This is a genomic window from Sphingobacterium alimentarium (assembly GCF_004342685.1).
Classification (GTDB): domain Bacteria; phylum Bacteroidota; class Bacteroidia; order Sphingobacteriales; family Sphingobacteriaceae; genus Sphingobacterium; species Sphingobacterium alimentarium.
This window is the reverse complement of record NZ_SMBZ01000032.1, coordinates 1-43,334: the sequence shown is the minus strand read 5'-3', so window position 1 is coordinate 43,334 and position 43,334 is coordinate 1. Positions and strand designations below refer to the sequence as shown.

38 protein-coding genes are annotated in these 43,334 nt (G+C 35.2%); 5 read left to right on the top strand and 33 right to left on the bottom strand.

The window, feature by feature from the left end:
• The first annotated feature begins 394 nt into the window (after window positions 1–394).
• Window positions 395–733, top strand: a complete 339-nt coding sequence (locus tag EDC17_RS11620; protein WP_132778238.1) for a helix-turn-helix domain-containing protein — start codon at window positions 395–397, stop codon at window positions 731–733.
• Between the two features lie 55 nt (window positions 734–788).
• Here EDC17_RS11620 and EDC17_RS11615 read toward each other — a convergent pair whose 3' ends face one another.
• The 33 genes from EDC17_RS11615 to EDC17_RS11455 form a co-directional block, all read right to left on the bottom strand.
• Window positions 789–3,179, bottom strand: coding sequence for a GumC family protein (locus tag EDC17_RS11615; RefSeq protein WP_132778237.1), 2,391 nt, complete (start codon window positions 3,177–3,179; stop codon window positions 789–791).
• 12 nt (window positions 3,180–3,191) lie between these two features.
• Complete coding sequence (locus EDC17_RS11610; RefSeq protein WP_132778236.1) at window positions 3,192–3,944, bottom strand: polysaccharide biosynthesis/export family protein; 753 nt, start codon at window positions 3,942–3,944, stop codon at window positions 3,192–3,194.
• 137 nt (window positions 3,945–4,081) lie between these two features.
• On the bottom strand, window positions 4,082–5,218 hold the full coding sequence (locus tag EDC17_RS11605; RefSeq protein WP_132778235.1) for a DegT/DnrJ/EryC1/StrS family aminotransferase: 1,137 nt from the start codon (window positions 5,216–5,218) through the stop codon (window positions 4,082–4,084).
• Window positions 5,208–5,840, bottom strand: coding sequence for an acetyltransferase (locus EDC17_RS11600; protein ID WP_132778234.1), 633 nt, complete (start codon window positions 5,838–5,840; stop codon window positions 5,208–5,210). Before EDC17_RS11600 ends, EDC17_RS11605 begins: the two co-directional genes overlap by 11 nt.
• Window positions 5,833–6,444 (bottom strand): sugar transferase, encoded by a 612-nt coding sequence (locus tag EDC17_RS11595; RefSeq protein ID WP_132778233.1) that lies wholly within the window; start codon window positions 6,442–6,444, stop codon window positions 5,833–5,835. The genes EDC17_RS11600 and EDC17_RS11595 overlap by 8 nt, the downstream gene beginning before the upstream one ends.
• Window positions 6,437–7,678: a glycosyltransferase family 4 protein gene (locus EDC17_RS11590; RefSeq protein ID WP_132778232.1), complete on the bottom strand. Its 1,242-nt coding sequence runs from the start codon at window positions 7,676–7,678 to the stop codon at window positions 6,437–6,439. Before EDC17_RS11590 ends, EDC17_RS11595 begins: the two co-directional genes overlap by 8 nt.
• Window positions 7,675–9,549, bottom strand: coding sequence for a heparinase II/III domain-containing protein (locus EDC17_RS11585; RefSeq protein ID WP_207895753.1), 1,875 nt, complete (start codon window positions 9,547–9,549; stop codon window positions 7,675–7,677). The genes EDC17_RS11590 and EDC17_RS11585 overlap by 4 nt, the downstream gene beginning before the upstream one ends.
• A gap of 12 nt (window positions 9,550–9,561) precedes the next feature.
• The gene (locus EDC17_RS11580) at window positions 9,562–11,250 is read right to left on the bottom strand and encodes a glycosyl hydrolase family 28-related protein (protein WP_132778231.1); all 1,689 of its coding nucleotides are present in this window, start codon (window positions 11,248–11,250) and stop codon (window positions 9,562–9,564) included.
• A 298-nt stretch (window positions 11,251–11,548) separates the two neighbouring features.
• A complete protein-coding gene (locus tag EDC17_RS11575; RefSeq protein WP_132778230.1) occupies window positions 11,549–12,322 on the bottom strand; it encodes an acyltransferase family protein in 774 nt (257 codons plus the stop codon).
• A 1-nt stretch (window position 12,323) separates the two neighbouring features.
• Window positions 12,324–14,438: a bi-domain-containing oxidoreductase gene (locus tag EDC17_RS11570; RefSeq protein WP_132778229.1), complete on the bottom strand. Its 2,115-nt coding sequence runs from the start codon at window positions 14,436–14,438 to the stop codon at window positions 12,324–12,326.
• A 2-nt stretch (window positions 14,439–14,440) separates the two neighbouring features.
• Window positions 14,441–15,202, bottom strand: a complete 762-nt coding sequence (locus EDC17_RS11565) for an AglZ/HisF2 family acetamidino modification protein (RefSeq protein ID WP_132778228.1) — start codon at window positions 15,200–15,202, stop codon at window positions 14,441–14,443.
• Window positions 15,202–15,816 carry an imidazole glycerol phosphate synthase subunit HisH gene (gene hisH, locus EDC17_RS11560; RefSeq protein ID WP_132778227.1) on the bottom strand — a complete coding sequence of 205 codons (615 nt, stop codon included), beginning with the start codon at window positions 15,814–15,816 and terminating at the stop codon, window positions 15,202–15,204. The genes EDC17_RS11565 and hisH overlap by 1 nt, the downstream gene beginning before the upstream one ends.
• On the bottom strand, window positions 15,813–16,949 hold the full coding sequence (locus tag EDC17_RS11555) for an N-acetyl sugar amidotransferase (protein WP_132778226.1): 1,137 nt from the start codon (window positions 16,947–16,949) through the stop codon (window positions 15,813–15,815). Before EDC17_RS11555 ends, hisH begins: the two co-directional genes overlap by 4 nt.
• 7 nt (window positions 16,950–16,956) lie before the next feature.
• The gene (locus EDC17_RS11550; RefSeq protein ID WP_165894411.1) at window positions 16,957–18,048 is read right to left on the bottom strand and encodes a glycosyltransferase family 4 protein; all 1,092 of its coding nucleotides are present in this window, start codon (window positions 18,046–18,048) and stop codon (window positions 16,957–16,959) included.
• 14 nt (window positions 18,049–18,062) lie between these two features.
• Window positions 18,063–19,097, bottom strand: coding sequence for a glycosyltransferase (locus EDC17_RS11545; RefSeq protein WP_132778224.1), 1,035 nt, complete (start codon window positions 19,095–19,097; stop codon window positions 18,063–18,065).
• On the bottom strand, window positions 19,090–20,295 hold the full coding sequence (locus EDC17_RS11540) for a DUF6337 family protein (RefSeq protein WP_132778223.1): 1,206 nt from the start codon (window positions 20,293–20,295) through the stop codon (window positions 19,090–19,092). The genes EDC17_RS11545 and EDC17_RS11540 overlap by 8 nt, the downstream gene beginning before the upstream one ends.
• A gap of 3 nt (window positions 20,296–20,298) precedes the next feature.
• Window positions 20,299–21,537 (bottom strand): oligosaccharide flippase family protein, encoded by a 1,239-nt coding sequence (locus tag EDC17_RS11535; RefSeq protein ID WP_132778222.1) that lies wholly within the window; start codon window positions 21,535–21,537, stop codon window positions 20,299–20,301.
• 7 nt (window positions 21,538–21,544) lie between these two features.
• Window positions 21,545–22,405 (bottom strand): glucose-1-phosphate thymidylyltransferase RfbA, encoded by an 861-nt coding sequence (rfbA, locus tag EDC17_RS11530; protein WP_132778239.1) that lies wholly within the window; start codon window positions 22,403–22,405, stop codon window positions 21,545–21,547.
• 26 nt (window positions 22,406–22,431) lie between these two features.
• Window positions 22,432–23,283 (bottom strand): dTDP-4-dehydrorhamnose reductase, encoded by an 852-nt coding sequence (rfbD, locus tag EDC17_RS11525; RefSeq protein ID WP_132778221.1) that lies wholly within the window; start codon window positions 23,281–23,283, stop codon window positions 22,432–22,434.
• The gene (gene rfbC / locus EDC17_RS11520) at window positions 23,280–23,828 is read right to left on the bottom strand and encodes a dTDP-4-dehydrorhamnose 3,5-epimerase (protein ID WP_132778220.1); all 549 of its coding nucleotides are present in this window, start codon (window positions 23,826–23,828) and stop codon (window positions 23,280–23,282) included. The genes rfbD and rfbC overlap by 4 nt, the downstream gene beginning before the upstream one ends.
• 13 nt (window positions 23,829–23,841) lie before the next feature.
• A complete protein-coding gene (gene rfbB / locus EDC17_RS11515; RefSeq protein WP_132778219.1) occupies window positions 23,842–24,897 on the bottom strand; it encodes a dTDP-glucose 4,6-dehydratase in 1,056 nt (351 codons plus the stop codon).
• A gap of 3 nt (window positions 24,898–24,900) precedes the next feature.
• Window positions 24,901–26,109, bottom strand: coding sequence for a UDP-N-acetyl-D-mannosamine dehydrogenase (gene wecC, locus EDC17_RS11510; protein ID WP_132778218.1), 1,209 nt, complete (start codon window positions 26,107–26,109; stop codon window positions 24,901–24,903).
• A gap of 6 nt (window positions 26,110–26,115) precedes the next feature.
• The gene (gene wecB, locus EDC17_RS11505; protein WP_132778217.1) at window positions 26,116–27,237 is read right to left on the bottom strand and encodes a non-hydrolyzing UDP-N-acetylglucosamine 2-epimerase; all 1,122 of its coding nucleotides are present in this window, start codon (window positions 27,235–27,237) and stop codon (window positions 26,116–26,118) included.
• A 20-nt stretch (window positions 27,238–27,257) separates the two neighbouring features.
• The gene (locus EDC17_RS11500) at window positions 27,258–28,580 is read right to left on the bottom strand and encodes a nucleotide sugar dehydrogenase (protein WP_132778216.1); all 1,323 of its coding nucleotides are present in this window, start codon (window positions 28,578–28,580) and stop codon (window positions 27,258–27,260) included.
• A gap of 23 nt (window positions 28,581–28,603) precedes the next feature.
• A complete protein-coding gene (locus EDC17_RS11495) occupies window positions 28,604–29,089 on the bottom strand; it encodes an adenylyltransferase/cytidyltransferase family protein (protein ID WP_132778215.1) in 486 nt (161 codons plus the stop codon).
• Window positions 29,090–29,121: 32 nt separating this feature from the next.
• Window positions 29,122–30,501, bottom strand: a complete 1,380-nt coding sequence (locus tag EDC17_RS11490; RefSeq protein WP_132778214.1) for a nucleotide sugar dehydrogenase — start codon at window positions 30,499–30,501, stop codon at window positions 29,122–29,124.
• 28 nt (window positions 30,502–30,529) lie between these two features.
• Window positions 30,530–31,048 (bottom strand): winged helix-turn-helix domain-containing protein, encoded by a 519-nt coding sequence (locus tag EDC17_RS11485; protein ID WP_132778213.1) that lies wholly within the window; start codon window positions 31,046–31,048, stop codon window positions 30,530–30,532.
• A 212-nt stretch (window positions 31,049–31,260) separates the two neighbouring features.
• Entirely contained in the window at window positions 31,261–31,764 is a 504-nt protein-coding gene (locus EDC17_RS11480; protein WP_132778212.1) for a hypothetical protein, read from the bottom strand.
• Window positions 31,765–32,268: 504 nt separating this feature from the next.
• Window positions 32,269–34,002: a tetratricopeptide repeat protein gene (locus tag EDC17_RS11475; protein WP_132778211.1), complete on the bottom strand. Its 1,734-nt coding sequence runs from the start codon at window positions 34,000–34,002 to the stop codon at window positions 32,269–32,271.
• A gap of 938 nt (window positions 34,003–34,940) precedes the next feature.
• A complete protein-coding gene (locus tag EDC17_RS11470) occupies window positions 34,941–35,321 on the bottom strand; it encodes a nuclear transport factor 2 family protein (protein ID WP_207895751.1) in 381 nt (126 codons plus the stop codon).
• Between the two features lie 147 nt (window positions 35,322–35,468).
• On the bottom strand, window positions 35,469–36,071 hold the full coding sequence (locus tag EDC17_RS11465; protein WP_132778209.1) for a TlpA family protein disulfide reductase: 603 nt from the start codon (window positions 36,069–36,071) through the stop codon (window positions 35,469–35,471).
• Between the two features lie 80 nt (window positions 36,072–36,151).
• Window positions 36,152–36,565 (bottom strand): helix-turn-helix domain-containing protein, encoded by a 414-nt coding sequence (locus tag EDC17_RS11460; protein ID WP_132778208.1) that lies wholly within the window; start codon window positions 36,563–36,565, stop codon window positions 36,152–36,154.
• Between the two features lie 10 nt (window positions 36,566–36,575).
• Window positions 36,576–36,956, bottom strand: a complete 381-nt coding sequence (locus tag EDC17_RS11455; RefSeq protein WP_132778207.1) for a helix-turn-helix domain-containing protein — start codon at window positions 36,954–36,956, stop codon at window positions 36,576–36,578.
• Window positions 36,957–37,256: 300 nt separating this feature from the next.
• Here EDC17_RS11455 and EDC17_RS11450 point away from each other — a divergent pair, with 300 nt between their 5' ends.
• The 4 genes from EDC17_RS11450 to EDC17_RS11435 all read left to right on the top strand — a co-directional run.
• Complete coding sequence (locus tag EDC17_RS11450; protein WP_132778206.1) at window positions 37,257–37,904, top strand: TlpA family protein disulfide reductase; 648 nt, start codon at window positions 37,257–37,259, stop codon at window positions 37,902–37,904.
• Window positions 37,901–41,047, top strand: a complete 3,147-nt coding sequence (locus tag EDC17_RS11445; RefSeq protein WP_132778205.1) for a SusC/RagA family TonB-linked outer membrane protein — start codon at window positions 37,901–37,903, stop codon at window positions 41,045–41,047. Before EDC17_RS11450 ends, EDC17_RS11445 begins: the two co-directional genes overlap by 4 nt.
• A 4-nt stretch (window positions 41,048–41,051) precedes the next feature.
• Complete coding sequence (locus tag EDC17_RS11440) at window positions 41,052–42,404, top strand: RagB/SusD family nutrient uptake outer membrane protein (RefSeq protein WP_165894410.1); 1,353 nt, start codon at window positions 41,052–41,054, stop codon at window positions 42,402–42,404.
• A 502-nt stretch (window positions 42,405–42,906) separates the two neighbouring features.
• On the top strand, window positions 42,907–43,334 hold a 428-nt coding region (locus EDC17_RS11435; RefSeq protein ID WP_317126056.1), incomplete at its 3' end, for a transposase.

Here is a 43,334-nt window from a genome sequence, read left to right as displayed (position 1 = left end):
CTGCACTTGTTCTTGCCAATTATTCTGCACCATTCTTGCCAATTATTGTGTAGTCATATTTGCCAAAAATCGTGTAGTTTTATTTACCGATCACACTTAGTCCGTAGATGCAAGAAGGATAAAAGCTGGTTTTAAGATTTTTTATGTGTAAACATTAAGGTTCCGGATCCAAATCCTTTCATTCTTTAATAACAAATTAGAAATTCAACCAAAATCCTTTGAATTTTATAAGCATTATTTTTCAATAAATAGCTAATGGAAACCATTCTTAAAAAAAAGATAAATAAATATTAAAGATTTATTATTTGTTAATTTATTTTCTATTTATTTAATAATAGATATTTTTGATTAAACAATTGTTGATGTAGATAAAACTTCAAATCTAATTGGAAATATGAATTCAACCCACCAAGAATCCGAGCATTATCGGAAAACATTAATCAAAATCTACGGTCAAATGAGTAGACATCTAAACGTGATGGAAGAGATTTTAAAACAACTTGCCATCAAAAACAAAAGATCAGAAGACAAGGAGAATTTCGACCCCTTCGGTGAAGGAGCCACTATGGAGCTCTTAGACGCTAATGATGTGATGAAAATCCTAAAGATTAGCCCAAGTACCTATTACCGGTTAATTAAAACAGGCGTACTTAAACCCATTATTATTGGACGAAGACATTACTACAGCAAACAACAGGTTGAAGGAATGTTAAAGAGTAGATTGAAAAGATAGGTAAATCTATTTCAAGCAAAGAAAAAGGGTTCCAATATTTGGAACCCTTTTTTTATTACTTCTTCTTCTTTTTAAACAATTTTTTGAATTCTTTTTTAAGTTTGGCTCGTATGGAAACTGAATCGTTTTCTGCCTCACCATAACCATAGCCATAACCATAGCCGTATCCATAACCACGAGCGAAATCCACATCATTGATTACGACCGCCATGTTTTTCAGCTTGCCATCCTCATAAAGTTCCTTAGGAACATTTAATAGACGTTTATCCAGGTAATTCGCACGCGACACATAGATGGTCATATCGGCATTATCAGCAATCAATAAAGTATCTGTTACCAAACTAACTGGAGCCGTATCCACCAAGACAAAGTCATAGTTAGCACGTCCATAATCTATCACCTCTTTGAAATGACCATTCATTAACAATTCCGCAGGGTTCGGCGCAATATAGCCGGAATAGATGATATCAAAATCATAAGGTGCTGGTTTCTTAATAATAATATTATCAACAGGCATGTCCGGATTAATCAAGAATTGCGTAATCCCAATATTCGTATGTTTTAGGTGCGATAGACCCAAATAATCCAATACCTTAGGCGAACGAATATCCGCTCCTATTAACAAGACCTTTTTACCAGACATCGCAAGAATCCTCGATAAATTTGTTGCAACAAAGGACTTCCCTTCTCCAGAAGTAGTTGAAGTCACAAAGATAACTGCAGAATCCTTTTTAGAACCAAGCATAAAAGCAATATTGGTGCGTAAAATTCGAAATGCCTCAGCTAACGATGAACGGTCATTATCTTTTACAATTGGATCATCTGCACTTGGAATCTCACCCAAAATAGGCGCATTGAATTTCTCTTCAATGTCCTTACGCGAGTGAATCTTATTATCCAATAAAAATTTAAGATATAATATACCAAATGGAATGAGGAAACCAACAAATAAACCTGCAAAAATAATCATTGGAATTTTAGGCGAAACAGGAACTCTCGATCCATATGCTTGATCTATGATTTTTAAAATTGCTGGAGTTGCAGAAGCTTTAATCTCTGTTTCCTCTCTTTTTTGCAATAAAAATAGGTATAAAGATTCTACAATCTGTTGTTGTCTGGAGATATCTTTAAAGCCTCTCTCTTGATTAGGCAATTGATTTAACTTCCCTTCAAATTTATTTTTCTGACTATTCAAAGAATTCACATTAGCTTGAAGAACTTGCCTATAATTAGAAAGCGCAGATTGTAAGGAACTTCCTAAATCATTAATATTTCTATTTAAATTTTGAACAATTGGGTTTTCAGGGGTTGCTGACTTAAGTAGATCTTGACGTTCTAAAACTAAATCATTATATGCTTTTATGGTTGTTTGAATTGATTGGTCTTCTAATCCAATATTTGATGGTAGTAAATCACCACTCTTTCTATTCACTTCACCTCCAATCATCTCCGCTAAGCGTAACTGAGTCTGAAATTCAATAAGCTTCTGTTCGTTTTCAGTAGCATTTTTCATATACAATTCAGCTTCAGATGTCATATCAACTAAATTGTTTTGGTCTTTATACTCTGCCACTTTAGAATCTGCTTCAGCTAAATCTTTTGATATGAGATCCAACCTCGAATTAATAAAATTTGATGTCGCTCTCGTTAATTTTGATTTATCTTCCGTAACATCCTTATTGTATTGATCAATTAATGAGTTCAATAACAATTCCCCTTTCCCTATATTACCCGAATTCATAGAAAAATTAACAACATAGGATTGTTTTTCTGAATTTGGGGTAATACTAATTTCATTCAGAAGCTTGTCAACCGCTTTGTTGACACTGGTTATTTTTATCTGAATTGGGTCTTTAATATTGGGTTTACCTTGAGGCAAGATCATTAATTCACCAATCTTAGTATTAAATTTTTCCCCAAATTTTACTGTTTTCTCAAACTTATGATTATCCTCAAGATGAAGACCATCAGAATTACTACTAATGAGGAGGGAATAATTAATGGAATCCAAATCCACCTTAGTGGGATTTATTACAACTAATTTTACTGGAGATTGGGATTCCAGCATTTCAGATGTCTTTATACTTCCTTTATCTCCATAAACGATGTCAAATCGATTTTGTTCAACTACCTTTCTAAAAATTCTTCTAGATTTCATTACATCGATCTGATCGAGAACAAAGGCTGATGTAGACCCACTAAATCCGCCTAATCCAACCATTTCCGAAAGTCCAGCTAGTTCGCCGGCTTCTTTATTTTCATCTTGCAGAAGTATTTTAGCTTTGACATTGTATATTTTATCAGCATATCTCAGATAGATTAAAGCCGCGCAAAGACAAATTAAAATAGAAAAGACAAACCATTTCCAATAATATAGGTATTGTTCAAAAACAAGTTTTAAATTAAATTCCTGATTATCCACAGTCGAGGTGTTAGATTTTGACATATTTAAAAACAATTACTTTATGATTACAGCAACAATGGTAATAATTAAACCTGCTATCGAAACAAATATTGATGTATTTTGGGTGTAGTTAGATGATTGAACTCGGGCATTATTTGGTTCAACATATATTACATCATTTTGCATTAAATAATAGACTGGAGAATTTAAGGATTCACGTTTAGTTAAATCCACCCTATATTCCATTTTTTTTCCATCCTGCTCCCTAATAACTAAAATATTTTTCCTAACTCCATTAATAGTTAAATCACCTGCCATCCCGATTGCTTCAAGCAGGCTTATTCGATCATTTTCTATAATAAATGTTCCTGGCTTTAACACTTCACCTAAAACAGTAATTCGAAAATTACGGATGGACATATTTACTCCAGGATTTACTATATATTTTTTGACCTCCTCGCGAATCTTATCCATTGCTTCTAATCGAGTTAATCCTGCCAATTTTATTTGCCCAATTTTAGGAAAATCAATATTACCGTTACCATCAATTGTATATGTAGGAATAAATGGATTTACATTCTGAGGAGTACCAGCTTGATATGCATTAATCTGATTAAATGGTTCTGACGCTCGAATATCGTCAGATGTAACAGAGATTGTTAAGATATCTCCACTTTGCAACTTTGGCGCCTGATTTAAAAAAGCTGTATTTAGTGCAATTGAATCAGGTTGAAAATATATCAACTCCTTTTTTGATGCGCAAGAAAAAAAACTCATTATTATTATTAGTCCCAATATTATTCTCATGGTCAACGTGTTTTATTAAATTTAAATTTTATATTGAGTTTAAAATAGTTTAATTGACAAAGGTATTATTTTGATTCTGAATTTCGATACCTGAATACTTAATAACAAGGTGAATTTGTCAATTATTATTCTAAATTTTATTTTGTTGCTATATTTCTGATTGAAACTAATATTCGACTTAATTGACCATCATCCAAATTTGTCCCAGAAGGTAAACAAAGACCATTCTCAAACAATCTTTCTGCAATGCTATTGCCATAATATGGAGAATCTTTAAATATAGGTTGCAAATGCATAGGTTTCCACAATGGTCGTGACTCAATGTTTTCTTCCGCCAGTCCTAATCTCAGATCTTCTCTTGTAAAACCTGCAATCTTGGGATCAATTGTGATTGCGGCTAACCAATGATTAGAAAAATAATCTGAATTTGGTTCAACTAAGACCTTTACTCCTGGGATATCCTTAAATAAATCAATATAAAATTTTGTCATCGCACGTCTTGCCTCAACACGTTGATTCAAAACCTCCATTTGACCACGGCCTATCCCCGCACATATATTAGACATTCGATAATTATAGCCAATATGCGAATGTTGGTAATGTGGCGCATTATCTCTAGCTTGGGTTGAAAGAAATACAGCTTTATTTTTATCCTCTTCAGAATGGCACACTAGAGCTCCTCCTCCTGATGTAGTGATAATTTTATTTCCATTAAAACTTAATACTCCAAAACGTCCAAAAGTACCACAAGCTTTCCCTTTATAGGTAGAACCCAAAGCCTCAGCTGCATCCTCAATAACCGGAATCTCATATTTATTAGCAACAGCCATAACTTCATCTACATTGAATGGCATTCCATATAAATGAACGGCAACAATTGCTTTTGGCTTTTTACCCTTTGCAATCCGATCATTTATTGCTTCTTCTAAGGCTGTTGGACAAATATTCCAAGTATCTTCTTCAGAATCTACAAAAACAGGAATAGCTCCTTGATAGGCGATTGGGTTAGCGGAAGCAGAAAAAGTCATAGATTGACAGATGACTTCATCTCCGTATCCTACACCACATTCAATCAATGCCAAGTGCAATGCTGCGGTTCCTGCAGAAAGTGCTGCGACCTGGACATTTGCATCTAAATATCGCTCAATACTTTTTTCAAATTCATTTACATTCGGTCCTAATGGGGCCACCCAGTTTTCATCAAAAGCCTCATGAATATATTTTAATTCATTTCCACCCATATGAGGCGAGGACAACCAAATTTTATCGTTCATCTTCTTGCTTATTTTCTTTCTTACTATTTAACTTTTTTATTACTCTGCCTGGATTTCCAACTACTACAGAATTATCTGGAATATCATTAATTATAACTGCTCCTGCACCTATAATACAATTTCTTCCAACATTTAATCCTTGGATGATAGTTGCTCCTATTCCTACATGTGTTCCTTCACCAATTTTGACATTACCAGCTAAGCTAACATTTGGGGAAATATGAACATAGTCTTCAACTATGCAATCGTGATCAACCGAACAGTTTGTGTTCAGAATACAATGAATACCTATTCTACAATCCGGATTAATAGAAACGCCTGCCATCAAAACTGTCCCTTCTCCAACCTGGGAATGTTTGGATAAATTAACAGATGGGTGTTTTATATATGGTCCTGTAAGCGAATATTTCTCAACAATTGTTTTACGAATAATGTTATTTCCAATAGCTACAAAGGTATTTGAATTTATCTTTGCTAGATTATGATTGATTGGAAAGTTCATAATTTTATCTTTAGATGGATCTTCATCATAAATTTGATCAATTTGAATCCCATTTAATTCAATGATTTCTAAAACAACTTTAGCATGTCCGCTTGCTCCAAAAACAGATAAACTATTCATTATTATTCCCTTTAAACACCTCCATTGTAGCTTGACCATCTTGAGAAATTCCTTCTCTAACAAAAACTTTTTTAATGGTGAGAAAGAATATTTTTAGATCCAAAATCAATGAAATATGTTCAACATACCATACATCATAATTAAATTTCTGATCCCAAGAAATCGCATTTCTACCATTGACTTGAGCCCAACCTGTTATCCCAGGACGCACTTCATGCCGTCTATTTTGAAATTCGTTATACAAAGGCAAATATTGAACCAATAATGGACGTGGTCCAATTAATGACATATTCCCTTTTAATACATTAATTAATTGCGGAATTTCATCAAGCGATGTTTTTCTTACAAAGGCACCAATTGCAGTTAGTCGTTCAGCATCTGGCAATAGTTCCCCATCCTTATCTCGCTTATCATTCATGGTTTTAAATTTTATTATTTCAAAAATTTTGCCATTTAAACCTGGTCTCTTTTGATAAAAGAACGGTTTACCTGAATTAGCAATTGCAAGTCCTATAACCAGAACTAAAAAGATTGGAGCTAATAGGATTAAACTAAATAGTGCAACGGAAAAGTCTAAAAACCGTTTAAAAAAGCCTTTATACATCACGCAATAATTTTTTAATGGAACTCATATATTTTTTAGCTAAAACCTTTCTATCAAAATTTAATTTTGCAAATAAGTATCCATTTTCCCCTTCCTGTTTTAACCTCTCTGTATTGTTTAAATAAAGTCTAATTTTTTCATTATACTCTTCAATATTTTCTGGTTCAACATATATACCAGCTTTTGCTTCCTCTACTAATTCTCTTGAAACACCATCAATACCTAATAAGACTGGAGTTTTACAAGAAAAATAATCAAATGTTTTGTTGGAATATATTGTTTTAAACGTATCTACCTTTTTCAAGACTGAAGCCCCCATTTCTGATGCCAAAATATATTTGAAAACCTCTTGTTTGGGTACAGCATCCAAAAATCGTATGTTTTTTAATTCCATTTGTTTAGCCTTTTCAACCAATCGAGCTTTTTCCATTCCTTGACCAATCATTAAAAACAAAACGTTGGTATCCTCCAACTTTTTCCCAGCATCCAAAATTTGATCCAAATAGTTGGCAACCCCGTGTGCACCCACATATGTTATTACAAACTTACCAGTTAAATCATGCTTTAAACGAAAATCTTCTCTATCAAAATCTTCCATTATTTGCTCAGATAGCGAAAAATCAGCAGCATTTGGAATCATAATTAATTTAGACTCAGGAATATTTTTTTTATCTCTGAGGGTATTATAAAAAGCAGGCGTTAGGACATTTATTAATTTAGCTTTCCTATAAATGAATTTTTCAACGGCATAAGCTAATTTAATAATGAATTTATTTGTTAATACTCCAGTGTCTATCGCAGACTCAGGCCATAGGTCTCTAATTTCAAAAACCATTGGCATCCTTTTAAAAACGGACAATAAATATCCAGATATCCCCACGAAAAGTGGTGGAGACGTGACAATAATAACATCATATTCTCCTTTGACTTTGAATAATCCATTCCAAAGGGAAGAAAACATAAAGGAAAAATAACCCCATAATCGTCCAACGAATCCTGAATTGTAAGATTCTGAAACGTGAGATCGATAAACATCGACATCACCTTGAACATTTTTTACAAAAAACTTCCCTCTATATTCTGGTCTCTTAACATTTCCATTATAATGCATCATCCCAGCAATAACTGAAACTTCGTGACCCATTTCAATCCAAGATTTAGCCATTTCATTCCAGCGAGATCCTCCAGGATCATCTTCTTCCAAAAAATATTGATGGAGTAATAATATTTTCATGATTTAATTTCAATGTTAGTGCTAATTTTATCTTTAAAATTGAACGATATGGCTTGGCCTTTCTCCATAACCCCATAATAGTCTGAATTATAGCTCATTTCAATATTCTTGTTTAAATATTTTCCTTCTTCCATTCCTTCAATAGCAATATTTTCTTTGTCAAAATGCCAAATCTGCTTTTTATCAAATTCAGAAAGGTTAAATATTTGATCTTGAATAATCCATTTATTCTCACCTTTAATTTTTCGAACTATTCTTTCATGTTCACCTTTTGGGTTTAATTGGCGAAATGCAGATATTAGGCCTTCAAATACAAATTCTTTAGAATTTTCTGATATTTTACTTTTTAATTTTTGAGTCCAATAATACCAAATAAAACGACTCCCTTTTAACATTTGGGATTCATCATTAACAATAACGGAATTATGAGATGTAGTTCCAGTAAAATAAGTAGACAATTCTTTGCTTGTATTATATTTATAAGTGCCTGAATCTCTAAAATAGTTGATTCCATTTACCCATATATCTACATGTAAATTATCTGCTTGGGCAGGTCTATCCTTATGACTTCCACATCGGATAAAGGTAAAACTCCCTGAATCTCTAATTAATACATATCCCCCTAATGGATATTCTTTTATACCTTCCAATTTATTAATTACAGGAAATTGCTGAATATTACTTGGTTTAATGGAACACCAGATAACCTCTCTACAATTAACTTTATCGGCATATAAAAACTTGCCGGTTAAAATATAATGTAATGTGTTTAATTGAGGTTTATAATCTTTATAATCTGTATCCGACCATGGAAAAAATAATGCCCCATCATTGGATCCATAATTTGGAAGCCATCCATTTTCCTCTTGTAAACATTGATATAAAAAATCTAAAGACTTATAAGCTCTTTCGTACACAGTTTTAGAAAATGGTTTACCAGCCCGCTCAGATGTAGAAATTCCAAAAGATAACAATTGTATCACTACACGGTGATAATTCATAGAAAACTGAAGAAATGTTCCATCTTCATAAATTTGGTAATCAATTTCTTTTTCAAACCAATCCCGTCCCTTTTTAGACCAGATTTTTGTCTCTGGAATAAAGGGAAATAATAGTTCCGACAAACTCAGAAAGAGTGTCTCCGTAATAGCATGGTTATTTCTAACTGCAATTCTAGAAAAATCAATATGGTGAAAAACATGATGTAACGAAGCATAAATCACATCCTGAATCTTTTCCCATCTAACATCCGTTAATGATGTGTGATCTTTGTAACATCTTAATGCCAAATACCAATTAAAAATCCTTAAGGATATCTCTTGGCTACATCTCCAATTTGGGCCTCTATTTATAGGATTGCTATCAATCCAAGATTCTATTTGCGAAAAAACAAATTCACCTAAATCTATTCCATAATTATAATCATATTGAATTAATGTTAATAACCATGAAAACCGAGATTTCTCCCACACATATTTAATATCTCCTGCTTCGGGACTTAAATCAGGTATGGTACTCCAATGTTTTGAAACATCATATTTAAAATTAGTAGAAGGATTAGTGATCCAATCATAATCTAATCCTAAGTCCATCCACTCAGCATTGAAAAAATAAACATTTCCACTTAATATTTTCTCAGCTTTTAACTTCAATTCTTGCAAATTATCATTTGGTTCTAATTGAACAGGATTTAAATCAAATTGAATTTGTTCAAACCATTTTTTTAAAGTTATTTTATTAGATAGGTTTAAATTAATTGGATGTTTATTAATTAACTTCCCAGATTTCCTTTCTAACTCATGTCTCACTCGATAAAAAAAATATCGAGACCCCATATTCTTAAATAACTGTGCTATTAGTTTTATATTCACTTTATCTCTTAACTAGTTTACACTTATTTCTTTCCACACTCCAGGATTTCCACTTTCGATACATTCCCAACCAATGATTTTGTCAGTATTCAAGCTAGATTTTAATCTTCTTTTAAGAAGAACTTGGCCTTTTTGAAAATTCCCCTTTGAAGGTTTTGTTAATGAAAAATATAAATTACTATTATTTTCACTAGTTGCACGTTCATGCAGATTATTGTCCAGTTCTTGTTTTTGGAATTTATTCCCGTTAGAAATGACCTTTTTGGAATTATCAATTAAAATGCGCTTATCCAATGGCTTTATAGCACCATTAAAATCATAACAATAATTATTTTTTAAATCAACATTTTCAATTGACAATCCTTCTACAGGTGTAATACTGATATTAGATGTACCCGCATTCGCACAAATGTTATTATAAATTTTAACATTTTTTCCTCCAGCCATTCTTATATTTTCTTTCATACTATTCAAAATAATATTATTACTTAAAGTAATATCTGATGCATCTGACACTAATATTCCTTGTCCATCACTAAACAATATTTTATTGTTAGAGACAATGTGTCCACCCTGATTCATATCCAATCTTATTCCTGCGGCACCTTTTCCAGTCGTAGAAATAGAATTATTATTTATAAAAACATTTTTTGCATTTATACCTACTAAAATTCCATGATAAAATGATTCTATAGTATTATTTTCTACTATTACATTCACGCCATTGGCCTTTATCCCATAAAAAATCTCATATTTCTCACCCTGAAATAAATTTTTAATAATATTATTAGAAATGGTTACATTTTTACTTGGCAAATATCTTCCACTATTATTTTCATGGGTTTCACACTTAAATCCAGCAGCAGCTTTATCTACATAGTTGTACCTAATTATAACGTTTTCTGCTCCACCACTAGCATCTACTGCCATACCTCCCCCATTTTTTTGAATTGTCATTCTCATTAAACCTATATTATGAAATTTAGACTCTTCAACAAGTAATCCATTTACTAGACCAAGACCAACTGCATTACTTCCAATATCAAAAAAGGAACAGTTTATAATTTTGATATTATATGAGGTATTTTTCGGTAAAGGATCAGCAGGTCTAGCATAACTATGAATTCCATCAAAAAAAGAATTAGATAGAACTAAATTTTTAAACGTTAACCCATTTACACTGTTAGTTTTTTTTGGCTGAATTAAAAATAAATTATATGCTCCATCTACATCCCAAGTTTCATCTTTCCAATCATCAATAATTATTTCATTAAAATTTGAGGATCCTCCATTAATAGAAAAGTCAGAGAATAATACATTTTTGGCACTATTTATATGAAAACCATATAGTAATTTTTTAGTTCTACTAAATTTACCCCATTTATAAATTAATTTAGAGTCCTCACCATCACCTCGAACAGTAACATTACTTTTGTTAAATTGTAATGTTTGTCTTATTAAGTATTTACCTTTTGGAATATAGAGAGTTTGATTTTCTCGGAGTGAATTAATTATATTTTGAAAAGCTGGTCCATCATCGTGAATGCCGTCACCTTTGGCACCATAATTTTTAACATTTATAATAGAGACATTTGAATCGATTTCTTTTCCAATTTGATTTAGTTTAAAATCAATTTTTGTTGAGCCAAATACAGGAAAAATACAACAAATAATAAATAAAAAATAAAAAGTACGTTTCATTATTCAATTTTATTTTAGATTCAATGCTGGCTTTTCAATGAATTTCCAAGACAGAAATGAAATAAAAAATGTAAAAACAAAAACTACAACTAGCACCCAATAATTATCGTAAAAGCCTAAATACATAGCTAAATTTACAATTGGCATATGAAACAAATACATACCATAAGAAAGATCATTTCCATTGAAGAATTTCTTCTGCGGAACATTTGTATACGCTATTGAAATTGTAGTACCGAGCAATAAAAAAGTTGAAAATAACCCATAGAAATTGGGCCAATAGGTCACCTCATATTTATTAAGTATTAAAGAAAAAAATAATATAATAAGAGAAATAACAAGATAACCAAACAAAACCCTTATTGACAAAATATATTTTTATCACCTCCCATTTAATTTTAATTAAAACTCCAATTAAAAAATAAAACAAATATGGCAGAAGGTTTAATCCTAACAATTTTTGAATAATGTTTAGATCTTGTGCTCTTGCTTTAAAATTATCATTATACCAAAAATTGTAAAGTATTGATATTCCGATTAAAATGATAATCGCAATGATTCTAAAGTTTATTTTCTTCAGTAAAAACAGGAAAGGAATAAATAAATAAAAGCTAAATTCAATAAAAATTGTCCATAGACTACCATTCGGATTTCCTGCACCAAAAGATCTTAAAAAATCAGGAGTATAAAATTGAAATATTGTAATCTGAGTAAACACCCATAACCAAAAAGATTTCAACATTATATTAGGGATTATAAACCCTAGGATAGTCAACATTAAAAGTGTAAAAATAAATACAAACCATAAACCAGGAAATATTCTAAGCATTCTATTTTTCAAATATTGTCTTAAATTATTATTTCTTTCGTAAGAGGTGTAAATTAGAAATCCACTAATAACAAAAAAAATTGGAACTCCGGGAATTGGTTCTATAATTTTCTTAATAATATTACTAACAGTAATATTATTAAGAAATAAATGTTCAATGCTATGCCAAATTACAACTTGACTAGCAGCTACAAATCTTATTATATCAAAATTATTTGACCTATTGGGTACAATTGTTTTCATACTAAATTTCGATCCAAGAATTGTTTTTCAAACTTTCAATGGCTGCAAAGGAGGCCTTAGTGGTATTAATAATTTCATCAAAAGGAATAATGGAAGGACCTCCATTTTTTATTCTTTCCACTAAAATTCTAAACTGCTCATGATGTCCTTTATCCAATTTTGTTTTTAATTTAGAAAATCCCTTAGTTCCAAAACCTTCAGTAACACGGAAATTGTCCATTACAATAGTTCTCTCTTGAGAATACACTTCAACTCTTTCTTTTGAATATGCCTTAGAACCATTAGAAAAATAATTTATTACACCCGTGGACCCATTCTCATACTTCAAAAGTATACTAGCATTGTCCGTATTTTCTTCAGGATTTGTTCCCATAGCGTTCATACATACTGATTTAACTTTACTTCCTGTTAAATATGTAATTAAATCAATAAAATGGCATGCTTCGCCAATAATTCTACCTCCTCCAACTTTCAAATCGTGAACCCAGACATTATTAGGGATAAAACCGGCGTTCATGGTAGCTACTACATTCATCATGGAGTCACCAACAATAGATTTGATTTTTTGAATATGTGGAGAAAATCTTCTGTTGAAACCAACAGTCAGTGTTTTTCCTGATCTTTCATATTCTTGTATGATTTTATCTAACTCTTCATTATTTAAAGCCAATGGTTTTTCAACGAAAACATTTTTTCCTGCTGATAAAGATTCCAAAACCATACTTGCATGTTGATCGTGGCGAGTAGTAATTAGCACCAAATCAACTTCAGAATCTTGTAAGATTTCATGATAATCAGTAGTTGAATTATTAATTGAAAATTTCTGTGCTAATGCTGTACCGGATATACCACTTCTACTTGCAATAAATTTAACGGATGCATTTGTGGTTTTTAATGCAGGTAACATTGTCATTTTTGTGAAATTACCTGAACCTATTATTCCTAAAATACCCTTAGAGCCTGCAAAATTCGAATCTTTAATTTTTACAGTATGATTGGGATTTAAATTTAAATTTTCATCATATTTAATTATGGACGCAATTGATCGTTTAGTTCCTATTTCTCCATAAACATCCAAATAGTTTTCTAGAAGTACGATCTCAGAAATCATTTCTTTTACCTTTAGCTTTTCTGAACGTATAGCCTCAAGAATCGTTTCAAAATTCCTTTTTTCAGTCCAACGTACAAAAGGCAAAGGATAATCTATTCCTTTTTGTTCATAATCATCATCATACCTACCTGGACCGTAGGAACAGGATACTTGAAAAGTTAATTCCTTTTCATAGAATTCTGCTCTGCTGAGATTTAAACCAATAACACCAACTAAAACTATTTTCCCTCTTTTCCTACTCATATTGGCAGATTGGGAAATAATGTCATTATTTTTTGCGGAAGCGGTGATAATTACACCATCAGCTCCAACACCATTCGTTTTTTCGGAAACAAATTTTACAATATCTCCTTGTAGAGGGTTGAAAGGTATGATGCCCCAACTTTTTGCTAATTCCAATTTTGCAGGATCAATATCTGACCCTATTACTCGGCAGCCGTTAGCAACTAATAGCTGTGCAGTTATCAACCCAATTAAACCCAAACCTATTACAACAACTGTTTCTCCAAGTGTAGGGTTTAATAGTCTAATTCCCTGCAAACCAATAGAGCCAATCACTGTAAATGAAGCTTCTTCATCTGAAACTTCTTCCGGAACATGAGCTACTAAATTTTTTGGAACAGAAACAAATTCAGCATGTTGACCATTTGAAGCAACTCTGTCTCCAACTTTAAAATCTGTAACTCCTTCCCCGACTGCAATTACTTTCCCAACATTGCAATAACCTAAAGGTAAAGGCTCTCCCAATTTATTGAAAACAGTTTCTAGGGTTGGCATAAGGCCATCAGTTTTAATTTTATCTAAAACTTGTTTTACCTTATCTGGTTGCTGCCTAGCTTTCGATATTAAGCTTGATTTACCAAACTCAACTAACATCCGCTCAGTTCCCAAGGAAACTAAACTTCTGGTGGTCTGAATTAGTACATTTCCACGCTTAACTAAAGGTGCTGGCACTTCTTCTAATATTGTTTCTCCTGTTTTAAAGGATTGAATTATTTGTTTCATATTTAATAAAGATTTTTACGTTCTGCTAGGGAAGGATAATTGATTAAAACTGCTCTGTATTTCCCTTTAAATACAAATAAACTACCGGCTGATACACCAATAACTTTATACCGATCTATAGCTTGCTTAATATCATCTAATTGACCTGCACCTCCTAGAATTGTTAATGGCCCATCAGACATCTCTCTTGCCATATCAAATAATTTGAAATCAAACCCTTTCATTTTTCCATCATCTTCTATTGAATTAATAACTAATTCACCAATTCTATATTCTGAAAGTTTACTTAAAAAATCTTTTAATTTAATCCCTGTCGACTTCTTTCCATTGTGGGTAAATATTTCATAAGTGCCAAATAGTCCCTTTTTCTTAACGTCTAGTACTAAAACAACGCTTTGAGCACCAATAACTTCTCCTATTTCATTTAATAGGCTAGGGTTTTGAATTGCTGCAGAACTTAACGCAATCTTTTCAGCACCAAGTCCAATGATTCTTTTTGCTTCTTCTACAGTCGTAACTCCCCCTCCATAACAAAAAGGCATTCGACACTCGACTGCAATATTTTTGATCATCTCAAAATCAGGCCCTCGATTTTCGGCTGTAGCATCAATATCAATTACCATCAATTCATCTACCTCCTTTTCATTGAAAATCTTCACGGCATTGATCGGATCACCAACATATTTAGGATCAGCGAAATTTGTAGTCTTAACTAATCCTTTCTTATGGACTAATAAGCATGGGATAATTCTGGATTTTAACATTATATTAAAGCGAAATTTCTTAATAAATTAACACCATTACTATGACTTTTTTCGGGATGGAATTGAACACCATAGACATTTTGGAAATTAACGGCCGCTGTAAATTCATAGCCATATGAGGCAGTACAGATTGAGTCATTTTTATCCCTACATTCAAAATAATAGGAATGCAAAAAATAAAACCCCCTTTCTACATCCAAATCCTTTAATAAAGGGGTTTCTCGTGTGATTTCAATTGAATTCCATCCCATATGAGGTAACTTTGGCTTAAAATTTAACAAAGATTCATCAAATTTCTTGACATGTCCTTTGACATACCCTAAGCCTTTTAAATTTCCTTCATCACTGCTCTCAGCCAACACCTGCATTCCAACACAAATCCCCATTATCGGCACTTTCTTTTCTAATACCTCCACGTCAAGTTTTTCTCTAAATCCATATTCGTCCAACTTAGAAATGGTTTCATCAAATGCACCTACCCCCGGTAAAAATAGTTTTTCAGCTCCTACAACTTCATCTCCATTTTTGGCAATTTTATAAGGAACTTTCAGTTGATCATAAATATTACAAATTGCTTTAATATTACCCGATCCGTAATTAATAATGGTAATCATCGTTTGATGGATTTTTCAACGCCCAACATTTTCAATGCCTTTGCTCCAAAATTGAACATGGATTTCTGATTTTTATAATCCCAATAAAATTTCTTCGGCATATCAAAATATTTTTGCAATTCAGCTGGACTAATCCCTAATTTTGTTGCTATATAATTGAATTCATCCTTAATTTTTAAAGGATCATAGGCCGGAACTTTTAGCTTTTCAATTGCCTCTTCTCTGTTCATTTGACCAGTAAGGATTAAACTTGAGAATTGTACTCGTCTTGTATCAAAACCAAACCTTTCAGGTAACCAGTAACCTTCATAGAATTTAGTAAATCGTGATTCAAAATGTTTTTGAGGATATGGTGTCCATCCATATTCATTTTTCAACAATTCTAAAGCCTCCGATTTTATATATGGAATATAATTTAAAGGCTTAACAACTTGAACTTGTTTAACATACCTCAAATAGAACTTATGTCTTAACACAGGACTAAATGGATAGGTTTCCATTTTATTTGTACTGAATTTCTTTCGAATATCATTAATTTGAGCCATATCCGTCCCATAATAAAGGTATTCCATCGGATTTCGAACGCATTCAGTAGAAATATTACCCCCATTCAAAATATATTTTATTTTATATTTATCAGCGAAGTTATAAAGAGTGGCAACAAAAGCATGATCCTGAGGGATATCCAAATGCGGAACACCTGATTTGAAGAATGCCAATTGAAAGTCTTTCATTTCCTCCCAATTAATAACTTCTGTATATAGATCCAATCCTAGTTTATCAATCATAACTTGGATATTATTTACAGCAAGTTCTGAATTCCATCCCCCATCAACATGAAAAACTAATGGGCGTAGACCGTATTGGGTTACTGCAACATGCAATAAATAGGAGCTATCCACACCCCCACTCATACCTAAAATACAATCAAAATCTTTCCCTTTTCCTTCTTCCTTGATTTTTGCTACAAGAGCAAGTAATTCTTCATGGCCTTTTTTATCAGTATGCCAATTCGGTTTTACATTTTCATTGAAATCTTTACAATGATCACAAACTCCATTTTCATCAAATACAATATTTGTATCCGAAGTATCCATTACACAGTTTGTACAAATTTGGTAGGCTCGACTCATTTTCTTTTTATTTAATCAATAATTCATATACTTTTTTAAAGGATCTCCTCTGATCGAACATATCTAATGCCTCATCACTTGGTTGATATGTTTGGGATGTGATTTCCTTTGCTTCCTCAATTGCATCTTCAAACCAATTTCCCTTTTCAAGATCGATAAGAATAATCCTTTTTTTCATGCAACTTGGTAATATATCATAATAAGCATTATAGGTAATTGCAACAGCAGCTCCACAAAATATAGATTCATATACACTCCTTGGTGACGAATCTGAATAAGGAATAGAAACAACTAATAGGGTTTTCGATAGGATATCATACATTGTGTTTCTATCTACTCTTCCTATTTTTTTATCATTTTCATTTAATTTAACAACTTCTTCATACTGTTGTTCAGCGAATGGATAAATAAATGATATTGGATAAAAATTTTTGGCATGATTTCTTGCTGTAACAAGATCTTCAATTCGATAAAGAGCTGTAAATCCTCTAATAGATAAAACAGTTTCTCTTTTTTGGTTTTGAAAGGTGTCAACTTTTTCTTTAATTGACTTTAAGTCAATTCCATTTTGTATTATATGGGCATTAACTCCTGAAATTTCTTTTACCCCCTTTTTCATGTTTTCAGAATCAACTGTAATTGCTTTTGCAGCATTCATAGATTTATCAGCTAAATTTCTATAAAACTTAGATCTATTTGGTTTCAAAAGGATATCACTTCCTTGAGGGGTACCAACAAAATCAACTTTCGCCAACCAGCCTAACCATAAATAATACATGGAATGCGCATGAAATTTTGAATTAGGATACTGTTTTGCAAAATTCTTTAATTTTTTGACCTGAATTGGCAAAACCATTAATTTCAAAAGATTTCTCCAAATATGGCCGATTTTAGATTGCTTTTTAAAAAGAAACTTATCTAATATTAATAACTCATAAACTTTATCCGTGTCATCGATAATTTTCTTAAATCCTTCTCCTTGTATTAAATCCGTTAAAAGAACAACTTCATGTGATTTCACTTCTTCTTTTGCACTTTTATACCAATCCATGGCATGAAAGTCCCTGGCACCACATAGAAAAACAATTTTATTCTCCATTACCATTATCTGTATTAATAAACTTTTCTCGAAATTCTTGCAAAATCTGCTTGCGTAAATTTTTCTAGATTATTTACATTATCTAAAATATCTTTCCACATATTCCATGCAATTTTTAAGCTAAACTTTTTATTAGCAAGTAATAAACGTATCGAACTCAAAACATGTGCTACAACAGTTATTCTCCAATAAACAGGATTTAGGTTATCCTTTAGATTTGAAAGCCTCTGTGCATAATGATAGACCATATTTCCAATAAATTTATCTGAAAACTTATCTCGTGAGGCGCCCACCTTATGATATACAATCGCATCTAATAGACATACTGTTTTAAACCCTCTTTTTTTTAACCTTAACGCTAATTCCAAATCCTCTTCCCCAAAAAAGAATTTTTCAGATAATCGATCAGTTTTATGCAAGTCCATCAAAATGGTACAACCTGTCCCGTAGTCTACGAACATTGTTCCCTTTTGCGGAACGTTCTTTACGTCTGCGTCAGCATAATAGTATTTTCGAATTCCTAAGGCATTTATTTTCCCTCCACAATTCCAGATGATATTTTTATTTCTAAAGTATCTTATTTGTGGAATAACAGCTGCAACTTTATTTGTTTGATCTCCTATTAAAATTTCCATCATTTTATTAAGAGCATCGTCTTCAATTTCAGTATCATTGTTTAACAGCAATACATATTGTCCACCTAGATTTTGAACAAATTCAACAGCTATATTATTTCCTTTAGCAAAACCTAAATTCTCATTATTTTTAATAAAAATTAATTTATCCTTTCCTCCATTGACTATAAAATCCTCTCCTAATTGGTAGTTAGGAGAAAGGAAATTTTCTTTAATATCAGAAACATAAACTTTATAAGTTTTTCTGCAATATTCCTCAATCGTCTCAATTTCTTCTGATTGAGAACCATTGTCCACTAAAATAACCCTGAAATTATCAGATTTTGAATTCGAAACAATGCTTTCCAAACACAGTTTAGTGTCTGACCATCCATTCCAATTTAATACTATTATAAAATATAAATTTTTATCCACGTGAAATTTTTAGTTTATATATGAAGTTTAAAATCAAACAAATCACCAATGATTCTATGGTAGCAACACTATTAAAATAGAAATCAAACCATCCGAAACAACTTACAGCCAAATAAAAGCAATAGAGAATTAGAAAAAAGAAGCTGTCCTTACCTTTACTTAATTTAAAAATAGCATGAAGTAATATTGAAAATATAATTATACAAAGCAGTCCAATATATTCACCACCATATAAATAAATAGTTCCGAAAAATGTTTTTACATTAATGGTAGTACTATTTCCAATATACGTCCATTCATCTGATATTACTGTCCCAACTAGATGGGAGTTTCCTGATAATGTATAAAAAACATTAAAGTATGATTGAAACAAAAACTCCGGATTTAATTCTACTAAAGCACCAGTATGAAAATATGCATTCATACTCGCCACTCCACAGACATAATAGAGAATCATATGATTCCAGATGAAATTGATATCTGCAAGCTCACCAAAAACTAAACTGTATGAAATATAAAATATTAAAAACCCAATAAATAAAGCAAATGCAATATGCAAGAAATTAACCTTTTTCTTAAAAAAGAAAACAACTGCAAAGAAATAGGAAATTAATAAAATCAATAAACCACTTTTTGTAGCATATAATACCGAACCTCCTAATACAACAGAAATAACAAATGCATTTTTCAATTTAAAAATAAATCCTCCTTTACTAAATAAACAGAGTACGGATATAATTGAAAGGATTTTCAATACGATCGTTAAATGTGCCTGAAACCCGCCTCCTAGATAAAGTTCAGCAGCATCCCCCCCAGAAGATTTATAAATAAAATAAGCATTAATAACGAAGTAAAGAAGAACTAGTGATAGAATAAATGAAAAATTCAAAAGGTACTTACCAAAATAAAGTATATCCTTTTTTCGTTCTTCTAGACTTGCTTCATATGGCCGCACTTTTATTAACAACGTTGACAATAGTCCAACCATCCAAAAAACAAGTAAACCATAGAACCAAATGAATAATACATCATAATCCAAAGGTAAAAACCCCATTGAATTTGAAGTTAAATCATAAAGATATATAATAATAAGTGTTGGAACAGACAAAATGACGCTTGGTGTATAATATGTCCCATGATATTTTTTATCCACGAGTACAATTATAATTGTCAATAATGTGAGTAAAAGTAAACCCATTTTTTATTTAATTTTTCTTAAGATCAACAAGAGGAGAACTATTTCAGCACTTATCATTGCGATAGAGGCTCCAATATCTTTCAAAAATAAAGATAAAGTGAAACAGATTATTAAACTAATAATCCCACTTATCCATACAATCCTTGAAAAATATGCCTCCAAATTCATATTGACCATACCTATAATTCCATAATAATAATTTAATCCACCAAATAAAATTATAAAGCTCAAAATTCTCAAATCCCAAATTGTGCTTTCAATCGCTGTCCCGAGATATAATTTTATAATAAGAGGAGCGGCGAGACACAAAACAATACTTCCCACTAAAAAGAGCATACCTAAATATCTACCAGTTTTTTGAAATACACTAAAGGTGTCTAATCCAGAACTAGCGAATTTTCTACTAAAATGTGGGTATAATGCAGTTACAATAATATTTGTAAACGATTGTATTGCCTTTACAAGTTTTTCAGCTGGAGCATATAATCCAACGATATAATAATTAGTGGTCATCCCTAATATTATTATATTAGATTCTCGATAGAAGTTCATTCCAATTGTTGATAAAAACAATTGCCAACCTTCTTTTAAATCAGTTTTAATCTGTTCAATACTGGGAATTCTAAAATCTATTCTACAATTAAATTGAACAAACAAACAAGAAATAATTGCACCTAAGAAAAAACTAATAGATTGTAATCCCATTAATAACCCCATATCTTTTTCAGTTTTTATATAAATAAGAATCAATAAAAATGCAATTAATCTGACCACTAAATTGATCACAGTAATAAACTTCATTTTTTCTAAACCTTGAAAAAGCCACACTGGAATAAGTCCTTGACCTAAAAATATTCCAGAACCTAATAAATAAATTTCAATTTGATTAGGGTAAATGAGATATCCTACTAACAGGAAAAAGATAATTATGATGGAAAGTAAAGAACGTATTATAGATATTGAACTATATGTAAGACTGATAATTTCTGAATTGTTTTGATTTTTAGCTATTTTATTTGTTGCAGAAAAATTAAAGCCGTATTGAACTAACAGATTAAGATAATTCAGAATTGTAAACGCAAAAATGTAAATCCCATAATTTTCAACACCTAGTCTCTTAATCAAAATAGGTATTATAAGTAAAGGGAAAATAAAATTTACAATATTTAAAATAGATAGCGATAGAAAATTCTCAAAAATTTTCTTTAAACTAGCTGATTTTAATTTATCTAACAATGCCAAGGTTGACTTATTTAATTATTTTTTCCAAGTATTCACCATATCCACTTTTTCTTAATGGTTCAGCAACAACTTTTAATTGTGCAGCATCAATATACCCCATTCGATAAGCCACTTCTTCAATTGCACCAATTTTCATTCCTTGGCGTTCCTCAATGACTTGAACAAACTGTCCGGCTTGCATTAGAGATTGAATGGTGCCGGTATCTAACCAAGCTGTACCACGATCAAAAACACCAACTTTTAATTTACCACGCTTCAAATATTCTTTATTCACGTCCGTAATCTCTAATTCGCCTCGATGAGAGGGTTTGATATTCTTTGCAATTTGCACGACCTCATTATCATAAAAATACAATCCGGGAACCGCATAATTTGATTTTGGTTCTTTTGGTTTTTCCTCTATGGAAACCACCTTTTTATTTGCATCAAATTCCACAACACCATAGCGCTCTGGATCATGGACAGGATAAGCAAAAACATAACCACCATCAGGATCAGCACAGGATTGTAATAATTTGGACATGCCTGAACCGTAAAAGATATTATCGCCTAAGATCAATGCTACTTTATCGTCACCAATAAACTCTTCCCCTAAGATAAAAGCTTGAGCTAGGCCATCCGGCGATGGCTGTTCAACATAAGAAAACTTACATCCAATTCTGGAACCATCTCCTAATAATTTCTTGAAATTAGGAAGATCATCTGGCGTAGAAATAATCAAGATTTCTTTAATACCAGCCAACATTAGAGTAGATAAAGGATAATATATCATCGGTTTATCGTAAACCGGCATCAATTGCTTAGAAACCGCTAATGTTAATGGATGTAACCTGGTACCAGATCCTCCTGCTAAAATAATTCCTTTCATGTTATGTTTTATTTCGTTCTTAATAGTTAGTTTAATTTTGATAACATCAACTCCAAGCTTGCTCTCCATTCCGGGACGTGCAAGTAATAATCTTGTTTAATCTTGCTTTTATCAAGTAAGGAAAATTTTGGTCGCTTTGCCGGGGTTGGGTATGCGGTGGTTGGAATAGCATTAATTTTACAATCAAGCTGCTTAATTTCTTTGATTGCTGAAGCAAAATCAAACCAACTGATTTCCCCTTCATTACTGTAATGATATATTCCAGCCTTCCAATCCTTGGATTCGATAATAGAAACGATGGCATTGGCCAAGTCATGTGCATAAGTCGGTGAACCCACTTGATCATTAATCACGGAAATTTCCTCTCGCTCACTCATCAGACGAATCATGGTTTTCACAAAGTTATTACCATAGGTGGAATATACCCAAGAAGTACGTATGATAATGGCATTGGGGTCTATACGTTGAATTGCTTCTTCCCCATGCAGTTTACTTAAACCATAAATATTAATTGGATCAACTGCAGCATCTTCCTTTAAAGCTTGGGATGATGTCCCATCAAACACATAATCGGTGGATATAGCGATTAATTTCACCATATTTGCTGCAGAATATTTGGCAATTTCAGCAGATGCTAGGTGATTTACGGTATTCGCTAATGCTTCCTCCGATTCCGCCTTATCAACTGCAGTATAAGCTGCTGCATGAATGATAACATCTGGTTGTAGATTAGCCAATACTTCACCTATTTTAGCAGGCTCATCCAAAGGTAATTTGCAACGATCTAAGAAAGCACAATCTTTATCCGAATGGGATTTTAACACCTCTTGAAGTTCGGAACCTAGTTGCCCATTACTTCCTGTGATGACGATTTTCATTGTCCAAAAACCTCCTTAAAGCTAGGTGCCTGCTTGTCCTTATCGGAAAGTTGAATTTCCTCTAATGGTAATTCCCAATCTACGGCAACATCCGCATCGAATGGATGTATACCACATTCTGATTCCTTATTGTAGAAATTATCGCATTTATAAAAAAATGTAGCTGTTTCACTTAACACAGCAAAGCCATGCAGAAATCCTCTTGGAATAAATAATTGTAATTTATTTTCAGCACTTAGTTTTACAGCAACGTATTGCCCGTAGGTAGGGGAGCCTGGCCTTACATCCACAGCCACATCAATTACTTCTCCTTCTAATACTCGAACTAATTTGGCTTGCGCATGTTCTCCTCCTTGTGCATGTAGACCACGTAAAACACCTCGTGTGGAGTAGGATTGATTATCCTGAACAAATTTCGTTTCAGTACCCGTTAAATTATTAAAGGTAGCTTCATTGAAACTCTCAAAGAAATAACCACGGCTATCTCCAAAAACTGCGGGCTCCAAAATAAAACAACCCGCTAATTTTGTTTCTGTAACTTTCATCTCCTAGCTTATTTTAATTTTTATGGTATTGTCCTTCGTAGTATTTCTGGTAATCGCCTGAAGTCACGTTATTTAACCATTCTTCATTGTTCAAGAACCAATCAATAGTTTCTGATAATCCTTGTTCGAATGTTACAGATGGCTGATAGCCCAATTCCTGATTGATTTTTGTCGCATCAATGGCGTAACGCAAATCATGACCTGGTCTATCTTTGACAAAGGTGATTAATTGTGCGGAAGTACCAGCTTCACGACCCAATTTCTCATCCATTTGCTTACACAATTCCTTCACCAAATCAATATTTTGCCATTCGTTGAATCCGCCAACATTATAGGAATCACCTACTTTACCTTGGTGGAAAACCAAATCAATAGCACGTGCATGGTCCTTTACAAATAACCAATCACGAGTGAATTTTCCATCTCCATAAATTGGAAGCGGTTTATTATTTAAGATATTGTGTATACACAATGGAATTAACTTTTCTGGGAAGTGGTTTGGACCATAGTTGTTCGAACAATTAGTTAATATAACAGGCATGCCATACGTATCGTGGTAAGCACGAACAAAGTGGTCAGAAGATGCCTTAGAGGCTGAATATGGAGAATGCGGATCATAAGCCGTTGTCTCCTCAAACAAACCTATTTCTCCTAAAGTTCCATATACCTCATCGGTGGAAACATGGTGAAATAACTTTCCTTCAAAATTATCCTTCCACAATTCTTTCGCAGCATTCAAAAGATTAACTGTTCCAATTACATTGGTCATAACAAATGCTGTAGGATTGGTAATGGAACGATCCACATGTGATTCCGCTGCTAAATGTATCACTCCATCTGGTTTATAGGTTGCAAACACCCGATTTATGGCGTCGGCATCAACAATATCCGCTTTAACAAATGTATAATTAGGTTCGTCTTGTATATCTATTAAGTTTTCTAAGTTACCTGCATAAGTCAGGGCATCTAAGTTGACGATCTTGTAATTTGGATATTTTTTTACAAATTCCCGAACTACATGCGAGCCTATAAACCCAGCTCCACCAGTAATTAACACAGTTTTTTCCATATCTTATTTATTGACTCCACAAAAATCTAATACGACTTTATTCTCATTTAATTCTAATCCATAAAACTCTTTATGAGCAACTAAAAAAGCTATGATATCCGATTTTTCAATAGCTTCCTCGTAGTTTGTTAATTTGAAGATTTTATGTTCGGTAATATTTGGCTCTACAATAAAATATTCTTCTTCATTGGCATCTTGTAATACTCGTTGAACAACATATTTCGCAGGAGATTCTCTTAAATCATCAATATTAGGTTTAAAAGCCATTCCCATCAATGCAATTTTGGGCTCTTTATTATTTTTTAACTGAAACTCTTTACGAGCTTCTTTTATTTTTTCAGCAACCCAAAAAGCTTTATGATTATTAATTTCCCGTGCTTTCCCAATAATTCTAGATTCTAATGGGAATTCAGATACAATAAAATAGGGATCAACCGCTATACAATGCCCTCCAACTCCACATCCTGGTTGTAAAATATTCACACGAGGGTGTTTGTTAGCCAATTTGATTAATTCCCAAACATTAATCCCTGCCTTATCACAGATAAGAGATAGTTCGTTAGCAAAAGCAATCTGAACATCACGCGAAGAATTTTCTGTTAATTTACACATTTCAGCAGTACGTGCGTTCGTAGCGTGAAGTTCCCCTTTAACAAATTGCTTATAAAATTCAATGGCTTTCTTCGTTGATTCATCATTGACTCCTCCGATAACACGGTCGTTGTGCACTAACTCATACATTACATTGCCTGGCAAGACTCTTTCTGGACAATAGGCTAAATATATTTTTCCTTCTAATTCAGGACGTTTAGCAAAAATTAAAGCCATCATCTTTTCCGTGGTGCCTACAGGAGAAGTAGATTCAATAATATATAAGTCGCCTTCTTTTAATAATGGGAGTACGGCTTCTGTTGCAGACTGAACATAAGAAATGTCTGGCTCGTGATCCCCTTTAAATGGAGTAGGAACAACAATTAAATATGTATCTGCAGGCACAGGAGTAGTACCAGCTTTTAGGAAACTATCTTGTACAGCTTGTGCCACTGCTTTATCCAATTCCGGTTCTACAATATGAATTTTACCAGCATTAATGGTATCAACCACATGTTGTGAAATATCCACTCCATGCACAGGGATACCTGAGTTTGCAATTAATGCGGATGTAGGTAATCCAATATAACCTAAACCTACGGTAACTACTTTAGCTTGCATTTCTTTTTATTTATTTAAGTTTCTAATAAAATTTACGATTCGTTCACATGCCTTTCCATCTCCATAAGGATTATGCAAGGCAGACATTTGCTGGTACCTATCTTGATCTTGTAATAGACTATTTGCCTCAGCAACAATTTTATTTTTATCAGTACCTACCAAGATAACTGTTCCGGCATCAACGGCTTCTGGTCGTTCTGTCGTTTCGCGCATAACCAATACCGGTTTCCCTAAACTTGGCGCTTCCTCTTGAACACCACCTGAGTCAGTAATTATTAAATAGGATTGATTCATTAACCAAACAAACGCAGGATAGGCTAGAGGGTCAATCAAATGAATATTAGAAACATCCGATAAGATTTCGTATACCGGTTTTTTCACATTTGGGTTTAAATGTACCGGATAAATAATTTGAACATCAGTGTTTTTTAAAGCGATTTCTTTTAAGGCTTCACAAATATTAATAAAACCTTGCCCATGATTTTCTCGACGATGACCAGTGACTAATATTAATTTTTTATTGACATCCACAAGATTTCTTAATTCCTCAATCTCTGGATTTTCTAAATCCTTAACGCGTTCTGAACTTTCAAATAAGGCATCGATCACTGTATTGCCTGTAACCAATATGTCATTTTCTTGAATATTTTCACGAAGCAGATTTTCCTTAGATGCTTCAGTAGGAGAGAAATGATAATCACAAATTCTTCCGGCTACTTGTCTATTGATCTCTTCTGGAAAAGGAGAGCGTTTATTGTGGGTTCTTAAACCTGCTTCCACATGACAAACCTGCGCCCCGGAATAAAATGCTGCTATGCTACTAGCCATTGTGGTAGTTGTATCCCCATGCACATATACATAGTCTGGTTTAAAATCTTCTAAAACTGGTTTTAATTCAGTTATGATATCCGCAGTAAGGGTATATAAATTTTGATTAGGTTTCATTAGGTTTAAATCAAAATCTGGAATAATATCAAAAAACTCCAATACTTGATCTAACATTTCCCGGTGTTGTGCTGTAACACAGACTTTGGTTTCAAAATCTGTTTGACTTTGAAATGCTTTCACTAAAGGTGCCATTTTTATGGCCTCTGGACGTGTCCCAAACACAATAAGATTTCTTTTCATATTATTATTTATATACCTAATTACAATCTCGCATCAACCAAATCCCGATCTAAACAAGATTTGATGTCAAATATGATACCTTTATTTTCTTTTAATTTCTTAATATCTAAACTCAAAAACTCATTATGCGCCACTGCTAATACAATAGCAGCATATTTAGTGACTTGAATGTCCAGTGATGTCGTTAAACAATCAATATTATATTCTTTTTTTACTTCTTCTTTATTTACCCAGGGATCATAAACGTCTGCTTTAATCTCGTAGGATAATAGTTCCTTATATATGTCCACCACCCTTGTGTTTCGAATATCGGTACAATTCTCTTTGAAGGTTATTCCTAATATTAACACCTTGGCATGTTTTACTGGAATATCCTTTTGAATCATCATTTTCACTAACTTTCCAGCTATAAAGGACCCCATATTATCATTTACCCGTCTTCCGGAAAGAATGACCTGGGGATGATAGCCAACAGATTGTGCCTTAAACGTTAAATAATACGGGTCCACACCTATACAGTGCCCTCCCACTAAGCCTGGCTTATACTTGAGAAAATTCCATTTGGTTCCTGCAGCTTCAAGTACGTCATTAGTATCTATTCCCAAACGATCAAAAATCAATGCCAATTCATTCACAAAAGAGATATTCACGTCGCGTTGTGCATTTTCTATGGCTTTTGATGCTTCTGCTACTTTTATAGAAGGTGCTTTATGCGTACCAGCAATAATTATTGATCGATACAAATCATCTACTCGGTCAGCAATTATTGCGGTAGAACCCGAAGTAACTTTCTTAATCTGAGGTAATGTTCGAATCTTATCTCCTGGATTGATACGTTCTGGAGAGTATCCTACGAAAAAATCACGATTGAACATTAAACCTGAAAACTGTTCTAAAATAGGCACACATTCTTCTTCAGTACAACCCGGATAAACAGTCGATTCATAAATGATCAAATCACCAGGTTTTAATATTCCCGCCAACATTTTGGATGCCGTTCTCAAATAACGAAGGTCCGGAAGCTTAAGATTATCAATAGGTGTAGGTACTGTGACTATGAAGGTATTACAGTCTGTAAGGTCTTGAAGACTTGAGCTAAACTGCAATCCGATACCTTTAGTTGAATCTTCTAATTGAACTTCTTTCAACCTTTCCTCCTCAACCTCTTTGGTTATATCAACCGTGTTTTTTAATTCATTTATACGTTCATTATTAATATCAAAACCAATAACGGGATATTTCTTAGCGAATTCAACAGCAAGTGGTAGACCAACATAGCCTAAACCTACTATGGCTAGCTTAATTTGATCTAATCTATTGTCTACTGTTGGGTGATTAAGCATATTATTAAACTATAGCTTTCCTTTTACTTATTATTCTTCTGATTTTCCTTATCTGCCACGATCTTTCTCAACCCAGAGCTCGAGAAGCGATGATCCCTACTGTTGAAGTAAAGCTCAATTCCTTTTTCTTCACAATACTTTCTACCTGTGAAATCGCGATCCTTATACTCATCACCAACAATACGCACATCCAGCTTAAAGGATTTTAAAATATCCTCCAAATCCTGCTCCGTAGAATAAGGAACAATCTCATCAACATAAATGCATCCGCGTAATTGAATATAACGTTCAACTACTGTCTGACTTGGTGCATTTTTCTCTGGTCTATCCAAAGTGGGATCCATTTGTAAACCACAGATCAGGTAATCACATTGACGCTTCGCTTCAGCTAACATCATAATATGACCTGCATGTAGGAGGTCAAAGGTACTGAAGGTAATCCCCACTCGTGGTCCTGGGTTGTAATCCTTGAGTTTTGATTTTTTTACTTTTTTATCTGGCTTTTCCATAAAAGAAATGATGTTTATAAAGTATTCTTTCCCTATTCACCAATTGCGTAATACACAAATCCCAATTCTTGTAATTTCTTACCATCGAGCAATTTTCTTCCATCAAAAATAAAGGCAGGTTTTTTCATGACTGTCTTTATTTTTGCCCAATCGAGTTCTTTAAATTCGTCCCATTCGGTTAATATGGCCAATCCGTGTGCTCCATCGGCTGCGGCATAGGCATCATCTTGCACTTGTAAGAGTGCTCTGTTTTCATCGTTACTGCGTGTTGCTAGGTAGTCTAAATCCTCGTAAATCTGTTCTTCACGAACTTTCGGGTCAAACACCGCGATATTTGCTTGTTCCTCCAAGAGGTGATCAGCGACATAAATAGCTGCCGATTCGCGTGTATCGTTGGTGTTTTTCTTGAAAGCCCAGCCCAGGAAAGCAATTTTCTTGCCATTTACCGTATTGTACATGGTTTGAATGATCTTCTCTGCAAAGCGCGATTTCTGGTGGTCATTGATTTTAATCACCTGCTCCCAATAATCAGCAACCGCATGCAGGTTATAGGACCTGGCGATATAAACCAGGTTTAATAAGTCCTTCTGGAAGCATGAACCTCCAAAACCTACGGAAGCTTTCAAGAATTTGGAACCAATTCTAGAATCCTGACCAATGGCATGAGCGACTTCATCCACATTGGCACCGGTAGCTTCACATAACTCCGATATGGAATTAATGGAGGATACCCGTTGCGCCAGAAAGGCATTCGCTACCAGCTTTGATAATTCAGATGACCAAAGATTGGTACTGATAACACGCTCTGCAGGCACCCATGCTTCATATATCTTTTTCAAGGCTTGTATAGCATCTGCATCCTCGCCTCCTATTAATATACGATCCGGATTATGCAAATCTGCAATAGCCGTTCCCTCAGCTAAGAATTCCGGATTGGAAAGTACATGAAACTGGATTCCCTTTCCGGTATGGTCTAAAATATTTTTAATCGTTGCAGCCGTACGCACCGGAATGGTGGACTTCTCAACGATGATCTTTGCGGACTCCGATACATCGGCAATTTGACGGGCACAAAGTTCGATGAACTTCAAATCTGCTGCCTGTCCCTTTCCCTTACCATAGGTTTTGGTCGGGGTATTGACAGAGATGAAAATCATATCTGCCTCATGAATGGCTTTCTCCACTTCGGTAGAGAAGAATAAGTTTCTTCCACGGGCCTCAGCAACAACCGCATCCAAGCCAGGCTCATAGACTGGAAGAAGACTCAAGTCCTCTTGATTCCAGTCCGCAATGCGTTGAGCATTAAGGTCTACAACCGTTACTTGAATATGTGGGTTCTTTTGTGCAATTACCGACATGGTGGGTCCCCCTACATAGCCAGCGCCGATACACGTTATTTTCTTTATTTCCATTTGTACTTATTACGCCAAATTAAACCCTTTAAACCAGGTCATCTTGTTGATATAATATAATCTGCTGTAGGATTTCCTCATCCCTATCGAAATACAACTGAATGTTTTTCCCGAGTAATTGTTCCATTTTGGCGCTTATCTGCAATAAGTATGCCTTATCCAATTTATCGCCCATTACGAGTAATTCAATTGTTCCTGAATCGATCCCTTTCGCATAATCTCCCAACAGCGACACTAAACTAACCTCACCAGCCCTCTGCAATACCTGATCCACAGCTTGATCGAAACCCAAATAGGTACGAACTAGATTTTGTAAAGATTGGAATAAAGGGTGTTCTGTGTTAGCTTGATAGTAGATTCGATTATTTTCCTGGAAACGGACTAAATAGCCGGCATCGGAGAGCTGATTAAGCTCTTTACGAATGGCATTCGTTGATTCATTGAACTCTTCCGCAATCCCGCGCAGGTATCCCTTATTGCTGGATGTCACAAAGAACTTAATGAGTAACTTAAGTCTGGTCTTGGATGTTATGATCGAATCAAGCATCTATCTTGTGTGAGCAACAAAAGTACTCAACATTTTATTAAAAAACAAATTCGTATGATTATATTGGAATTCTTAACAATTTGTTAATCAAGCATGTTTAGACTTATAGAATTAAAAAAAGCGTACAGGTAAATTGCAATCGTTTGTCCTATCCATATTGCAGAAAAGCACTATTCCTCAGGAAGAACAGTGCTTTCTATAACCTAATGTAACTAAACAGCGAGCGTGCTATTCCTGACTCTTTGTTTTTTCTTCACCTCACCTTTAAATGGTTCGATTTGAAAATAATGGCTAACCATAAATTCTTCCTTAACCCCATTGAGTTTTTTGATATAACCTTTAAGGACTAAGCCTTCCTGTTTCGGAGAATATTTTTGCAAATAATCCGAACTAATGGAAATACCGATTGAACGCATAGCACTTTCGCCAAGTTGTCCAGGTGCTATAAAGAAATTCAATTTATCAAATGTATTTACTTGTATGTGTTTATTGGCACAACGCACTTCAGTCAATACAATTTCTTTTAAAGATTCTGCAATACAATTCGCTTGAAAAATAAAGCAACCATATTGCCGGTAGTTATCTGAACTCTGCGGATCCAATAAAACACGAACATGAAATTCAGCGTATCGACTAAGAACATTCATTTTCTTTTTTTGAATCCAGAAATAACAAAATAATCCTCCAAGGAGGAGAGCAGCTAGAAAGTAATACATATTAATAAAGGGTTTAGTTCAAATAATTTCACCGTAAAAATACCCATAGATAGTTGAAAAATACAAGTTTTTGGGGGTGGACAATGGGTGGACATTAGCGAATAAACACTTATTAATTCTAGAAAGCGGCAAAAATTAGGCTTCATATCGTCCATTTTTAAGGGACAAGTAGAAATACAGCAGTTCACTACATTTATTTAATGAAAGAAAAATAAAGACTTGTAAACATAATTACAAGCTAGTATGAGTCGCTAATTATAGGCTCGTTTTACTTAAATTTCTCTCTAATCAAGAATAGATTCAGCTGAGTTTTCATCCTGTCATCTTGCCTTCTCGAGGGTTTCAAGGGGTTTTCTTCGTATCTCCTTCAGAACTCGTTCGGACCTCGTTCGGATCTCGTTCGGTTAGAAGCGAACGAGATCCGAATCAGTTCCGAATAAAATCCACACGAATTCCGAAGTATTCTCGAAGTAAATCCAAAGAAATCTGGGGCTTCAAAAATGCCTAACTCGGAGAATTCATCTCATCAAGTTTCTTTTTTAACCTTTGTTTTGCTTTTTTTATTCCTTCCAGCGAAACCCCGAGTAAATCGCTCATGCTGCGATTGCTGAGTTCCAGCTTTCCTAATGCAATTAAACGGAGGTCATTCTCTGTTAATTTAGGATATATTTCCTTTTGACGTTGAAGGAAGTTGGGATGGACTTTATCAAAAACGTTTTTGAATCTCATCCAGCGATCATCGGTCATAATATGTGTTTCGAGCATCATATTAAGACTTTTGGCAATCTGTGTTTGAGATTCTGGGGCATGCTTATTTTCTTCCAACAACTCCCGACGAAGCCGGTTGATGGTCTGATCGTTTATTTTAATGGTATCGGTAAATTCCTGCAAGGAATCTTTAAGAACGAGCAATTCTTGATCCACTAATTGCTTCTCATAGGTTAAAGCCAATTGCTCCTTTTCTAAGAGTGTACTGCGAATCTGGATTTTATTTTTTGTGCGATTAATCAATAGCAGAACAATCACAAAAATTAAGATCAAAAATACCCCCACATACTGATAAGTCTGTTTAATCTGCTGTCGTCTATCTTCAGCCGTTTTAATGGCTTGTTCATAACGTTCCATTTCCCATTTCCAAGAAATCTTTTGCATTTCGCTATTGCTGTTTCGTTTATCTAGGGAATCCTCATAGCTAATAAAGCGATGTAATTGCCGCAATTCTTCGTCAGGCTGCCCCATTCCCTTCGCGATTTGAGATAGTGCTTTTGCAGCATCTCGTTTAAAGTTTAAGAAATAAGGCTTGTCTTCCATTAGTCGCATACTGCTATGCACATGTTCTTTTGCTTTTAGCCATTGCTTTTGATCAATAAGCATACTGGCCAAAATGAGGTTGGCGCGCATGGCATCCAATAGTTCATTATAACGTAGTGATAAATCGATATTCTGTCGCACCAATGCCATGGCCTTATCCTTATGTCCTTTTTCCCATTCAAAATCGGCCAAATTTCCAGCGATAATTCCTATCCATACGGAGTCTTTTGCTAGCTTGGCGGTCTGCATGGCTTGTATAAAATAGGTATGCGATTGGTCAAACAGGGAGTCGCGTCTTAAATAGACTGCAATGGAATTGGTCATATCAATTTGCTTTCGACTTAGCTTCTCGGTAAAAGGCAGGGCAAGTTTCAGGTAATCTACTGCTTTGGCATTATCGCCAATAAAGCTGTAAAATCGCGCCAAAAAATTATAGTGCATTTCAATCAAGGGCACCTTTTCAGGTGCTATATTCTTCTGTAAATCGGCAGCTTGTAAAAAATATGGAAAAGCCTCCTTAACAGCACGGTAGGTAAAATAACAGGAACCATGCCGAACATTCCCTACCATCTGCAAGATAGGGTAATCGTTATCGAATACCAATTTTTCACCTAAAGAAAAGAAATGATCGGTCCTAGGGTTTACCCGATCAAAGGCAATGGAATAACCATCTGCCATCAACATGTAATAGGCCCATTTGAGTGGCACACTATGCTCCTTGTTGGCAAGATCGAGTATTGGTTTAAGGTTTCTCTGCAGGGTTAGGGTATCTTGTTTATAATCCACAGGTGACATTAAAACTTTCTCCAATTGTTTTAATGGATCCTTTGTGGCAACAATTTCATTCATATGCTGACCCCAAACTGGGTAAGTACCCCAAAGAAAAAACAAGCCTAATAATAGAGTTCTGGTTAATTTGGTTTTCATGACCTATAAATTTCGGGAATAGTTCCGAGAAATGAGGAAAGAGATTTGAGATGTGAGATTTGAGAAAGGGGAAAGGTCATTTACAACTCAGAACGAAGTGAAGAGTCTCCAGTCCCCCCACAAGACCTCGTCATTCCGAATCTTTGATGAGGAAACTTTAGATTATATAGAAATTTAGTTTGTTTACGCGGTCGAAGCATTCTTCGGCCCTACATTTAGGGGAACTAGCGTTAATTATTTCACGATTGTTTATACGGGCGATGCATGCATCGCCCGCAAATTCAATTCTTTTCAATCTTATCATCCACCACTATTCTAAAGGTATAAAACTTAAGCGGGCAAACATTCCGCTGCGCTCAGTATTGCCCCTACGCATGGGGTACTACAAAACAATTAAGAAACTATATAGATTGTACGTTAGGTAGGGGCAGCACTGAGTGAGTTTGAAGAAGGGGTTTTTCCCCAATGAAAACGAACGGAATGTCTGCCCGTTTTTGTAATGTATTGTTCTTATTTCTTAAAGTTAATATAGATTTTGTAATACGGGCGATGCATGCATCGCCCGTATTACAAAATTATTTCCACAAGTCCTTTAAAGCAATTATTTTATAGGTATACTATTAAAACACGGTCGAAGCATGCTTCGACCCTACATTTGGGGGCATTAACACAAATTATTTAACGAGTGTTTGTAGGGGCGATGCATGCATCGCCCGCATTATATTCTAAAATAAATAATCTAACAGCGTAGCGGTCTCATATCTCACATCTATTAGTGCAACGGTCTCCTCTCATCCTTTAAACAATTCTGATTTTCAGACGAATGGTTTCTTCGGACAGCCTCAGATTGACCTACTAATTAGTAAAATATTATCCCGCCAAAGGTCTAAATACTAAATACTATCGACTATATACTGCCCTCAGGGCGCAGCGGTCTCCTAAGCTATATCCAATAGTCTTACGACTTGGTCGTCATCATTGAATTGAAAAATTGATTTTCCGGCGAGTTCTAGTTTTTCTCCTTTATTAAGTCCATTTGGAAAATCTACTGCTAAGGTCGCGGTGTATTGAATACGGATTTCAATATTGTCGCGTAGTTCGATGAGTTCTGTGATAGTTTGCTCTCTGTCTTCGAAATAGGATTTTGCAGTTTCGGCTTGTTCTTTAAAGTCCTCTATTCCTTCTAGGGTATCGGTCGTTTGACCGTTCAGGATATTTTCAAAAACAATATTATCGGAAAAATGGGCTACCATTCCCTCTACCTCAAAGTTATTATAAGCTTGGATGTAATTTCTGACTATTTCTTCTCTTTTAGACATAAGTGCAATTTACTTTATTATTAAACGCTAAATTCAGGCTTATGTTTTATGGAAACTTGTCTATTGGTCTTAATTGTTGGATTTGGGGTATATAGAAAAAGAAGATGCAGCCCGGGGGCTGCATCAACAAATAAAACAAACAACAAACTATTTTTTTATCCAAGTGTCCAAAAGCTCCCTAAGTTTTGGGTCTGATGGTCTTGGACTATCTGCGGTGATTAGATTTCCTTTTTTGTCAATTAGAATATATCGAGGAATTGCATTTACCTTATATGCTTCCGAAAGCGGATTGCTTGGGCCAGCATGTAGTTGAATTCCTTTTGCATTTTTCTCTTTTACATATTCTACCCATTTTGCTTTGTCCTGATCGGTAGAAATTCCAACAAAAGCAACAGCTTTGTCTTTGTATTCTTCATTAAGTTTTTCCCAATGAGGTTCTTCAGCGCGACATGGACCACACCAAGTAGCCCAAAGGTCAAGTAATACTACTTTACCACGTAAATCTGTTAAGCCTGTAGCTTTTCCATTGACATCTGCAAAGCTAAAGTTAAAGGCAGGTACTCCGGCTTTGGTTTCTGCTAATTTTGCTTCGATTGCTGATGCACGTTGTTTTTGCTCTTCTAGGACTAAGTTAGCTTTGTTCTTTTCCAATAATACTAGGTACCTTACTCGATCTTTAAGTCCTCTTAGCCCATCTGCATAGCTATCAGAGGTTCCTGCATTGCTACCAAGAACGTCATCATCACCCATAAATACAATTTTTGTTAATTATTTCCATTTTTTCGTATAGACAAACTATTTTCCTTGTTCTAACTCTTAAATAATTTCGTCTAATCTTTTGTTGAAATGTTTTGCCTTACAATTTCAAGTAAATCTTTTCTGGCAGCGGCAAGTTGTCTTTCAAACATTTCAATAGTCTCTTTTAACGGATTGTGGATATTCTCCACATTTGCAGCTATGTTTGATGCAGATACACCACTGTTTTCGTAGAAATTGTTTGTATTATATAGAACTTTCTCTTCCGTAAAATCTCGTAAGCCTTCATAAGTAACACCTAAAGCTTCAGCGACCTCTCTAAACTTTTCATCTCCTATATTTTCCGATTGTTCTAATTTTGAGACAGCTTGTTTAGATATTTTCATCCTTTCAGCAAGGTCAGATTGTGTCCAACCTCTAAGTTTTCTTACCCGCTCTATCTTTCTACCTTTGTGAAGACTTAGCTTGTTGGTGATAATTTCAGACATATGATTTACCCTATTTTGTGTTTTGGGATTTAAGAATTTCTATTTTTTCTCGCTCGCTCGTAAGGAGTCTTTCATATAGTTCAACAACTTTTTCTATAGGACTAAAGACTTGATGTATTCCATGTGAATTTTCGGATATTTTATTATTCTCAACTTTGTTTTCAATACTATAGAATGCTTGGTTTTCGTTGAATTCTTTTATTACTTCTGGTGTAACGTTGAATATCTGTGCGACCTGAACAATGATTTGATCATCTACCGAGTCAGAATTTTCAATAAGTGAATATTCTGCTTGGGTTATTCCGAGTTCAATAGCTACTGCTTCTTGCTTAAGTCCTTTTAGATTTCTTATAAATTTAATATTCGGACCTATTCTGACTGTTTTTTCCATAAATATAAGACAAATTATAAATTCAAATATACATAAAAGTCAACCTTAAACAAATAAAAATCAACCTGTTTTTTTCTTTTTTATATTTTGCAGTTCATTACTTTGTATTATCCGTATTGAACTTAAATATGAAGAAACAGTTGTACAAAAATATTATCAGAAGTCCAGATTGATAACTTTGTTACTCTGTCCTAATCTGTGATGCATAATTATCCACTGACTTTAGTTCCGTTAACCCTAAGGCACGATTAAGACTAACTTTTCCTAACCCAATTCTCAAACACTTAGACTTTGAATATTATGACGTTTTTATACGCAATGGCCACGCTTTGGCCTAAAGTAAAGCACCAAATACCGATAGTACAAGCGTTTTTGCTCACAATTTTTTGTTTCATATTGTTTAGTAATGCCCGCGCCCAGTCCGTCCAAGAGCGGGCTGATGCCGGGCTAAATGATGTTAGACCTCTAAAGATTGGCGATAGACTACCTGAAGCCTTTTGGCAGCAAGAGCATACCATTTACATTAACGCACAAACCAATAAACAGACTTTAGATCAATACAGAGGCAATCTGCTCATCTTGGATTTTTGGGCAAGTTGGTGCGGCCCATGCCTCAAAAAATTTGCTTTCGCCGATAGTATAAATCGCATTTTCGCTGACCAAGTTGCTGTAGTACTGGTTAATGCAGACAATACCGGAGATGATGAGGAAAAGATAATAGGTAAGATGCGAGAAATGGGAAGCGGGTTAAATACCATTATGAAAGATGGCATACTTTGGAAACTATTCCAACACTCCATTATACCACATTACGTGTGGATCGAAAATGGACAATACCGGGCAGCAACAGGCGCAGAAATGTTTGACCTGCATAACATAGAGGTTTCCATTAAAAGGCGTCACAAACTAAATGAGACCATTCGCAGACGTAACACTAGCAACCAATGAAAAAGATCTTTTTTATGATATCGGTATTATTTACCATAGCTGCTGTTGCCCATAGCCAACAGAAGGTTTTTAGAGTAGTTGATGCAGACAGCAAAAAGGGAATTACCGCTGTTGTTTCTGTAGGAAACAACAATTTTCCGACTGACAACAACGGTTATTTTAAGCTTTCTATCGTAAATCGACCTGTAAAACTCAGGATACAGGCGTTGAATTACATTCCTTTGGATACTTTGCTAAGTGACTATAACGGTTCTCTTATCTTCCATTTAAGACCAGTGGTAAAAGAAATTGAGGAAGTGGTAATCAGTACAGGATACCAAAAGATCAAGCAGGAGCAACTAACTGGATCGGTACAGCATATCGGTTCCCATATGCTCGAGAATCAGGTGAGCACAGACGTACTATCTAGGCTAGAGGCTATTTCCAGCGGACTGAGCGTAGACCGTAGTACAGCACAGGGACGTATTACCATTAGAGGGTTGAGCAGCATCAATGGTCCCAAGGATGTATTGATAGTTGTAGATAATTTTCCATATGATGGAAATCTCGAAAATATCAACCCTAATGATGTTGAAAGTATTACCCTGCTGAAAGATGCCGCGGCAAGTTCTATATGGGGAAGTAAGGCTGGCAATGGTGTAATTGTGATCACGACCAAGAAAGGTAAATTCAATCAAGATCTGCAAATACAGGGCAGTATTAACAATAATGTCATTAGTAAGCCCAACCTGTATCGTTTGCAGCAAATGAGTTCATCCGATTATATCGATGTCGAAAGTTATCTGTTTTCCCAAGGATATTATCAATCTGCTTATGATGACCCGTCTATGCCAGGGTTGACGCCCGTAATAGAGACACTCTACAATGCAGATCTGAGCCCAAGTGAAAAAGAAGAACGTCTGGATCGATGGCGCCATCTGGATGTGAGGGATGAATTCAAGAACAAGGTTTATGGAGTGGGGCTAAACCAGCAGTACAACCTACAGGCCAATGGAGGCAACAGGCGCTATAACTGGTTAGCGACAGCGGGATACGACCGAAACAGGGATAATCTGGATGCATTGTACGCTAGGTTGACCTTACGTTATGCTTTGGAAATCAATTTGGCAAAAAACCTAAGCGTGGACATGAATATTACCCATGCTAATGCACAAAGCAAAAGCGGCAAGCAGGGTTATACCGAGATCACAGCGTTAAATGGCACACTCTATCCTTATGCACAACTAACAGACGAAGATGGTAATGCAATGCCTTTGGTACAGAACTATCGGCTAAACTACCTGAGCACATTGGATGGAAGACTGGCTGATTGGAAATATTATCCGCTCACGGACTGTCTCTTTAACAAGGACGAGATAAATCTTAATAATACAGGGATAAATGTAGGAATGAATTATCGGTATGCAGGTTTTGATGTTCAAGCGCTCTATCGTATGGAAAGACAGCAGACCACTAATGAAAATATCTATGATGCCCAGAGTTATTTTGCAAGGGATATCGTGAACAGTTTTGCTCAGCCTGCCGATGATGGCTCTATCAGTTACTTGGTTCCACAGGGTGGTATAATGGATTTACAGAACGGATATCTGCTGGCGAACAACTTAAGGCTTCAACTGAACTATGACAAACGCTTCGGGTCACATCACTTTAACGCACTTGCCGGTGCTGAGCGTCGTTCTCTACGCAATGAAAGCAACAGCTACCGCTATTTTGGACTGGAAACGAATACCCTGAATACAGGTCTAGTTGATCTGACAAAGCGGTATCCGCACTACATCACCGGCAGCAACAGCTTTATACCTGGCAGGCAAAGCCTGGGGCTGACTCGGAACAATTTTGTGAGTTTTTATGGCAATGCTAGCTATAGTTACAGAGATACTTATTTTATTTATGCCAGTGCCCGTCGCGATGCATCGAATCTGTTCGGGGTGAGTACGAACAATAAATGGAAGCCATTATGGAGCTTGGGTTTGGCTTGGAATGTCGACAACGATCTGCCTTGGCTAAAATCAGGCGCGTCTCTGAAACTTAGGGCGAGTTATGGATTTAGCGGCAATGCAGACCCATCACGTACCGGCCTCACTACCATTACCTACAATACTGTATCACCTTTTACCCAAAGCAACTTTGCCTCGATTACACGCTTTTATAATCCCGATCTACGTTGGGAGACTGTTGGCACACTTAATATAGGTGTTGATTTTGGTCTCTTTGACAGGCGCATCAGCGGAAGCTTTGACTATTACCGAAAAAGGGCCAAGGATCTGTTCGGCTTTTATCCTATTGACTACACAAGTGGTGTGGGGCCGACCATGGTAAGGAATATTGCATCAATGGAGGGGCATGGCATCGATCTGAGACTTGAGAGCCGTAACCTTGTGGGAAATGGCCTCCAATGGGGTACCATCATAAATTTCAGCACCAATCGGGACAAGGTAACGGATTATTATGACGTCTCAACGAAAGGCGGAGACTATATAGGGACCGGAACAATTACCGGCTTGGTGGGTAAACCGGTTTACTCGGTCTTTTCGTACCGATATGGAGGACTGGATCAGCAGGGAAATCCGTTAGGTTATCTCAACAACGATTTGTCTACGGATTACGTGGAGCTCACGGGGAACGGCAGTAGTCTGACGGACTTGCGATATCACGGCTCCGCACTGCCTACAGTATTTGGAAATTTTACCAATCGGTTAAGCTACAACAGGTTGAGTCTGGAAGTCGCACTTGCCTATAAGTTTGGTTATTACTTCAGACGCAGCAGTATACAGTATACTAATTTGGTGGGCAGCGGACGCGGTCATTCGGACTATTCTCTGCGCTGGCAAAATACGGGAGATGAGATGCATACTAATGTACCTTCATTCCAATACCCGGTTAATGATAGTCGGAGTTTGTTCTATCAACTTTCGGAAGTACTGGTGGAGCCGGCAGACCACTTACGCCTACAATATGTTTCCCTAAGCTACCAATTGGAAAACAAATTCAAGAATTTATGTATCCGAGATATGCGCATCATGCTAAACGCAAGCAATTTGGGTTTGTTGTGGACGTCCAATAAGAAAGATCTCGATCCCGATTATGACAATGTGCTGCAGCCATCAAAAGCGTACGCGCTGGCACTTCAATTTAAATTTTAGATATATGAACAATAGAATAAAGTATTTTGCTGCCTTTTTGGTCATAATAGCCATGACAGGCTGTGAAAAGTTTCTGGAGGAAAAGCCTGATCAGAAACTTGCTACAATAACCACTATCAGGGACATGCAGGCCGTATTGGACGATTATGCTACGCTTAACTATACCGACCCGGCAATGGGTGAGGTGTGTGGTGACAACTACTATATGACCGATGTTGTTTTTAACGCGCGTGACGAGTACGATAGAAATCTATATGTTTGGGCATCTGCAAATATATTTAAGCCACAATACAATGCTTGGACAAACATCTATGCGCAGGTTAATGTGGCCAATAACATTCTGCAAGCTGTCGCGGATAATTCTACTATCATCAACGACAATGATGCTCTTGCAGGAATTTCGGCTCAGGCGTATTTTTTCAGGGGCAGGGCTTTTTTCAATGCACTTGGGATTTGGAGCATGCCATATAACAAGGCTACGGCCGAAACATTGCCCGGTATCCCTCTTCGGTTGAATGCTGATTTCAACGAGCCATCTACCCGTCAAAGTATCGCCGATGGTTATGATCAGGCGCTTGCCGATCTGAAGAAGAGCGCTCAGTTTTTACCGGATGTTGTTCCTTCCCCTACCAGACCTTCTAAGGCTGCGGCTTATGGAATGCTGTCCCGTGTATATCTGCAAATGAGGGATTATATTGCAGCAGGGGAATATGCAGATAGTTGTTTACGGTTCCAGCATCGTCTATTGGATTACAATACACTTACAATCACTGTCAATTTCCCGTTGCCTCATCTAAACGAGGAGGTGATCTTCGAGAGCAGGGTGGCAACGGTAGGACCTATTGTACAGAGTAGGGCACTCATTAATCCTGTGCTATATGATATGTACCATACAGATGACTTACGTAAGTTGGCATTTTTTCGCGCCAGCGGCACTTCCTATATTTTTAAAGGTAGTTATCAGGCTGGAGCGACTCTGTTCAATGGTATTACTACGGCCGAAATGCTGCTGACACGAGCCGAATGCAAAGCAAGGGATGGAAAGGTTAATGAAGCCTTAGATGATCTTAACCTTCTTTTGCAGTATAGGTACCGTACAGGTACATTTGTTCCGACATTGGCAACTTCATCCCTCGAAGCGTTGGAAATAATTAAAGACGAGCGACGGAAAGAATTGGCATTCAGAAGTATGAGATGGCTGGATATTAAACGTTATAATGAGGAGGGGGATGGCATTACGCTCAGCAGGACCATAGATGGAAAGGTCTATAAACTTGAGCCACAGAGCAAGGGTTATGCTCTGCCAATCCCAGAGGATGTAATTGCGCTTAGTGGTATGCAGCAAAATGAACGCTGATAAATCGATTGCCAAGAAATTACACGATTAAAGTGGTGTCCAAAAAATACGGACACCACAATTTTTCTACATATCACAACATCGCTTTAAGTACATGCTTAGAGTTAAACATCTCTCTTCTTAGAAAGCCCAAGCAAAATAGCACTTTTAGTTTGATTTGGTATGTAAAGCGGCAGCCGTTACAGCAGCCTCATTAGGAAAGTTGGTTGACAAGTATGTGTTTAGTTTTGCTTGGGTATCTATACTTTCGTCAACCTGTATTACACAAGGCATTTCCTCCCCATCATCACAACCAGGTGCACTTGGATTAGTAATTTGAGTATAATTAAACCCAGATCTAGCACCGACTTGGGTGTTGAGATCATATCTCCAATATGTAAAAGTTGCTTTTTTTGCTTTAAAACCTGAATTCGATTATTAATTCTATTTAAAATTGCAATCATGGTGGTAAATGTTTATATTTAAGTATCTGAAATTCAAATATTTAACAATACACCAGACCATGATTACATACGATAAAGTTACCGATATTTTCTGCATAGTTGATGAGTTTTGCAAGAACTTTGAAAAAAACACTAAAAACTTCATCATTGGGAAGGCTTCAAGACGACCAGCAACCATGTCAAATAGTGAGATCATTAGTATCCTACTATTATTTCAGATTAGTGGCTTTAAATGTTTCAAGCATTATTACATATTTTATGTACAGCGCCACATGAACAAAGATTTCCCTAAGACAGTTTCTTACAATCGTTTTGTAGAGCTTAGCCAGACTGTGATTATGCCCTTAACTATGTTTCTGAAAACCTGTTGTTCGGGTTCTTGTACGGGAATATCATTTGTGGACTCTACGCCAATAAGGGTTTGCAAAAACAAACGTATAAAAGCCAATAAGGTCTTCAAAGGAACTGCTGAAATTGGAAAATCAAC

What these genes read in the sequence shown, in the direction of transcription:
- EDC17_RS11620 (WP_132778238.1), top strand. Translation starts at nt 395, where the DNA reads ATGAATTCAACCCACCAAGAATCCGAGCATTATCGGAAAACATTAATC.
- EDC17_RS11615 (WP_132778237.1), bottom strand. Translation starts at nt 3,179, where the DNA reads ATGTCAAAATCTAACACCTCGACTGTGGATAATCAGGAATTTAATTTA.
- EDC17_RS11610 (WP_132778236.1), bottom strand. Translation starts at nt 3,944, where the DNA reads ATGAGAATAATATTGGGACTAATAATAATAATGAGTTTTTTTTCTTGC.
- EDC17_RS11605 (WP_132778235.1), bottom strand. Translation starts at nt 5,218, where the DNA reads ATGAACGATAAAATTTGGTTGTCCTCGCCTCATATGGGTGGAAATGAA.
- EDC17_RS11600 (WP_132778234.1), bottom strand. Translation starts at nt 5,840, where the DNA reads ATGAATAGTTTATCTGTTTTTGGAGCAAGCGGACATGCTAAAGTTGTT.
- EDC17_RS11595 (WP_132778233.1), bottom strand. Translation starts at nt 6,444, where the DNA reads ATGTATAAAGGCTTTTTTAAACGGTTTTTAGACTTTTCCGTTGCACTA.
- EDC17_RS11590 (WP_132778232.1), bottom strand. Translation starts at nt 7,678, where the DNA reads ATGAAAATATTATTACTCCATCAATATTTTTTGGAAGAAGATGATCCT.
- EDC17_RS11580 (WP_132778231.1), bottom strand. Translation starts at nt 11,250, where the DNA reads ATGAAACGTACTTTTTATTTTTTATTTATTATTTGTTGTATTTTTCCT.
- EDC17_RS11575 (WP_132778230.1), bottom strand. Translation starts at nt 12,322, where the DNA reads ATGAAAACAATTGTACCCAATAGGTCAAATAATTTTGATATAATAAGA.
- EDC17_RS11570 (WP_132778229.1), bottom strand. Translation starts at nt 14,438, where the DNA reads ATGAAACAAATAATTCAATCCTTTAAAACAGGAGAAACAATATTAGAA.
- EDC17_RS11565 (WP_132778228.1), bottom strand. Translation starts at nt 15,202, where the DNA reads ATGTTAAAATCCAGAATTATCCCATGCTTATTAGTCCATAAGAAAGGA.
- hisH (WP_132778227.1), bottom strand. Translation starts at nt 15,816, where the DNA reads ATGATTACCATTATTAATTACGGATCGGGTAATATTAAAGCAATTTGT.
- EDC17_RS11555 (WP_132778226.1), bottom strand. Translation starts at nt 16,949, where the DNA reads ATGAGTCGAGCCTACCAAATTTGTACAAACTGTGTAATGGATACTTCG.
- EDC17_RS11550 (WP_165894411.1), bottom strand. Translation starts at nt 18,048, where the DNA reads ATGGAGAATAAAATTGTTTTTCTATGTGGTGCCAGGGACTTTCATGCC.
- EDC17_RS11540 (WP_132778223.1), bottom strand. Translation starts at nt 20,295, where the DNA reads ATGGGTTTACTTTTACTCACATTATTGACAATTATAATTGTACTCGTG.
- rfbA (WP_132778239.1), bottom strand. Translation starts at nt 22,405, where the DNA reads ATGAAAGGAATTATTTTAGCAGGAGGATCTGGTACCAGGTTACATCCA.
- rfbD (WP_132778221.1), bottom strand. Translation starts at nt 23,283, where the DNA reads ATGAAAATCGTCATCACAGGAAGTAATGGGCAACTAGGTTCCGAACTT.
- rfbC (WP_132778220.1), bottom strand. Translation starts at nt 23,828, where the DNA reads ATGAAAGTTACAGAAACAAAATTAGCGGGTTGTTTTATTTTGGAGCCC.
- rfbB (WP_132778219.1), bottom strand. Translation starts at nt 24,897, where the DNA reads ATGGAAAAAACTGTGTTAATTACTGGTGGAGCTGGGTTTATAGGCTCG.
- wecC (WP_132778218.1), bottom strand. Translation starts at nt 26,109, where the DNA reads ATGCAAGCTAAAGTAGTTACCGTAGGTTTAGGTTATATTGGATTACCT.
- wecB (WP_132778217.1), bottom strand. Translation starts at nt 27,237, where the DNA reads ATGAAAAGAAATCTTATTGTGTTTGGGACACGTCCAGAGGCCATAAAA.
- EDC17_RS11500 (WP_132778216.1), bottom strand. Translation starts at nt 28,580, where the DNA reads ATGCTTAATCACCCAACAGTAGACAATAGATTAGATCAAATTAAGCTA.
- EDC17_RS11495 (WP_132778215.1), bottom strand. Translation starts at nt 29,089, where the DNA reads ATGGAAAAGCCAGATAAAAAAGTAAAAAAATCAAAACTCAAGGATTAC.
- EDC17_RS11490 (WP_132778214.1), bottom strand. Translation starts at nt 30,501, where the DNA reads ATGGAAATAAAGAAAATAACGTGTATCGGCGCTGGCTATGTAGGGGGA.
- EDC17_RS11485 (WP_132778213.1), bottom strand. Translation starts at nt 31,048, where the DNA reads ATGCTTGATTCGATCATAACATCCAAGACCAGACTTAAGTTACTCATT.
- EDC17_RS11480 (WP_132778212.1), bottom strand. Translation starts at nt 31,764, where the DNA reads ATGTATTACTTTCTAGCTGCTCTCCTCCTTGGAGGATTATTTTGTTAT.
- EDC17_RS11475 (WP_132778211.1), bottom strand. Translation starts at nt 34,002, where the DNA reads ATGAAAACCAAATTAACCAGAACTCTATTATTAGGCTTGTTTTTTCTT.
- EDC17_RS11470 (WP_207895751.1), bottom strand. Translation starts at nt 35,321, where the DNA reads ATGTCTAAAAGAGAAGAAATAGTCAGAAATTACATCCAAGCTTATAAT.
- EDC17_RS11465 (WP_132778209.1), bottom strand. Translation starts at nt 36,071, where the DNA reads ATGGGTGATGATGACGTTCTTGGTAGCAATGCAGGAACCTCTGATAGC.
- EDC17_RS11460 (WP_132778208.1), bottom strand. Translation starts at nt 36,565, where the DNA reads ATGTCTGAAATTATCACCAACAAGCTAAGTCTTCACAAAGGTAGAAAG.
- EDC17_RS11455 (WP_132778207.1), bottom strand. Translation starts at nt 36,956, where the DNA reads ATGGAAAAAACAGTCAGAATAGGTCCGAATATTAAATTTATAAGAAAT.
- EDC17_RS11450 (WP_132778206.1), top strand. Translation starts at nt 37,257, where the DNA reads ATGACGTTTTTATACGCAATGGCCACGCTTTGGCCTAAAGTAAAGCAC.
- EDC17_RS11445 (WP_132778205.1), top strand. Translation starts at nt 37,901, where the DNA reads ATGAAAAAGATCTTTTTTATGATATCGGTATTATTTACCATAGCTGCT.
- EDC17_RS11440 (WP_165894410.1), top strand. Translation starts at nt 41,052, where the DNA reads ATGAACAATAGAATAAAGTATTTTGCTGCCTTTTTGGTCATAATAGCC.